The following is a 56,252-nucleotide window of genomic DNA, read 5'->3' on the forward strand; positions in this document are numbered from 1 at the left end:
GGAAGTGTGTTCACATGGGTCAATTCTCAGTGACAATTTATGGGGCTACCGGGTCAGTTCTCAGTGACAATCAACAGCTCCAACCACCCAAGCCGGGATCAAAGGCTTTCTCAATTGCCTTTGAGAGCTTCGGACCGGCGATCTTCCGAGCGAGAGACTTTCCCTCTTTGGAACCGGCAACGAGGTTACCCAAAAGCAGTGCGGTACTCGACTTGCCGCCGCCGTAGGGTCCGGTCCAGGTAAAAGCACTTTGTGCTCCCTCCGATAGCGATGCGGCCATCGCGAGGAGCGATTTTTCGGTACTGGCTTGGAGCACATAACCTTGAAGGGGCGGCGTGCCGGTCAGATCCATGTCGATCCGCGCGCTTCGTACGAACCGGCCGTTCAGTCTGACTTTGTCTGAGAGCGTTTCACGCGCCATGCCATACGCCCTTTCCGCGGCGCGCAATCTCGCCAAACGCGCTTTGCAGCAGAGCATCCAAGTCAGGACGCCGATTCCGTTGGACCTGTCGCAGGCCTGCCGTATCGGTCCAGACGAAAGCACCACCAGTGCTTTCGTCGATCCGCATCAGCCGTTCGATGACGCTATCTTCGTCCATCTTAAACACCCGGCCGGGACTGCCGGCGTCGTGGCAGATCATTTCCGCGGCGAGCGTCGCGCGGTTGTCGTGCGCGCGAGTCCAGTAGGCTTCCAATGCGTAGGCGAACAGGGCGTCGTGAAGGTTCGGCTTTGGGCCAATCGAGAATTCGTACCATCCGCTCGAGCCGGTCTCCTGGACCAATGCCAATTCAGCCAGCAAGGGTTCCGCGGCGTCATCCATCGCCCCGCTCGGTCGGCTGCAGTAGCTCCGCAGAAAGACCGTGACGTCGTTCTGGATAGTCTTGTGAGCACCACGCCATCCCTTTTGCTCGATCAACTTCTCGATGGCATCCACCAAATCTGTCGATCGAAACTCGTGGCCAAATAACCCGTTGAAACAATAGTAGAAAGTTGTGGTGTGCTCCGGCACCGATGCAAGCTTCCAATGGATGAGCCACAGAGAGGTCGGATGCTCCAGAAAAGGGTCAAATCCGTTCTCGCCAAAGAGCAGGTCACCCAAATTGTCAGGCTTTAATTCCTTGCCGTCGAGTTGGATAACTTCCGCCGCTTGCGCCCAAAATCGCATTGAAACAGCCATGTTTCGGCCAACGCCGAACCGGGAGATGGCTTCGTCGTCCTTGAATACCGTCAGCGGGGCGCCGCCGCGAACCGCGTCATATGCTTTGCGCAACCAAAGGATGCGCAGCGGGAATGTTTCGTGCCCGGCGAATTGCGGTTTGCCGGACCAATTGTCAAATACATCGGCCATAAGCCTATGCTACTGGTGAAGCTCACCAGTAGCAAGGAGGACTTTCTCCACAGCGCCGACCATGATCGCCGTCGCCGAGCCAATATCGTCTTCAGAAAGCCACCACCCGACACCTATACGCAGGAAGCGTTTCTGCTCGTCATGAGTGAGATGCAGCGCGGAAAGAACCGGCGAAGGCTGCAATGAACCGGAATGGCAGGCAGACGCGTTCGAAAGACATACTTTGGTGTTCAGACTGTCGATCAGATCTGAGCTCGCCGGCGTGTCGACTATGAATGCGGCAGCTCCGGGAACCGCCGGACTTGATGGGAAAAGTCGTTCCACACGCAAGCCGTCGCCAGAGAGTTGCTCCTCGAACAGGGATATCAGACCCCTACTGTGGACAGACTCTCGCGCCATATTCTGAGCCGATATCTCGGCTGCACGGCCCATCGCCGCAACTAACGCGGCAGGTTGCGTTCCGCTCAGATGCTCTTCCAACGGTCTTGCGGATGTCAGCTCGGATGGCTTTGGGACGTTGGCGGCCACAAAAAGCGCACCGACACCCTGTGGTCCCCCAAATTTATGAGCCGACAGGCTGAGGTAATCGGCACCGAGATCGAATACGTCGATCGGATGCTTGCCCGCGGCCTGAGCAGCATCGACATGCATGAGCGCGCCAACGGCATGCGCCATTTCACTTATCTTTTCAATTGGTTGGATTACACCCGTTAAATTGCTTGCGAGCATTGTGCTGACGAGCAGTGTGGTCTCGCCCAAAAGAGCCTCGAGACTTTCCAGGCAAATCGAACCATTTATGCCGACAGGACACATCAGGACCTCGAAGCCCAACTCGCGCAGTGCTTCCGCAGGACGTCGAACCGCGTCGTGTTCCAGCGCGGACAGAATGATTTTGTTTCTGTCCGGAAACTGTTCTGCAACGGCGCGCGAAGTCCCTATGATCGCGAGCGCGTTTGCCTCAGTAGCGCCCGAGGTAATGAAGATCTCGTTTGGCGCAGCACCGATAAGGGTCGCAACGGCCCTCCTTCCTTTTTCGTAGAGGCGGTTAGCCTGCCAGCCTGCAACGTGATTGGAGTTCGCGTTTCCGGGTTGAGCCAGCGCCTCAATGAGAACGTCTTTGGCTTCCGGACGCATTGGCCAGCTGGCGAGGCCATCAAGGTAATACATGGTGTAAGCTTTACTCCGTCATCCGCCGGTTAGCGCTCAAACAAAAAAGACAATGAGCCACAGTAACCCCATTTTCTGATGGCTTTTCCCGCTTACCACGATTTCGGGTGACTGCAAATGTTGCCATACTGTTCTCATTGCACCAAAATGTCATTCCTCATTCCCACTTTTCAAGAAAACAACCCTCCAAAAAATCACTAGACGTCTTAAGGCCCATCTTTCATAGCCGACTCTAGCGCGCCCAGGCCATCCACAGCGGTCCTCACCTGCTCGTCACCCACCTCTTTTGCCAGATCATCAGAAGGCACCAGCACCCCAAAATCCATTTCCATCTGTCGCTGTTCCTCGGCGATTACGGCTTGAACGACAGGCGCAGTCTTCTTTGGGGTGACATCGGTTTGCCCTGACGATTGGCCATCAGCAGCCTGGCGTGCGGCCTCAACGTCGGCGTCGGGTCCGCCTGCTCCGTCCGAAGGCGGCGTCATCGGCATGGCGCGCATACTCAACGGCAAATTGCCCTGCGACCCCCCGCCCCCCGGCTCCGGAAACGGCAACTCCCCCGTTTGCGCCGCGTGGATCGCCTTGAACAGCCGATCGTCAAAATATTGGATCCGCTTTGCACGGACCGGCATCTGGGCATCGATGACCATGACAATCTCATCGAGCGGTAGACGGCGCGCCTCGTCTTCAGGGAGCAAGGAGCTTTCTTCAGTCCGTGTGGATTGGCTGCGCCCTTCAAAGGGGTTTTTGCCGATGGACTGGGAGCGCGTGATGACGGTCTTTGTTGTCTTGCCAACCGCCTTGCTCAGCTCCTCGACGGTTTTTTCATCGGAGGGCGTCAGGTAGAGTTTCACGCCGGCGTTGCCCTGCAGGGCGCGGCGGGTGTTCTCGCCATAGATTTCATCGAGGGCGGGAATGGTTTGCGTGACCACGGCCAAATGGCCGCGATAGGTCCGCAGGGTCTCGATGCTCTCGACCACGATGGGCATCTTGCCGAGACGGTTGAACTCGTCGAGCATGATCATCACTGGCCAGGGCTCGTCGGGCCCGGGATCCTTCTCCTGCATGGCGGAGAGGAGATCGGAGAAGAAGAGCCGGATCAGCGGCGCGAGGGGTTTGACCATCAGCGGCTGGACGACGAGATAGACCGAAAAGGGTGTCTTGCGGATCGTCCGGAAGTCAAAGTCCGACACCGCCGTCGCCTCATCGATGGCGGGGTTTTGCCACTGGTCCAGCCCCGAGGTCATCAGGAGCGAGACATAAGAGGTCAGCGTGTCGTTGTTGGTCGAGGCCAGCCGCGTGAAAATCAGCTTGGCGGCCCGGTTATCCACCTCATGGCCCCGCGCGAAATATTCCTTCTGCTTGTTCCCGCCCGAGGCGGCGATGCGGTAGATCTCGCCCAAGGTCGGGCGCTTGCGCTGGAAGGCCAACAGGCCTGCCGCCACGAAGAGATCGATCCCGCCCTTGAGGAGGCCCTGCACCCGGTCATTGTCGCTCTGCAGGAAGAGCGTCGCCAAGAGCTGCAATTCCATCTGCTGGCGGGCGGGGTCTTTCAGTTGATAGATGCGCAAGAGCGGGTTGTAACGATGCGTGCGCTTGCCCTCCCAATCGGTGGGGGCAAAGCGATAGACCTTGTCGCCTTGGGCTGCGCGGTGCCGGGCCGTTGCCTCGAAACACTCGCCCTTCACATCGAGCGTCACGGCGGAGCCTTGCCAGGTCAGCAGGTTCGGAATGACAAAGCCCGTGGTCTTGCCGCGGCCCGTGGGCGCCACGATCAGCGCATGCGGGAAAACCTTCGAGCAAATGTAATTGGCGCGGGAGCCCGGCGTCCCCAGCTTGCCGAGGATGAACCCGGTCCCTGGCGCCCCGAAGAAGCCATTGGCCTTCATCTCGCGCGCACTCTGCCAATGGGTCTGGCCAAAGCGTGTCAGGGCGGACCCCGACAGGGCGAGGCTCAGCATCAGGCCAGCGGCGGCGAAGCTGCCGATGATCAGGTGAATAAGTTGCGCGTCCTCCGGGCGGTGATCGAGGATCGCCAGATAGTTCTGCGCGATATAGGCAAAGTCGATCTCGGCACCGAACCCGAGATCCTGGTAGGTCAGCACCGCCGAGGCGATGGTATAGCCCATGGCCCCGGTCACCAGCGTTACCAGCAAGACCCCTGTTGCGATCCGCGCTTTTCCCATGGCGGCGCTCAATGGACCTGACCCCGCTCGGTCTCGCCATCCACGTCTGTGGTGCGGTGTTTTTCATATTCGGTGTCGGCAAGATCATCGACCACCTGGCGCAAGGCCTCCGTGTTGGCCGTCGCTGCATCCGATTGCAGGTAGACCTTGGCGACATAGAGCCGGTCGAGGCGGTCCTCGAGAACCTTTTCCAGCGCATCGGCATCGCCAGATGTGAGCCTCTCAAGTTGAGGGTCATCCAGCACCCGCGCGATCTCGCCCCGGAAAGCGTCCCGCTCCGCCTCGGTCTCGAAGGGCGCGGACAATTCCCCGGCCCGCTCATGGTCCAGAACACGCGCAATCTCGTCTGCGAGGCGGTCGGCACGGTCAGACTGCGACGCAGTTTCATCGCGGGTTGCGAGGATGTCGTCGCGCGTGCCTGACCCGAGCCCGTCGCGCATCTCGGTTTCGCGGCGGACCTGATTGATGACCTCCGTGTCCCGGATCTCGACGACGGCCGCGTAGGTCGCGCCAAGCCCGCGGGCGAGATGGGCCGGCATGTCCGGATAACGCGCTCGGAAGTCATCTGCGACGGCATCCGCAACGGGGGTGCGGAGGTCGCGTCCCTCCATGATCCGGTCGACTTCGCGGGTGATCTCGCTGGCGCGGGCCGCATCGGTAATGCTCTCCCTGTAGGGTTCAGACCGGTCGATCACATCGCCAGGACGTGCGAGCAGGTCCGGGTGTGCCTCGAGATACGCGCGCTGCTCCGCCTCGATCCGGCGCTCCGCCCGCGAGACAACCTCCCAGTCCCGGTCCTCGATCTGCTGCACTGTCAGGCCGTCTGCGCGCATCTCCTGACGGATTGTCCCTTCCATCGCCCGCACCGCGCCCTCATGATAATGGAACCGCTCGCTGACCGGTTCCGCTTCCATGACACCATCCCGGCGCAGCACGTTTTCCCGTTCCAGAAGCGTGCCGAGCGCGACATGCACATCGTTGAGTATGTCGCGCGCCTGGTCCAGATCGGCGCGGCGCTCGAGGTTGAGATCGCGCGCCTCAGCCACTTTGGAGAGATCATTGGCGATCCATTGATGCTCGAGCGCTGCATTTGAGGCGCCTGTCTCGATCCGGGCCACCACTTCCGATGTGCTGATCCCGGTGCCCCGTAGTGCCGCGTCAATGCGCGATCTCAGATCGGGCTCGGCCAGTCGCTCGCGCTGGCTGGCGTCAATATTGGCCTCGGAATAGATCCCGCCCTCCGAGGGAGCCTCTGACAGCGTGGATGATCGCAAACCGAGAGGCTGCATGTGCTGGACCTGCGTCTGGATCTCGATGAGGCGTTTTTCCAGCACGGGACGTTCCGCGTCAGGTTTTTCGGCGATCATGCCCTGCACCCGCGCGAGCTTCTCCGCATAGAGGCTTCTCAGATCCTCGAAGCTTTGATCCTCGGCCATATACACATCTCCTGTTCGGTCCACCTGCCCGCCGCGCGCCAGCACCTCGCCCGCGCGGAAGAGTGCCGCGGCGATGTCTTCCCGGGCCTCCCGGGAGGCCTCTGCGGCAAGCGAATGGTAGACGCTTCTGGTGTTGGCGATCTCCGCCAGCGTCCGGGTCAGGTCCTGCCCCACGCGTTCGCGCTCGCGGGGCGCGCGACCCTCTTCTTTCGCGGCGTAGACCTCGCTGGTCCGGGCTGGATAATGTACAGCCCCGCGATCCACCCGGCGCGTGGCCTCCAGGCGCACACCATACTTCTCGGCCTCCTCGACCATGGCGAGGCGGAAGTCGTCATAGTTGAAGCGATGATTGCGCCCCAGAAAGAAGAACTCGCCTTCTTGCGAGCGGCGGTTCAGCACCAAATGCGCATGGGGGTGATCGCGGTCCTCATGCACCGCGATGATGTAGTCGAAATGCCCCTCGTCGGTCTGGAAGAACCGCTCGGCCACATCCGTCGCAATGTCGCGCACATCCTCCCCGCGCGTGCCGATGGGGAAGGACATGAGCATGTGGGTGGTCTGTCCGAGCTTGGGCTTGAAGCCCGCATCCCACCGTTTGGCAAAGCGCTCGGTCAGGTCCTTGATGTCACCCGACTCGAGCTTCGCTTTGCCATCCAGGAACCCGCTACTGTCCACGATATGTGTGGACTTGGTGGTGAGGTAATCGAGCTGGTTTGCGAGCTGCGATTTGGTATGCGTACCCCCGCCTCTGATCGCCTTGAAGACCGCTGGCCGGTGGCCTGCTGCCGCGCGTATAAGCTGTTTCTGCTTGGCGACATGCAGCCCCTGCATCGAGCCCCGGATGCGGCTCCAGCCATCCCGAAAGACCTCGCCCGTGACGGCGTCAACGGCATCATTCAGCCGCATGGGCAAACTCCCTCAGCGCGGCCGTGGCCTCCAGCTGCATGGCTTCCCGACGGCGGCGCAGAAGCAGATCGATCTCGTCAGCAGAATCCAGGATGAACCGCGCCAACCCGCGCATCTGCGCGAGGCGCAACTCAGTGAATTCGGCACTCGTGCCCCCCACGGCCCCCTGCCCCATCCGGTTGGCCCGCGTCATCTGTTTGGCGATCTGCCCGACCCCATTCCCGACCTCGTGCAGCGAGGCGCGGTAGCGCGCCATCTCTGCTGCCATCTGCGCGTCCGGGACAAACACGCCGCCTGCCGCCTGAATGAGCCGCCGCAGCCCTTCGGCCCGGCTCTCGATCCCCGCCTTCGCCAGCACCTCGTCGAGCGCCGCAAGCTCCGCGGCCGTGACCTTCACACTGACTGCTGAGACCGGGATCGCGGCATCCGTCTGGCGCTCGGCATCGGCTTTGAGCGTGTACTGGATCGCCCGCGCCGACACGCCAAAGCGTTCCGCCAGCACTGAAGTGGAAACGCCTTCCGCAGCTTCGCGAACGATCTCCATGCGGTCCGCATCTGTGAGGCGTTTTGAGCGAGACATGCGAAGAAAGACCCCCTATTTCCTGCCACCTTCCACCAAGGCTGCCCCTACCTTACGATAATATACCTATCTGTCAATTATATACTTACGTAGCATTCAGTCTCAGGCAGCCTTGGTGTCCGCTTCCCCCGCGGCCCGCAGGGACGCGGCTCTGCCGCCCTCACCACCGGGCGACCCACCTGCCCTAGGGGTCCCGTCCGCCAGCCCCGCCCGAGGGTCTGGCCGAACACATGCGTGTTCGGACGGAACCGCGGGCGGGCGCAAACCTCACCGACAGGGCGGACAGGCAGGGTCAAGGAGGGCCAGATTTGGCTTGCCAAATCTCTGCCGCAAAAACCGGGAGGCTCTGGCCGATAGGTTTTTGTGGATGGCCCCCTTGAGGCTGACTGGCCGGTCTGTCGCGGCCTGATCATTCCGGGCGGAGTGCGTCCGTTGAACGCGCAGGGACCGGCATCCCTGGAACAGGGATCGGGCCGCCCCAAGATCGTCCCGGAGCGGCCCATCCTCGTCAGAGGATTTAATCCTGGGGATCCTTCGCGCTCGGCGGGAACATCACCAGCTCCGAGACCGCGACCAGGAAGTCGAGCTTGAGGCTGAAGAACTCCGAGCCGTCCCCGTTGCGGGTGTTGCGGAACATCGCACCCACTCGCTGAAAACGGGTGCGCTCCTGGCCATCGGTGTCGGTGAACTTGACGGGGACGGTGGCGACGTAGTGGTTGGTCATTTGGGTTACTCCTTGTTGCGATGGGGATCACCCAGCACGGGGGCAAGGGGCCCGGTCGCAAGCGCAAATGCGGAGGGTCCGCGGCTCCGCCGTGGAAGCCGTATTTGTGCTTGCCGAAGCGTGAGCTGAGGGCACGAACGGGCCGACCCCGTGCGATCCACATCTATGAGCAGAAAGGAGTGATCCGGATGACCCTTGCCATCACGCAGCCGCCACCATCCGCGTCCGCGTCCCACCGAGCCTGGCCGGGGTGCTGACGGAGCCCGCCCGCGTGGATGCGATGTTCCGAAACACGCCCCGAGGAACGTGCAGGTGTTCAGCTTCATATGCGACGTCTCGACCCCTCGCGTCTTGCGATGCTGACGATGTGCGTGAGGTGCGCACCATCCCCAGCCCGCACCGATGCGGATGGGCCGCACTCTGACGGACCGGGTAGAGGGATGGCAGTGCCGGCCGCCGCAGACTGCCGATCACGCATGACCGATCGCACGCGCCATGAGACATGACGAAAGGGCCGCGCCAAGCGCGACCCCCTCTCTTCAATCCTGCGACGCCTTCTTCGCCGGGTCAGCAACCCGCATGACCGTCAAGCCTTTCGCTTCCGCCTTCTGCCCGAGGTTCAGCGCGACCCCGTTGCCGCCGAAGAGAACAACCCCCGTCGCCGCGAACTTGTCGTCCAGCATTTCGTCGTTGCACTTGAACGGTGCCGCCCGCCCATGCGCGGACCAGCGAGGATCGAAGCGCGCCTGCGCGACCCCGCGTGCCCGGGCCCACCGAGCCGCAATCATCTCTGCCCCGTGCTTGCCACCCTTGTGGCAGAGGAAGATCTCCTGGTTGCGGTTCTGCTTGATCCGTTCGCGAACCTTGTCGAGCGTGTTGAAGATCACATCGACATCTGCCCAGTCGGTGGCTCCTGAGACGATCAGGGGAACCCCCTCGACTTTCGACTTCTCGGCGGTTTCACGGTCGTGCTGCTCCAGGAGCTGCCGCGCCTCGAAGACCGCCCCGGTCTCCTGCGCCCGGACGCTTGCGCGCGACCCGGCTGCCGGGATGAAGGCGTGGCCCGTTTCGACCTCGTAGCATTCCGCCGCTGCCTCGCTCATTACCTCGATGGCGCTGACAATCTCGCGCAGCTGCACAAAGCGGGCCTGCGCCTCTTCGAGCGCGGTCTCGGCGATCTCCGATCCGTCGTGGGATTTTGCCAGCGCACCGATCTTGTCGGCGGTGCGGTGGACCTCCTTGCCAAGCGCCACCTTGCGGCGCTGCAGGATCGTCGCGAGCCCATGGGCCAGCGGTTCGATCTCTGCTTCAAGCCCGGTCCCGCGCAGCTGACCGAGCAAAGCCTCGAAGCTCTCGCGGATGATGCGGTCGGTCAGGATGTGATCTTCCGGGATCGGCAGCTGCGCGTCCTTCTCGGTCAGCCCGAAAAGTTCGATCGTCTCGTAGGTGTTTGCGGTGTCGTAAGCCATGTCTGGTCTCCAGTGTTCGGTTCCTAGGCCACCACGTGAGTGTGGGGGCATGGCCGAATGCCTGGTTTCCGAATCTGCCCGGGTCAGGGACGGCGCAGCCGCCGGCTTGCCGGGCGCAAAAGTTTTCCGCGCGCAACACCCGACACATGCGCGCGCTCACGCACGGGTTCACCCCAAGCCACCGGCCCCGCCCTCGCCGAAAAGTTTTGCGATCCTTGACGCGGGCTGATTTGGGGGCCATCCGGAGGATATGCTTCCGCACTCATGTGTGTGTGTTTTGACGGTAGGTTTGACCGACCCGAGCAGGCAAACGGCCCGACCGGACGCGGGAGACGGATGGAGTGGCGGGATCGTTTTGCTCTCAAGCAAAACAGACCAGAGCGCAATCCGGCGGAGCGGCCGGGGAGGGACGTGCTCGCGAGGCGGGCAAACCGGAATGCCGGGCGCAACGCCGCGGTGAGGCCGCATGGCCGAATGCGCGACGGACCGAAGGGCCGTTCTCCCCTGCGACACGCGAAGCCGAGCTGGGGAGGCCGCAAGGCTTATGCCAAGGTTGACGTGCAGGCGACCACGCCGCCAGCTATACAAAGTATCTACTCCAGCATTCGACGTGATGGGCGGAACGCGGGCTTTCGCTCCAAGTGCCAGATGACTTGGTAGTTTCCTCTTAAGCAGACCTCGCTTCACCGCGCTAACGAGATAAAAGTCCCAAATGCGGCTACTTAGGCTTTTTCTTAAGGTTTAGGTTCACAGAATTGCATGAACACCGAAGTCCTTCGGGAGAAGTGCCTTTGGGAGTAATGTACAGCCATGATCCACAGTCATCGCATTGTGCGCATGCCAGCAAATCCTTAAACGCTTTAACAATAGGCATAAAGTCGTTGGGACTAAAATTGGCCCACTCGTTGAAATGTACGGCCTTATTGACGGTCCAGTCTTCTTCGCCCTTGTGAGTATTGGCTTCCTTGAGACGTTGCCTGCGAGCCTGCGCTTTGGACTTTTGGTCCTCGTTGCCCCAGGATTGCGCCGAGTCGACGGCTTTTCCTAGGAGATCTGACAATCTAGAAAAGGCGCTCGGTAATAGCCCCCCTAGATCGTAGCTGTTATCCGCCCTGAAGACCGTTTGCGCCCCCAGTTGATCCGCAAGTAGTCGCGCTACAAACTCCATGTGACGCCGCAAAATCGGAGCCGCAACTTCGACCTTACCCTTAGTCAAAGCTGCATCAATTTCCGCCCAAATCTCTGGATTTGATTCCACCAACGGACCAGTGTCCACAGACCAACTATCAAAAGCCATAGATGTTTTTCGGGTCACTAGATTTGCCGAACGCATCTGCTCTGCCCAAACTTTGTCATGGGTGGCAATTACGAACTGCGTGTTTGGGAATTCTGCCATCAAAAGTTTACAAAATTGGTAGCGATGGTCTGCATCGACAGACATCACAACATCATCGAGCAGCGCAACGGTAAAACGGTCACCCAATAGCCGCTTCATCAATGCTAGGTATAGGCATACACCCATGCCATCTTGATGACCTTCGCTATGAAAAGCACCTGGTGGGAAAAGTCCCCGCTCGTAGAAATTCACATCAAAATCGAGACGCCCTTCAGTTGCTTTAAAGCGCGCGACAAATTTTTGCTCATCGCCGTCATTTAAAAGCCGATAAAACTTGCTGAAATCATCTTCGACGGCCTCGTAAAGCTCGTCAAGTTCCGACTCCATCGCTGCGCACCAAGCGTCATATGCGACTTTGCTGGCGTCTCGTGCCTTTTGGGAAGCTGTCTCGGTAAGACGTGCTGCTTTGTAGTCCTTGAACCGCTGTTCAGCATTGATCAGATAGCTCTGTGCGGCCAACGAAGCTGATTGATCAGGCTTCGCGCGAATAGCGCTCACAAAGTCCGCCAGTTTGGCCCGAAAGCCTTCCGGTATGGCTGGCCATCCATTGGCCAAGCGATCCTTCAACTCCAAGATTGTTGCGAAAGACTTTAGTTGTTCCTGAAAAAACGCCAAGTCTTTGCCCCATGCGACGACGCTGGACAGCATTTCAACTGCGCTCTCAATCTTGGCAATACGGTGAGTTTCGAGCAGCAGCGCCTTCAAGTTCCCCACTTCATTCGAAAGCGACGATGCATGTTCAACGAGCTTTTGCTTGAGCTCTCCTGCCGCTTGCGATTTCCGCTGCTTGGCGTGTAAATGCGAAAGAAGATGTGCTTCATCCGGCCATTCATGATCGCACATCGGACATGACGGGCCGTCCACCAGCTTTAATCCACTTTCCACCAAATCGCGTTGTTGCAACGAAACAAGGAGCTGTGCGTCGTTTTCAAGTTGCTCTATCTGATCGACAAGAGCTTCTGCATCCGGCGACGGAGATTGTCCAAGCTCGACGAGCTTTTTGTTAAGCTTGTCCAGTTCGATCAGTGCTGCGGATTTATTGAGCGATTGTTCACCAGCAGGCTCTGCCAAGCCTTTGTCGATGATTGTATCAGCTGTTATGGTGTCGTGGATTTCTAGTCCTAGCAGCTGGCGCTTTGCATTGACGGCTTTGAGCATTTCAGCTGCAGACAACGACGTGATGCCTAGGTGCTGCAACAGTGTATTTCTTTTGTCCCGCGTATCCTTTTCCGCCGCAATCGCTGCCCGGTTGAGCTTGCCGTATGCTGTGTTCAGTACCGAACGGGTCTGACCCAACTCATCGATCTTTAGAATCTCTTGAATCTGTGCAGATCGCTTCGTTGGTTCGACCAAGATGAATTTCAGAATTTCTCTTCTCGCCAAAGTGATTTCGGGATGCTGAGAAACTTCGTCCAGAATCTCCACGATGTCCGGATCGTTCGGTTCGATACTTGGCTTCTTGGGGGCAGAGACTTTGCGAGTGAGCTTGGCTTTTTTGCCAAGCGTCGGGAAGGATACCTCCAGCTCTACAAATGCAGCATCTGGGAATTTGATGTGGTCTACATGTGGACCATGATCTGCTAGTGAGAGCCCTTTGGTTCCGGTTCCGGTCAATCTGCCAATTTGACCAGTTAGTGCAAATTCGATGGCGTCAATGACCCCACTTTTTCCCGAGCCGTTCGGACCGGATATCGCGAAGGTCTTCTCAGCCAAGTTGATGTCCAACTTACGAATTCCACGAAATTCCTCGATGTGCGCTGAAATGATCTTGATCACAGAACTTCCCCTCCGTCTGGAAGAGTGAAAATCTCGGCTAGATCGTCGGCCTTAATTTTTCGACCTTCTTTCAAGAGCGCTTCAAGCTTTTGTGTTTTGGATGCATCAAAATTTTCATCATTCGAAAGTGTCTCGAGGAATTTGTTTGCGACTGAATCCTGAAGCGACGCCATTTTGCACCATATCTAAATAACTGGTTCCACTTTAGGCTGAGCACCGCCCTGCGGAAAGAGGTCTCTTGCAGGAAGGTGAGGGATTACTGCCGAAGGTTCAACCAGCGCCGATTTTTGGGGGTTAGGAGCTGGGACATATGCAATGGCCGCTTTGAGGAAACTGCACTGCAGCATCTCGGCGTTTACGAATGACAGCACAGGGTCGACCACGTCGGGCGTACGGCTTCAGTCCAGATCGACACCGCCGAGGCGCGGCACATGGACATGCGTCCGGACAAGGGCTGCAGCGGCCGCGCCCGCGATGGCGCTGAAGAGATGCGCCTCCCACGAGACGCCGGGTTGGCCCGGAAGAACGCCCCAGAGAATTGAGCCATAGAGGACACCGACCACCAGTGCCGCGCCCAGCGTGATCAATGAGCGATCCACGAAGCCGCGCGCGACGAGGAAGCCAAACCAGCCGAAGACCAACCCTGACGCACCGATATGGATGGCGGAGCTTCCGAACAGCCAGACGAGTCCGCCGCCGAGGCCGATCACCACTGCGTTCACCGGCAGCAAGGCCCTCGTGGTCGTGGCCACCAGCAGCCCACCCATCACCAGGAGCGGCGGCGTATTGGCCATCAGGTGCGCGAAACTTCCATGCAGGAGGGGCATGGCGATGACGCCATCCAATCCGCTGACGTGCCGGGGGATCAGCCCGAAGGCCGGGTGCAAGCCGTAACCGATGATCCAATTGACGAGGTGAATCGCCCAGAGCAGTGCGACAAAGACGACAAGCGCTGCGGCGCGCCGGAAGAAGGCGCGCATGTGATCCCGGTTCATCATGTTGGCGACAGTAGACGTCACCACAGCGCCTTCAACGGCTTCCGCACGCTGCACAGGGTGCCACCTCCGGGAAAGGGGGTTTGAGGCGGCCAACTTGGTCAAGGCCCAAGGCAAGAGAACGGCCTCGATCTTACACGGTGTTCCCCGGACGAAAGGGCTGCGGTTCACGCTCGGGGCGCTTCAGGGCTTCGGCGAATTTGCGGGCATTGTCGTCGATCGTGCTGTGCCAAAGCTTCGAGACGAAGGCCCGGGCGTCTTGCACCGTCATGTCCTTCAGCGAAGAGGACAGCGCCATGAAAAGCTCATCTTCGCTGATCGCAGCGGCACTGTGCATGGCGTCCGCGTAAAATGAAGGGTCGTTCAGGACCTGTTGGCTTAGCGGCATCAGCGCGAGGTTCTCTTCCGGGATCGCCATGAAGATCGTGTCCTGCAGGTCGGTCAGATACCCACGCCGCGAGGTGGACACCGACTTTCCTGCTGCCTTGGCGTCCAGATATGCCTGCCGGTTCTTGTCGAGCTTCGCCGTCGCATGGGACATGATGACGGCGCGCTGTCGGGCGGGTAGCGCAAATCCGGTGCAGCGCTCGATATGGGCTAGGAGATCTGCAACCTCTGCCTCAACATCAAAGCTCTCAAACCATGGAACCGTCTCTGATCTAGCCGCCACGCGCCCGCCCTCTATATTACGTCAATATATTATTGTATCGCATTTGCACCTGATCGCAAGCGGGTGGCGTCCTTCACGCAAACGGACATGGAAAAAGGGGAACCGTGGTCCCACGGCTCCCCTTTCTGTTCAGATCGTCTCCTCTCGCGCGCTGATCACGCGACCAGCGACAGCCCCGCGCCCGCGTCCTGCGGCTGCTCACCGCTGTCGATGAACGGGATGATCGAGAAGGTCTGCCCGCCGCGCTGTTCTTCGTTCTGCACGGCGTTGACGCGCAGGTCGCCATCGGGCGTGTTGATCAGCAGTGACAGGTAGTCATTGCCCGTGCGGCTGCTTTTGGCCATCCACGCCGAGCCGACGCGGATCGGTGTGCCCCGGGGCGAGCTGACCTCGATCCGGTAATCGGGGTGGGTCTCCTCGGATTTATAGCTGTTCTCGATCAGCATGAACTCCAGATCGAACATCATGTTGGCGATGTAGCCGGTGAAGGCGTTGTCAGCGTCCATGGTGGTGAGCTCGCCCGAGATCGAGCCGGATTTCATCAGGCCGTTCGAGACCAACGGGATGATCTCGAATTCGCCGCTCTGGGCCGCGCGCGCCTCTTTCGTCTGCACCGCGTTGACCCGGAACGGGCCGAGGCCCACATCGATCTGCATCGAGATATAGGGGTTTCCGCTGGTATTGCCCGTCTCGTTCCAGGCCGTGCCGATGCGGACCTTGCGGCCCGATTTGTTGACTGCTGTCACGTCGTAATCCGGGCTGCGCGTGGACATCTTGGCCCGTGCCTCAAGCTGGATGGCGATGTCAAATCGCGTCGAGTGAATCATGCCGGTGTATTCGGCGGCGGCGGTCTCGACATTGCGGGTGAGGGTTCCTGCGAACATGGGATAGTTCCTTCTTGGATTGGCCGGTGCCTGACGTTCTTGCCAGCGCATCCGGGATTGCTTTCTCGACCCCTCCTGGGATCACAAATCAGAAAGCCTGCTTTCCTTTCAGCCCCGGCCGCGGGTCAGCGCTGCCGTCCGAGTGGGAATGCCCCCGCGCCTCCGGGTGCTACGCCCCTCCCCTGCCCGTCTGGTCTTGATTGGTTGCCTGGAATTTCTGCGGCGTCCTTCGATCGCGCGACGAAGAACTCCGCCTCTTTGCCATTCAACCGGTGCCCTTCCCGGTCGGTTAGACCGATGCAGCTGCCGTTCGGCAGAAAGCTGATCAGGTACTGACCGAGCCGGTCCTTGTGCACAACGTAGCCAGTATTGACCCAATGCACGGTCTGACCGACATCGACGGCGGCCTTGATGTCTTCGAGTGTCATGCGAACCTCCTTACGAAGAATGGTGGGTAAACGCCGCAGGAAGCCCGGTCGTCCAACCGGGCTTCCGTGCACTATTCGTTTGGCAAACGGTCGAGAGCTGTCAGGCACCTTGCGTGGCTTGCGTCGCGCGCGCCGCCATCCAATCCTTCAGACCAAGAACCGTTCGCCCGGCGGCCACCTCTGATGCCCAGGCAACTCTTGGATCGCTGCAGGGCTCCACGCTGACATGCTGCTCGATATGGCCATTGGCCATCCATGGCTCGGGCTGGATCCGTCGCAGCCAGTCCGCCATGCTCGGGATGCGGCCTTGGCAGTCTTCACGAACATGCTGCTCGCCGATCCAGCGCACGGGGATCTCTCGACCAGCGCTATTGGTCAGGGTCAGACCGAAGGCACGTTCGGCTTCAAACAGGCCTTGGGCATGGTGACGCAAGGCCCGGTGCGTGAAGAGCGCGAGGTGCTCTTTCGAGGCATCGAACCAGTTATGTATGGACTGATAGTCGGACGGCACCCCGCCGAATTTTCGGGCCGAGCTTTCGGCATGATGAAGCGGATGCGCCATCTCAAAGCCCCTCGTCATAGCTGTGTGAGCATTCGACATAGCGGTCGGCGTGATCGAGTGTGATGCTGTCTGCTGCAATGTCCCAGGTCAGCGTGCCATAGCCGCCCTCGTTGTTCTCGAACCCAGGGTGATGGTGATAAGCGAGCGACCAGGCGAAATCGCCCACCTCTGTGGCAAGCACCTCCGGCAGTTTGACCTCCGCAGACTGCACGGTCACATCCTCGATATTGCCGGAGTCGCCATAGCCTTCGTATTCGGCAGTGACTTCGCTGATGCCAAGCGCACGTAGTTGCGCGATCAGCTCCGCTCGGGTCGCCTTCAGGGTGGTTTCGCGCTCCGCGCGCCACTGAGCCGCCATTGCGGCATAGTCGATCTGGGGATTGGTCATGGGTCTGTCCTCTTGTAAGAAATTGAGGGGTCGGGCGTGGCATTGGCCCGCGCGCGCCCGGAACGCGCAGACCGGACAAATCCCGATCTGCGACGCCCCACCCAAAGCCTGCTTTGGCTTTTCAGGCGGCTTGTTCTGCCGCCTTGCTGGTTCTCATCCCCACGATCCGGGCCAGAATGTCGCCCGTGTCGACACCGTCCCCATGCGGCAGGAACACCCGCAGCTGGAAGGCGATGATCTCGGTGAAACACCCAATGGACTTGAGACCCTCGATCATGCCCCGTTCCGCACCAGAGAGCTCGAGGCGCATCTCGCCTGCAACCCGGCGACGGGTCATCGTGAGACCCCGGCCCAGATCGACCGGTGCGGTGGTGCCGAGGGCGGCAGTCAGCATCTCTTGCGGCGTTTGCGGGTTGGAGACAAGGAAGCGGGCGCGCAGCGCGGCTGCCCCTTCCTCGCTCAACGTGCGCCCGATCATGGCCGTCGCCCCGTCAGGCGTGACCCGGTAGATGCGTTCATTCGTGGTCGGAATGTCCTTCCAGATCGGCAACAGCAGCCCGGTCAGCAGGTAGAGCTTGGTCGTGGTGGTTTTCGGCAGGGACGCAGCCTCAGCATCCCAAAGCCCTGCAAACTCGGGCTTGCCGATCTCTTCCCAGGCCGAGGCCTCAAATCGCGTCTCCTCGAGGTAGCTCGACCCGTTGGATCGCACGGCCTTGCGCATCAGCGTGACAATGTCCTCGTCATACATCTGCATGGGGCGCGCCGAAATGAGCGCCGCGCGGCCGGAGGCGCGATTGACCATCGGCCGCTTGTCGGGGTTGCGCGACAGGGCGTCATCCGCCGACAGCACATGGACCGGGTCCGTCACCTCGAGCCCGATGATCCGCGTCACGGCGCCGGATTTCGGGCAGGTCCAGAGATCCTCGGTCGAGACCTGTTCGATCTTTTCGCCGCGGAGGGTTTCCACGCCGAGATCGAGCGTGCCTGCCGCGCGCGCCCGTTCGGTCTGATCAGCGATCCGGCGCATGAACTCGGCAAAGAGCGCGTTCTGCATGTGGATGGGCAGCGCCAGCACCCGGTTGAGAAACCGCTGGATCGGCGGAAGCTCTTCGAGCAGCACCCCGTCCTTGTCGATCAGCCGCAGGGCGGTCCAGTCGGTGAAACTCTCGTAGCTCATCGCCTCGGCGCGCCCGGCGGCAAGATCGGCGAAATATCCCCGCAAAGCCGCCCGTGCGATCGGGCTTTCCAGATTGTCCTCCTCGCGGAACATGCCTTGCGAGCCGGTCTCGCGCTGGCCTTTGGTGAGGGCCCCAAGCTGATCGAGGCGCTTGGCAATCGTCGAAGTGAAGCGCTTCTCGCCATGCACATCTGAGGTGCAGACCCGGAAGAAGGGTGCGCTGACCTGCGCAGAGCGATGCGTGCGGCCCAGCCCCTGGATGGCCGCATCGGCGCGCCAGCCGGGCTCCAGCAGGTAGTGCCGCCGCCGCTTCTGGTTCTTGGCCGTTTGTGCCGCATGATAGGACCGGCCCGTCCCGCCCGCATCGGAAAAGATCAAGACATCCTTCTCGCCGTCCATGAAGGCTTGGGTCTCCGACGAATTACTGCTTGCGCTGCGCTTCTCGATGAAGAGATGACCATCCTCGGCCTTGAGGGGCCGGATGGACCGCCCCGTGACTTCTGCCACGGCCTCATCGCCAAAAGCCCAGAGGATCTGATCGAGCGCCGAGGGGATCGGCGCCAGCGTCATCAACTCCATCATGGCCGCGTCACGTAAAGCGAGCGCTTCGCGCGAGACGACCAGCGCGCCGGCCTCATCCCGCAAGGGTTCCGCGACCATGTTGCCGTCGATCTCCACGAGCTTTTGCGCGTGGATCGGGAAGGCCTGTTCGAGGTAGCCCAGAACATAGTCGCGCGGCGTCAAGGCAACCTCGACGAGCTCGTCGTCGGGGTCCATCGTTTCAAGCCGGCGTTTCAGCAGGCTCTCACCTGTCGAGACCACCTGGATGACGCAAGCGTGGCCCGCCGCGAGGTCATCCTCGATGGCGCGGATGATGGTCAGGGCTTTCATGCCCATCAGGAGATGGTTGAAGAAGCGCTGCTTGGTGCTTTCAAACCGGGACTTGGCCGAGGCGCGGGCGGCCGAGGCATTGGTCTCCCCCGAGGCGTCATTGACACCGGTCGCAGTCAGTGCGGCTTCCAGATTGTGGTGGATCGTCCGAAACGCACCCGCATAGGCGTCGTAGATCTCGATCTGGGCCGGAGTAAGTGCGTGTTCGAGCACGTCATACTCCACGCCATCGAAGCTGAGGGCGCGCGCCGTGTAGAGGCCGAGCGTCTTGAGATCACGCGCGACCACTTCCATGGCGGCAACGCCGCCGGCTTCCATCGCCGACACGAAACTCTCGCGGCTTGGGAAGGGGTATTCGGGGCCCTGCCCCCAGAGTCCGAGCCGCGCGGCATAGGCGAGGTTATGCACGCTCGTGGCACCCGTGGCCGAGATGTAGAAGACGCGGGCGCGGGGTGCGGCCAGTTGCAGCCGCAGGCCCGCAAGGCCCTGCTGGGAGGGTTTGACCCCCCTGCCCTGCTCGGACCCTGCCGCGTTCTGCATGGCATGGGCCTCATCAAAGGCCAGCACGCCATCGAAGTCGTCGCCCATCCAGGCGAGGATCTGGCTCAGTCGCGTGGTGCCGCATTTGCCCGCGGACCGCAGCGTGGCGTAGGTGACGAAGAGGATACCGTCGCCCATCGGGATGGGCTGATCCGGTTTCCATTTGGAGAGCGGCTGGATGTCGGCGGGCGAGCCGCCAAGATCGGTCCAGTCGCGGATCGCGTCCTCGATGAGCGTGGCGGATTTGGAGACCCAGATCGCCTTTCTGCGTCCAGCGAGCCAGTTCACCAGGATGAGCCCGGCGCATTCGCGCCCCTTGCCGCAGCCCGTGCCGTCACCGAGGAAGTAGCCAAGGCGATAAGCATTGGCGTCCGGGTCATCATCGGCACGGGTGAGTTTGGTCTGGTCGTCGTCGATGGTGAACCGCCCCGGCAGGTCACGCCCATGGGCATCATGGGCCATGATGATGGTCTCGAGCTGAGCCTCGGAGAGATGCCCATCCTCGATCAGCCTGGCTGGCAGGCGCAATTCCGCACTGGCCGTGTCCGAAGGCACGGGCGGCGCCACGGAAGCCATGGCGATGCTTTCGACCAGCGGAGTGGGATGTTCCTGCGCGCCCGCGATCTCAATGCGCTGCGGCCGGTAGCGCGCATAGATGTCCGAGACGGGCCTGTTGTCGCGCGGGGTCTGAAAGCTTGTGAAGCTGAGCGGACGGACGGCATTGGGCCGTGGATTGGAGGCGGCGAGAGGCGCAGCGGCGGTCTTGCGCGGGGCAGAAGAGTGAACGGTCGGCCGCGCGTGCGGCATCGACGCCACCCTTTGGGCGGGGCGCGCCTCGGGCCGGGTTGCGGCCACTGCGTCGATATATGCCAAGGCTTCATCCAAGTCCCTGACGCTGGCGCGGATCATCTCTCCGTCCTCCTGCACCTTGTCGAAGACCATCAGCTGGGTTTCCACAGAGGTGCCGAGCTTGCGGTAAACCTGTCCCGGCATCGTGAGGGCCAAGCGCGGCGTCAGGAGACCGCAAGCGCGCGACCAATGCGCGGCATCGCGTTCGGGCGTGAATCCCGGCGGCATGATCGCCACCAGCCGCCCGCCATGCGCGAGACGCTTTGCAGCCGCAATGAGATGTTTGGCGGCGATGTGCTTGTCGCGGGATCGGTCGACCGAAGAGGCGAAGGGCGGGTTCATCACCACGATGTCGGGTAGAACCGGCGTCTGCAGCAGATCGTCGATATGCTCGCCGTCATGGCTCGTCACCTCGCCACCGAAGACAGCGCGCAATAGGCTCTGGCGAAAGGGGTCGATGTCATTGAGCAAAAGCATGGCACCGGCCCGGGCGGCGAAAGCAGCCAGGGCACCAGTGCCAGCCGAGGGCTCCAGCACGGTCTCGCCCTTGCGGATCGCCGCGGCGCACACCATCAGGGCCGCGAATGCCAGCGGCGTGGAAAACTGCTGCAGCCGGATCTGCTGCTCTGACCGGCGGGTTTCCGTCAGCAGCCGTGAGGCAAGCAGCTTTGCGGTGGCGATGTCACCCGCTGCGTTGTCCTCCCGCAACAGCATCTGGACGGCCGCGGCCTGCATCAGGTCATAGGCCTTCCGCCAGTCCCAGGCACCGCCAGAATCGCTACCAAGAAAGGTCTCTCGCATGATGCGTGCGAGCGCTGAGCTGCGCAGGGGCTGGTGGTCGATTTCCGCGCCGATTTGCGCCAGCGCAGAGGCGACGTTAGCGTCAGAGATTGAAAGAGTCGGGTTCGCCGGATTGGGCTTGGTCATGGGGAATTCCTTTGGATCAGGGTCTGAGTTCCAAAGGACAAAAAGCCCGCTTTCGCTTTTCGGTGTGATGAGGTCAGACCGCGCTGACCTCCAAGGCTTGGTCAGGGCTTGGATTGGCCCTGGCGCTTCGCATCAATCAAAGCCTGCGCGGCCTGCATTACCTGAACCTGTGAAGTTCCCGCGCGTGCATCCTCAAGCGCGGTCTGTACCTGCGCACGAAACCACGCGTCATACGAATTGACATCAGCCGCCACGGAAATGCTTCTCGAGACCGAGGTGCGGCTGTTCCTTAGCCGTTGGGTCCATTGCGCTTTCTCCGACTATGCGATGGGTCGATGCTACATCACCCACAGTGGTGCCGTAAACGGCAAGGCCGTAAGGTTAATAGCTAACCGGGCCACTTACCGATCGGGCGCCGCTTCGAGAGACGTCTCGAACCGCTTGTCCGCCACCGCAGCTTCTTTCAGGAGCGCGTCGAAATCGTCAGGTGGATTTCCATCTTCCAGCATCCCTTTGAACGTCGCATAGGCATCCGTCTTGCTGCCGTAGGCGCGCAGGGTCTTATCGTCGTTCACCCAGGCCACCACGATGACCTTCGCATCGCTGTTGAACCGGTAGAACAACCGATACTGCTGGAAGAATTTCGCCCGGAACCAGTGCTTGCGGTGATCGTCGAGTGTGCCGCCTTGCCGGAAGGCCGCGGAACCCGGATCCGCCGGTATGGCCTCGGCCACCAGCTTGAAGATGGCGGCAAGCCGTTTCGTGCAGTTCTTCTTTCGCCATGTCTTTGGATCGCGTGCCTTACGCGCCTCGACCTCCTCGATCAGCCCTTCTAGCTGGTCCAGAAAGAGCGGATGCGCATAAATCGACCATCCGTTTACGACAAGGGGCGCTTGGGCGGGCACGCTATCGCCGCTCATTCATCCTCAAGCGATAGCGGCGCATCGAGATCGACCTCAACCTCTCCGACCAGTGCTGCAAGACGGTCATGCAAAGCCCCATCGAACGCCCGAATGCGATCCGGATGCGCCTTGATATCGGCCTCGACAAAATCGAGAAAGGCTCCGAGCGCAGGATCTTCCTCGTCGCTGCGCACGGGCTCGATATAGACCCTGCCACTCGGCTCGGTGCAGTAGCGAATCTGGTCGCCTTTGCCCAACTTGAGCTGTTTGCGCACACCCGCCGGCACGGTCGTCTGATACCGATCCGTGAGTTTCGAGACGTCTTCTGCGAGCGCTGTCATGGCAGTCTCCTGAAAGAAAAGGGGCTTTGCTGCCCGTGATAGGTAATGCATCTGCATTGTCTTGTCAAGACAAGCCGCAGGATCTGCTGTCGCCGGCAGGTCGATGAACCGTCCGGCACAGCACCTATTCTCGCCCCGCGAGATACTCCGCCAGCACCGGGCTGACAGCACCTTTCGCGGAGCTGAGCAGCTCCGAACCCGCAAGCGTCGCTTTCGACAGGCGCACGAGCCCACCGGTTTCCTCGATGCGGTAGCACCGGCGTTTTTGCCGCCCGCGCCTGTAGTGGGTCGCGGTGACGATCTGGCAGGTGCTGCCGTCGGTGAGCGTGACCGGTTTTGCGAGCTTGATCTTGTCGCCTTCCTCGTAGTCCGGGATCGACGCCCAATCCCGGCAACGCTGGCGCCAGTCCTGGGCGTAGCTGTCCGGGTCTTTCAGATCGGAGAGAAGCTCGATCAGCCCAAGGGGAGCACGACACTCGTTCGGGCCAGCGCTTTCCTCCATATCCTTGTAGCCCCAGCAGCCGTCATCGTATCGGGTGAGGAAGACGGCTCCGAAAGTGATCGAGCCGTCCGCATGCGTAACATAGGTCGAGTCCTCGACAGGGGTGCCGTCGAGATTGGTGACCTTTGCCGCCGCATACCAGGTGGAGCCGACCTTGCAGGCTTTGACCAGTTCGGTTTTGCGCGTGTCGCCATGACAGGTGCAGAGCCGGGTGATTTCCGCTTTCTCATCCGCGTAGGTCTGGACGCGGCGGTCGGTGTAGAAGAGCCATCCCATTTCAGTGTCCTTTCTCTCGTTGGGGAAAATTGTTGTCGCCAATGTCCCGATAGGGCCGCAGGCCCGGCAGGGTATTGGCGATGCTTGCTTGAGAAAGGGCGCGTTATGCCGCCTTCCGATCATCGAGTTCCATCAGCGCATCGAGCGGCACGCGGTAGGGCTGCATGGCGTCGAAATCCTCGCAATTGCCGCAGTTCTGCACGATTGCGAAGGTGTCGCAGGCATCTTTGAGGATGACCTGGAAGGTGCCGCCGAGGCCCGAGGGCACTTCGTAGGTCCCGCCGATGAGATAGTCCGCGGCCCGGCGGACGAAGACACGGATGCTGTGGCCATCGGTGGCGAGCCGGATGGCCCCCTGCCCCCGGTCGATGAGCACCTGCACATCGTCGAGAATGTCGGTATAAAACTGGCCGGTCAGATCGCGAAACGCCATGCGGCGCTGCGCCATCCAATCGGTATCCCGAAACGGGTTCATGCCGTCGGCAAAGGCGAAGGACGGATCGGCCTGTTCGGTGGTGACGATGCGGGTGGTCGTGCCATCGATGCCGTTCGAGCGCAGATGCACGCCGTTGCCGACGATGAGGATCAGGGCCGGCCTGTCCACCGGGCCGTTCCAGTTGGGAAGGAAGGTTTTGCAGGCGCGCGCATGGGCGATCTGCGCTGCGACAGCGGAGGCAGAGAACTTGAGAATAGCCATGGGGATGTCTTTCCGTTGGGTGTGGGAGGGTCGACCCGCGCGGGCGGAATATCTCGCGCGGGTCGCGTGAGGCCTCAAGCCGCTTGCGCGATCTCGCTGTCAGGCTCGGGAGATGCCGAGGCGGGCTCCGCCTCATCACAGACGACACCGGCCGTCTGCATCATGGGCGGGCACCAGGCGGCCACGGCAGCGCGCTGCGCTTCCGTGAGCGTGGCGAAGGGCTCGGCGAAGAGCTTGTCGCAGAAGGCGACGATCTCCTTCTTGCTCGACGAGGCCAGCGTCACTGCCTCCTGTGCCAGACCCAGATCCTCGCCGAGGATCTTCAGGAGCCAGGCCTTCTTGAAGCGGTTGAAGAGCGCCGCGTTCGGCGTCCAATGCGCTCGGATGTCGGGCATGATCTCGATCTCGAAGTCATGCATCAGGCTGTCGCGCCGCGGGTCCCGGGCAAAGCAGGACTGCGTGGTACTGGCGGTGGCATAGGCCACGAGCTTGGCCTTCTCGCCGGCCTCCAGCGCGCGAAACGCCGCGAACTGATCGGCGGGCGAACGGCTGTCATCGAGCCAGGAGAGGTCCAGCGCATCATGCGCCGCCGCCACCTGCTCAAGCGAGGTCTCGTCGATCTCGTCCATCTTGGCATGGCTGCGGTATTCCTTGCGGGCGTCGACCTTGATCGCCTGCGTGACGCTCATGCCGCTGCCCAGAACATCGCTCACCAGCTTGAACAGGGTCAGATCGAGCGTGGCCTCCGGATGCAGCGCCATCGCAGCCCCGAGCGCCATGGCCCGCTCGGTCTTGAGGTCCTCTGCAAGCGAGGCCGGGTAGCTGATCTCGCCAGCGTCAGGGGCCTCCTGCGCGGTCGGGTTGGCCGACGAACCGCGCGCGCCCTCCTCTTTCGCGATGTCCTCCGGGCGGACGAGGCCAACATGGAGCGTGATCTGCCCACCCTGCCACGACGCAATCACCCCGGACCGCGCGAGGTCCTCAGCGCTATAGGCCTCTTGCAGGTCGCGAGCTTCCTCTTCCAGAGCGTCCACCCGGTCGTAGAGCGCATTGTAAGCGCCGTCCTCAAGCCCCTCATCTTCCATTTCGAGCTGCAGTTTCTCAAGTTCAGCGGTGATCTCATCCACGCGCTTCTGGGCGGTCTCATCCGGCTCGACGGGTCCTGGGTAGACACGGCCATAGTCTGCCATGGTCGCGTAATCATAACGCACCATCGCATCTGCCCAGGCAAAGCCTAGTTTTGCGCGGGCCTCCTCAGCGGCAGCCCCGAGTTTCTCGAGCAGTATGGTCTCGACCAGCGCCGCATCCTCGAGCACGGAATGCTCTTCCAGAAGATCGGCCGCGACAGCGCCGCCGCGGGCCTCGTAGTCTTCACGCACGAAGGCCCCGATATCGTCGCTGACCTGCACGCCGCGCGATTTGAGCGCCTGACGGACGGTGTAGGCCTGCAGATAGCCGCCGTCTTTCGTGAGTGCCTCAAAGACCTCGCGCTGCACCTCCTGGCTCGGATGCTCGACAAAGGCCTTCATCGTGTCGAGCGTGATCGTCTTGGCCCGGGCCGCGGCGCGGATGTCGGGGTGGATCAGCCCGTAGCGCAGCCGGCCTTTCACGGCGGCCACCGTGGTGCCGAAGGTTTTTGCGATGGTCTCGGGCGTCTGGCCGTCGACCTCCATCATTCGGGCGAAGGCCTCGAACTCGTCGATGGCGTTCATCGGTGCCTGGGTGATGTTCTCGGCAAGCGACAGGGCCGTGGTGACATCGCAATCCTCGGGCACGAGGCGGCAGTCGATCTTCGTCTTCGCCGTGAAGCCCTTCGCGGACTTGTCCGCGACCAGTTCCTTCAGCGCGGCATGGCGTCGGCCACCGGCCAGCACGGCGTGTTTGCCGTCAAGCTTCTGGACAAGGAGCGGCTGGAGCAGGCCCAGCACAGCGATGCTGGCCTTCAAATGCGCGATGTTTTCGGAATTATAGGTTTCCGGCGAGTTGCTGCGCACATTGGCGGGATGCGGGATCAGATCGCCGATGGCGACGGTGAGAGGGGTAAAGTTTGCGGTCATGGGATGTCCTTTTCGATGGGTAGGATGCGGTCCGCGCGCTCGCGCGCGGCCAATCCCCGGCTTCAGGGATCACCACGACAAAAGGCCCACTCTCCCTTTGAAGGGTCAGTGGGCCTTCCGTGTCGGAGGTGTAGGACTTAAGGCTCCCCCCGCCCTACCAGTCGCGCGCCAGCATGATGGTCAGCACGCGCGTGGTAGTAGCGGGATTGTCCGGGGCCTCGGCACCGTAGCGGAAATCAGAATCCGCTTCATAGAGATCGATTTTCCAGAACACGGTCTCGCCCCGGATCTCGACCGCCCCGAAATCGTGCCAGCCTTCCGGGTCATTCTCGGGCTCGAACGTGGCAAACTCACCGGTGGCCTTCACCGCCTCGGCCATGAAGCCGTCACCGACCTCCATGAGCGAGCGGGTGACATGCATCCGGCCTTGGACGGGCTGCGCGGGCGGCACTCCAAGGCACGCGAGCTTGCGGAACGCGTCGTTCTGCGCGGCGATGACGCTCGGATCCGGGCATTCTGTATGGGGCTGTGCAGTGATGGTCATAGGGCTCTCCTTTGAGAAGTTGAAACACCCTTCCCAAAGCCTGCTTTTTCTTTTCCGCGGGGCGGAGGAACCGAAGCAGAAGGCGCCCTACCCGAACAGCCCCTTGGGTCTGTAATTCGGGTTGGGGATGGTTTCGATCCAACCGCCTTGTTCCTTGATGCTCTCAAGTGCCGCCGAGAGGGGATACGCGCCCTCGGACGCGCTCCACCAATAGGCACCGCGTTTGAAGGAGATGATCTTGCGGCGGCCGTCGTTGAAGCAGGCCACCCGCAGCGTCTTGGGTTCTTTACGTGACATGCGAGTCTCCGTTCTCCGTATGGTCAAGCAGCCTCGGCGCTGCGCCCTGCCCTGCCCGCCTCTGACCGTGCGATCAGGTAATCACAGGCGCGCTGCGCATCCGCGGCGTGCTTGAAGATCGCACCCTTATCTGAGCGAAGAACGCGCAACCAGTTGTGGAGATAGGCGGCATTCATCTCGAGCGTATGGGCCGTGAAGCCGAGCGTCTGGCCGAGAAACACCGAGGTCAGCTCGGCGACGATCTCTTCGCGGGCATAGGCCGTGTTGCCGAAGCGCGAGAGGCCGTAGTCGCGATTGAGCCGATGCGGGGTTTTCGTGGCATGGGCCAACTCATGGGCCCAGACCCCGTAGAAGTTCCGCGGGTTCTCAAACCGCGTGATGGACGGCATGTAGACCTTGTCCACGGGCGGCAAATAGTACGCTTCCGTGCCCGTGAAGACGGTCGTGATGTCGATAGCGTCGAAAAACGCCTGCATGTGCGGGATGGGTTCAGCGGGCGGATGCTCGGGCGCGGGCTCCGGGTCCGGATAGAAGCTCTCGGGCAAGCCCTCGATCTGACAGGCATTGAACACGCGGTAGGATTTCTGGAAGCGGAAGACGCGGGCCTCCTCGGAGTGATCATTGCTCTCCCCCTGATCATCCTCGCCGTCGGCGTCTTTCCGGCTTTGACCATAATAGACGACGACAGAGGACTTCTCGCCCTTGCGCACCTTCGCGTCCAACGCATTGGCCTGCGGCAGCGTCATCCAGAAGGGCGAGCTATGGCCCGCCATGACGGTGCGCATGGTCAGCAGGAAGTTGTTGACCCCTTGGTAGGGCTCACCGCCCACGCGCAGGGGGCGTGAGCTGCCGCCTGCCGTCCAGGGCTTGCGCCACGGCAGAACGCCGCGCTCGATGATGCGGATGATTTCGTTCGTGATGACCTCGGAGGCATCAAATTTGGGCGTGCGGGATCGGGCCATGGCTGGCCTCCTTTCGTGTGTGGGTGAGATGTTTGGGGATCAGATTTTCTGACTGGGCCGCGGATCGTTGGCGACCTTCGCGCCAAGCGCTTCGACCATGTCGATGTAGGTGGTCAGCGAGACAGACTGGCCGGCACCTGAGTGGTCAGCGTCGACCGATCCGCCTCGCACCACCCGCGGCAGGTTCGCGAAGGCAATAACATCGGTGACGGGTCGGATATCGATGAAGGGCGTCCCGAGTGCGACCGCAAGAGCGGCCAAGGGAAATCGTTCGGTCGGCGCGAAACTCGACACGGTGGTCCAACCGAGATGGATGAACGTCCCACCCTCCCCGCAGATCACGTGCGCGTTTGGCAATGACGCCGCCTGCCTGAGATAGCCGAGATCGCGGAGAACGGCTTTCCGCTCGAGCTTCCGTGCCAGCCCTGTCTGACCGGCTCGGCGCAGCTCTCTATGCCGCCACCAAGAGGCAGCGGTCGCGCGCAACACGCGCAAGACACCTGTTTGCATGGGAATGCCCTTCATCCGGAAAAACAGACCGGAACCCGGCCCGGACCCATCTGAGGGACCCCAAAGGCCCTCATCCGTCAGTCACAAAACCCGAAGAACACTTTCTCTTTCCAACCGCCAACTGGACCGCGGAAACTGACAAGGGTCCGACACCACCGCGGTTCCCAAGGGCTTCATACAGTCAGTGCCGGTTGGGGTCCAAGATCGGCAAGGAATATCGGCAACCCCAGCCCGGACGCGGCAATCGTCGCCCTATTATCAATGACTTATCTGATTTTCTCGATCGGCAAAAATCGCGCCTGCTGCGACTTTTCGGGCCCAAAAATCTGGATGTCCGACGTTCAGAGCAATCCCGCGTTACGGATTAGCTTGGGAAACGAAGGTGCTGCACCCCCTGCCACCTTGCAATTCAGCAATAATGTCGCTATATACCGTCATTATCACTGTAGGGGCATAGATCATGCACATCACGAACTTTGCAGAAGCTGGGCAATTCGAACCGCGCAAGATCGCCGCAGCCTTGCGCACTTCGGCTGAGGAAATCGCATTGACCGTTGGCTTGGGCAAAGATGCGTTGCAGAGGCGAACCCGCATCGGTTCGGACAAGACGCAGCGTCGCCTGCGCGAGTTGGTTGAGGTGCTGAACAAAGTCGAACCGCGCTTCGGCTCAGAACTGATGGCCTATGCATGGTACCGGTCAGAGCCCCTGCCCGGCTTTGATGGCCGGACAGCCATGCAGCTGGTGCAGGAAGGCAAAGCTCAGCAAGTTCTGGAATACATCGATGCGGTCGATGCGGGCGTCTTTGCCTGATGCCGCTGAAAGATGGGCGCTACACAGGGCCACTCTATCGCGCCCTGAACCCGGTCTATGCGCGTGAACCTCTCTCCGGACGAGGCGCTGAACTCTATGGAGGGCGCTTCAACGCCAAGGGCACCCCTACGCTCTACACCTCGCTGGATCCCGCGACCGCTCTTAGAGAAGCCAACCAGGTCGGCAGCCTGCAACCCACGATCCTGGTGTCCTACAAGGCCGACCTTGGGCCTATTTTCGATACCCGCCATCAGGACGGACTTGACCGGTATGGCGCGACCGAGGCGATGCTTGCCGACCCTGTATGGCGCATGAAGATGCTCGATGGCCAATTGGTGCCGACACAGGAGTTAGCACGCGCCCTCAATGCGGATGGGTTTGCAGGGCTTCTGATCCAGAGTTTTGCCAAGGGCGCGTCATCATCGGACTTCAACATCGTTTTGTGGGGCTGGGCTGGCAAAAACGGTTCTTTGGAAGTTGTGGATGACGAAGAACGGCTGTCACGCATGTGAGTTGTGAGACTTGGTGCCGGATCTGTCCACCGCGGTGGACATCGGCCGGTCGGAGAAACACGGAATGACCGCGCAGAAGCGCCCTATTGGAATTTGGCTCGGTAGCTATGATGCGTGTGGAAAGACCGCGGGTCATCCTGCCGTTACCCATGTTGGGCCGTTCGTGGTTGTAAGACCAGAGCCACTCCGTGGCAATCTGCTGAACCGCCTCAATGCTTTCGAAAATGTAAAGGTCCAGCCATTCGTGCCGGACCGTCCGGTTGTAGCGCTCGACATAGGCATTCTGCTGGGGCTTGCCGGGTTGGATATAAGACAGGGTGATGCCCTTGTTCTCAGCCCATTCCATGAGGGTGCCGCTGATGTATTCCGGGCCCTTATCGAAACAAATTGTTCCAAGAGCACCGCGCCATTCGATGATCTGGTTCAGCGCCCGCACGACCCGCTCAGCAGGCAGCGAGAAGTCGATCTCGATGCCCAAGCCCTCGCGGTTGAAATCATCCAGGACATTCAACAGCGAAAACTGGCGACCGTCGCCGAGGCGATCCGCCATGAAGTCCATCGACCACACCTCGTTCGGTGCGTCCGGCACAGCCAGCTCATCAGGTTTGTCCCGCTTCATCCGTTTGCGCAGCTTGATCCTGCGGTTCAGTTCCAACTCGCGGTAGATCCGATACACCCGCTTGTGGTTCCAGCCATGCCCCTAGACGTTGCGCAGGTAGAGAAAGCACAGACCGAAGCCCCAGCTCTTCTTCGCTGCTGTCAGCCCCAATAGCAGATCCGCGATTTGCTCGTTCTCATCGTCTAGGTTGGGGCTGTACCGATAGCAGGTCTCACTGACGTCGAACGCCCGGCACGCCAGCGCAATGCTGACCCCCTTCATCGCCACCGCTTTCACGGCCAACTCTCGGCGCTGAGCTCGCCGTCTCATTTTTTCCAAGCGCCTCCTTCAGGAGGTCATTCTGCATGCTGACGTCGGCATACATGCGCTTCAGGCGTCGGTTCTCCTCGGCCATCGCCTTCATCTCGCTAATCAGGCTGGCGTCCATGCCGCCGTACTTCGCCCGCCATTTGTACAGCGTGGCGCTGCTCATGCCATGTTCCCGGCACAGTTCGGCGGCAGGCACAACGCCCTCCATCTGGCGCAGCACGCCCATGATCTGCGCCTCGGTGAATCGTGTCTTCTTCATCGGAATCTCCTCGTTCATCCTGCCGAGAAAATTTTTCTTCCGCATCTCCTTTAGATCGGTGGGTATTACCATTGGACTAGTTGCCGGTCAGACGTCCACCGCGGTGGACACTAGGCGGTTTGCATAGCAGTTTTGGATAGACGCTTGATCAAAGCCATTGGATCAAACTGGTCTTGACGTTGGCCCAAGGTAATACTGTGAAAATACGCTCCAAAGTCCCTGATACGTTTTCCAAGTTGTAGCATGATGAAGATCGCGCATGACGCTTTCTGAGCTCCGACTGCATTCTTGGCTTTTTCGAATGTATCTGGGTGAATCCCCATCATGGGTGCAAGTGTTCGAGCATGGTTTTCAATTTCCAACCAGTTTGTAAGTCTCTCTGTGGAGAACGACGTCGCTTGATCGCAAACTGAGGTTAGCAAGTCTGGTTTCAGAGCTTCATTGCCTATGTTGCTATCTAAATCTTTTTTTTCTTCTTCAGACTTAGATTGGTGCCGGACAGTTTGTCCGTCATTGGCGGGCAATTCTACAGTTTCTGGTGGGTCATCTGGGGTATGTAAACTCTGGCATTCTCTGTCTGTGTCTGCGAGTAGCGCGTGGTATTCAGGAAGGCTCAGCTTCCTGCGTAGAGCTCTCCGTGCGTGGCTGATGAATGTGTTGCTGGGATCATGCTCTTCCAAGTGGGCGAGTTTTGTGAGGATCTGTTTGCGGGCAAATATCCGATCCCGCCGGTTATTTTCCATCTCATGTGCTATGGCGATAAGCTCGTTCGCACGTTGGAGGAGGGGGGTTAGAGATAGTCCATAACTGATGCATTCCCCGCTGGACGAGCGAACGCGGTAGCGCTTTCGGTTCGAGCTGTCATTGCGCTTGATGAAACCGAGTTCAACGAAACGGTTGATGTGTCTGCGAAGGGTCCGTTCGTCGATACCGCCGACGCGCTGGCAAATCGAGTCGTTGGACGCGAAAACCGTTTCCCCATGGCCGGGCTTCAAGAAACTGAGCATGGCTTGAAGTGTTTGGATATGGCCAGGACGCAGACCGAATACGCTACGTGCATCTCTCAGTGCCCTGAAGATGGTCCAGATGTCGGTTTCAGCCGCAGAAATTGAGCCGCAAGATGCATCAGCACCATCGGTTCTGATCGATAGTTTTGTAAATGCCATGGTTTGTTCACGACGACCGTTCGGCCCACAACTTCCCTGTCTCTTCCCAAGATTTCGCTCAGGAAAAGGCAATAAAAATCCGTCCACCGAATCGGTGACTCTTGACCAGTTTGCTGGAGGTTGCTACATCATGAGTGCTAATCGAATGATGAGGGCTCTCCAGGGGAAACTTTGGGGGGCTCTTTTCTTTCTGGTCTTCGCTTTTCTCCTCTGCTCGCGTTACTCGGTGTGGCTTGGGTTAGGACCCAGAGCCGCTCTCATTCCGCCACTGTTTGAAGAGCTGCAAAAGCGTTGCCTCCGCGCGCTCTTCGAACCATCGGCCGAATTCTGGGTTGTCCTTCTTGGCGATCTTGATGGCGATCGTTTTCTGATCGACTGTCAGTGTTCCCACGGAGCTACCGTCCCCGTCTTTGACGACGGACGTTAGGCTGCGGTTGGCTTGCTTCTTGTCGCTACGCGCCTTGTTCGAGCAAGCCGAGTAGACTGCCTGAAACTTCTCCGCGCTTGGAGTGTCGTCGGGCAGGGCGGCAATTGCCTCTTTGGCCGTGTTCACCAGATCTATCTTTTTTGAGAACGCGGCCAGGTCACCCCACTGCCGTCGTCCGATGCCATGTGCCGGCCCGATCAGCTGTACAAGCCCTTCTGGCAGTTGCTCTATGACGACGCGATGGTTGGATACGCCCTGCCGTGTCAAGCCTAGAGCATCCTGAATAACGTTTGGCTTGTAACCTGATTCCTGCATCTCTTTGATAAAAAGAGATTTCTCGATGAAAGACGGGTCTAGTCGGAGGTTGTTCTCTTGGCCCTGTGCGATCAGAGATGCGTCGTCATCCAAGGTTCGAACGATCGCCTTGACCGTTCCGCCGACCATGCGGATCGCTGCAAGTCTGCGTCGGCCGTAGATGATACGGTATCTGTCCGGTTGGGCCGATGGACGGACCATAATTGGCACTTGTTGCCCATGCTTGCGAATGCTTTCGGCCAACTCATCAATACTGGAATCCTCCAGTACCAACCGATCGCGCAGACCATCCATGTCAATCTGATCGGGCTCGATGTCCCGAATGGAATTCGCGGTAATCTCGCGCAAAGAGTCGCGCAATCCGCCAACAGATCCTGGCAGTTTTGCCGCTTTTGGCGGGGTAGGGGAGGGGGCCGCGCTCTGCTTCTCGTCCTTTGGAGGCTGATTGAAGATATTTCGGGCCATCAGCGACGCCCCCATGCCATTTGGATTGTTTGTTCCAACTCATCGCCAACGCCGTTCACGCTGGTCAGAGCGCGATCAATCGTTTTCCTGATGAACTGGCTCGGATCAACTTCGTAGACGGTTTGCTGGGTCATGCCGGCGTCCGAGATTGCTGTAGACTTCAGCATTGGCTCAGTCATGACCTGACCGGCCAAGATCGATCTCAGGTAGCCCGCCATTTGCGTCTGAGGCCCGTCCGAAGGCTCGTATCTCGTTATCAAGAACTTAACGAAGTCCCAGGTAACGCGCCGGCCAATGGCTTCTTCGACAGCCTTCACCGTTTCCGAAGCAAGCTTGAGGAACTGGCTCATAGAAGCAATGTCGAGCATGCCTGGTACCACCGTTACCAGGAGCCCCGTCGAGGCTGCCAACGCCGTTAGGGTAAGAAAACCAAGTTGAGGTGGACAGTCGATCAGAACGATGTCGTAATTCGCCTCTACTTCCTCAAGCGCTAAGGCGAGACGCTCCGCAAATATGGGCTGCACCCGGCGGGCGAGGGCGTTTGCCGTCTCAGTTTCGTATTCCGAGAGCATTAGGCCCGCTGGGACCATATCGAGCTTATGGAAGTAAGTTTTTTGGATAACGGCCGAGAGCGGAACTTGTTCCTCATATCTCAGGGCATCATAGATTGTGCCGCCTTCAGCGAACTCGAGCTCAGGCCGAAAGCCGAAAAAGGTGGTCAAACTTGCCTGCGGATCGAGATCCAAGACCAACACTCGGTAACCTCGCAAAGCATACCGTTGTGCAAGATGGATCGTTGCTGTTGTTTTTGATGATCCGCCTTTGAAATTGACGACAGATATCACCTGGAGACGATCGCCGTCACGTCGACCAGGGCGGTAGCTTTCTGCGTTCTTTCCGGTGCGCCCCAGAATGTCGCGCAGCTTATCGATCTCCTGGGCTGTGTAGAACCGGTGTCCGCGGTTGTCTGTTTGAACTTCCGGGAAGCTGCCGTCCTTGTGCCGGTTGCGCAGGTTAGATGTGCTCACGCGCAGGAGGCTGGCAACTTCGGTAGAACTGAAACGGCGCAGGGACTTTCGTTCTTCGGGCTCGAAAGCGATCTTCATCTGGCGATCCAAAGATTCAGCCAGATTGTCGGCAAATGCTCCGATGTCGGAAGAGCCTATGCCTTGCGCGTATCCAACGTTACGATCATCCATGTCCTGCCGCCCACTCTCGGCCTCTGTTGAGGCTCTTGGTCATTCTGACGGTGTACAGCGCGTCTGACGCGTTTTGCCGTCAGAACGGGAATGCCACGATCAAGTGAGTCCGGCAAGAAGAATCTAGATGTAGTGTGAAAGTTATCCACAGCACCAATACGTACAGTCACATCAAGATAACCGCAAGTTGTTGATTTTACGGCAATAAGTCCACAAGACCGTGCTTCAAGCCGCTCATGAGGATTGTTTGGACGGTATTGGCTAAACCCATGCAACCAATGGCACAATTGACCTTCTGACAGTGTTTGGAGCGATAGATTCAGCTGTTTGAGCCTCTGCTAGTTACAGTTGGGAGTGAGCCGATTCTGATGAAATTAGGCCAAGCCGCTCCGCGCGTTCGAGCAACATTTTGACCGAAGACGGCTGCCAGCTGGTACGACCTCGAGGGGTCCGTTCGCGCATCGATTCCAGCCGGTCGCAGATCGCCTGCAGCGTGATTTCGGGGTCCGCGCCTTTGATCGCTGCGACGATGGCCGGCAGGCGGTCATTGGTTTCGCGGCGTCCGGCGCGGCCAAGCACCTCGGCAGGAAGGAAACCGTCTCTGACATAGGCCTTCACAGCGCGGAGCAGTCGGCTTTGTGTCCAATGGCGATCTGGGGACAGTCGGCCATTGATGATCCGCAGCAGGTCTTCCCAGGCCATATCCGGCCGCAAGCGGCGCACATGGGGCACCCAATCCTGCGCGGTCTCGTTGAGGCGCTCCATATAGCCGTCCTGTCGCGCAAGCCGCACCTTGCGCAGCGCGGCGGGATCCTTGGCGCGTAGCCCAGGATTGCCACCAACGCGCCCTTTGGCGCGCGCAGAGGCAAGCCCGGCCTTGGTGCGTTCGCGGATCAGAGCGCGCTCGAACTCGGCCGCGGCACCCAGAACCTGCAGCGTGAACTTGCCTTGCGGGGATGCGGTGTCGATGGGATCCTGCAGGGAGCGGAAGAAGGCGCCCTTGGCCTCCAGACGTTCGATCACCTCCAGCAAGTGCGACAGAGACCGCGCAAGCCGGTCGATCCGCACAACGACCAGCGTATCGCCGCTCTGGACGCGTTCGAGCACGCGTGCCAGCACCGGTCGCGCGCGATTGCCGCCCGAGGCGTGCTCTTCAAAGATCTCGACGCAACCCGCAGTTTGCAGGGCCTCAGACTGGGGCAGGGGGGTCTGATCCTCTGTGGAAACACGGGCGTAGCCTATCAGGGGCATGAAATCGGGCCGTTTGCAATTTAAGGTATCGCTAATAAACGACCGTTTGTAAACGAATGCAAGTAGGTGCTCTCTCGTCGCGCTCGCCCAAAAACCCTTGGTCTCCTTGCGCTGAGCGCGATCTGAGAGGTTCCACCGGCAGTTGCGCGCGCATACTATATAAAGAGCGAAGGCAACCGCCACAAAATCACTTGGGTAATGTGCAAAAGAACAGTATTTTGCACATATGAAACCCCAAGCATCCGCCTTCAATGATGATTTCGACGAGCCGCTCATCACCATCGAGGAGGATGAAGAGGCTAACGAAGAGGATCTCTGGTTTATGCCTGGGCCACTCGAAGAAGAACCGGATGATTTGCCTCCTGGGCCACGGGCGGAACCGCCCGACACTGCTGTCATCGACGACTGGGCAAAGGCAGAGGGGGTTCACGCTGCACGACTAGCAGGAGTGGCTGGACGCCTGGGAGCTCTGGATGACCGACTGCTGCGTGGCCCGGAAGGGTGGCAGTATCGGCTCGCGCTGATCGAGGCGGCGGATCTTAGCTGGTTCGCAGGAGATCGGGTGAGTGCTGATCGTCTGGCGCTCTGGGTATCGATGCGGCTCTCGGGCGCACAGGATGACCCAAATGCCCTGGCAAGAGTTGGATGGGCTATTCGGCGACTGACAGGCGGTCCAGGACCAAAAGGTGACTTGGCCGCCTTCTTGGATCGCCGCGATCCCGACAGCATTGAAGACAGCGCTGAGCGTTTCGAAGATCGCGCGGGCGGATGGTTGCACGTAATGGCAGCCGCGGCCAATCTCCACCCAATCACGCGGGCTTGCATGGGCTTTCATCTCTGGAACCTGGCGGGCCTCGGACAGCACGGCGACCAGATGGAAGCCGCCGTCACCGCGTCTAGGATCGCGGCCAGTGACGGAAGCGGCGCCATTTTCGCTCCGCTCGCTATGGGCGGGGCAGGGGGGCTGCGTGCTTCGGGCTTGCCACCTGAACGCTTGGCCCGCTGGTTGGATGGGATGAACAGCGCAATTCTAACGGCGATGCGTAATCTAGATGATACCCAGACATGGAGTGCTCGGGCGGAAAAAGTCATGTCTCAGCTTTCGGGGCGGACTCCGGCCGCTCTTCGTTCGGCGTTGACAGAGTGGCCTTTGGTGTCGGCCCCGATGGCGGAAGTCTTAACAGGCGCAAGTCGCGCGGCTGTTCAAAGGAACCTCGCTTGGATGGAAGAGAGGGGCCTGATCCGAGAAGTGACGCAACAAGGACGCTTCAGGATGTGGCGGATCAAGGACTAGACCGTTGGGATCAGATCCAGCGACAAAGACCTTCTCGGTTCATTGAGGGAGGAGCGCTTGCCGCCAACGCTTACGTTCATCGATGCCGCCAAAGGGTCGTGGTTTGAACATCGACCTAAGTGTTTTGGTCAGAATCGCTCTTTGTGATCCGACAGCGAGCTATGGCAGCCTTTCGAAAAGATCGGGTGTATCCTTGTCGCGCCGCCTGCTAAGATCCTCGCCAAGATGCAGACAAGGGTGCTTAATTCGTGTCAGGCCTTTGCAGCCCTCAAAGTGGACCCAGCCCCCTCTGGGCATGCCCACGCTTACGATCAGCGCACCGCGTATTGGACAAGTCCGCTTGAATGATGCTCCCTTCTTCCTGCTGCGATCGCCCCGAACTGCCCAACAGCCGCGAACCGAGACTGTTCGCCCCGTCGACAGTCGGCGGGTGTGCACCTTACGGTAGTACCAACGGCCCGTCATTCCATACCCCTTCTTTCCTCGACATGGCTGCCGCTTGGGGTCGAGCGCACGTAGAAGCCTTGTGGAATAGCCACCTGCACCAGCCTGACGCCGACCGACCTTTCGCCTTCGACAAGCGTACACAAGATCAACAGGCGATTCCGGCTGGCCAACGCCTTGAGCAGCGCCTCAGCCTTGTCCGCGTTTTCTTGGATCTGCTTTACTTTCATATATTCGCATATGCGACGGTATGAATTTATTTTAAGCCCTGACCGGATTTTTCCAGCGCGCCTTGTTTGCTTTGACCCTACCTGCAAACGCGGTACGGTTCGTCATGGCGCAGCTGACCTCCATTGAAATCCTATTGCCTGAACTTCGGGCCTATGCGATAGCCATTTGCCATTCCCGCGAGGAGGCTGAAGATCTTGTTCAGGATGCTGTGGAACGGGGGCTGCGATCAGGTGGGAGGCCAGACCCGATCGGGGAACTACGGCCCTGGATGTTCCGTGTCATTCGCAACCTGCATTACGATGAGCTGAGAAAAAGGCGCGTGCGTCGGGAATATTTCGCGGCCGAAAAACGTCTATCCAATGAAGCGGGTGCGTCGGACACCGCGCGGGATGTGTTGATCCGGCTGGCCTTTAAGAAACTGCCGCCCGAGACCCGCGAGGTTCTGTGCCTCGTTGATATCATGGGGTTGAAGTACGCCGAGGCGGCGAAAGTGATGGATGTGCCGAACGGAACGGTGATGAGCCGGATCAGCCGTGCCCGCAAGGCGTTGCTGGAAATCGTCGATGGGGCCGAAACGGCAAAGCAGGAAGTGACGCGGAAGACATGAATGAACTGAACGACAAGGACTGGGAACAGGTCAACGCTTACCACGATGGTCAGTTGTGCGCGGCCGACATGCGCGCGTTCGAGGGGCGGCCTGCATCCGAGCCCGCGCTTGCCGCAGCGCTTGAGGACGTGCGGAACGTGTCCGTCAGCTTGGCGGCCTTGCGACCGGACCTCGTGCATTCGGAATCTATGCCGGAAACTAGTGCCGCAAATAGTAGCTGGCACCCCCGGCGCTGGCTGGCGGGCGGTGCTGTCGCTGCGGGAATTGCCTTGGCTGTGGTATTCGGACCCGCTTTTGTCGCCACCCCGACAGCTTTTGACATTCACGCTGAACTGGCCGCTGAGATGTATGACGTCGAAACCGCCGATCTGCGGCCCGCCGCGACAGGCGGTGCGGTGGGCGTACCCGACCTGTCCGTCGCAAACCTGACGGCTGTTGCCTTCCGCACATCGGACAACGGCGAAGTCATGCATTATGCGGGTCAGAATGGATGCAGGTTGACCTATTTTCGCGGCGCGTCCGTTTTCCCAGAGAGCAGCGACACGCCCGGTCAGCAGATCGCAACCTGGCTGTCCGGGGATCACCTTCGTCATATAGTCGTCGCGACAGGGATGGACCGCACGCGGTTCGATGCTATCGCCAGTTATCTGATGCTTGAAACCCGCGAACGTGTTTCCGAAAGCGTGATGGCGTCGGTTTCGGAGGCAACCCGGACGGCACGGTCCTGCGTCGGCTAGGTCAGTTGGTTTTTGCGGTGTCCGTCAAGCTGTCAAGATAGGCAATGACATCGGCCTGATCCTGCGCATCACGCAAGCCTGCGAACCCCATCTTGGTGCCACGGACTTCGCCACGCGGATTTGCAAGGAACGCGGCAAGACGGTCTGGGGTCCAATCGCCCCCGTATTCAACCAGCGCGTCGGAATAGCGAAAGTTGTCGACCGCTGCCACGGGTGCCCCGACGATACCATAAAGGTTGGGACCGACGCGATTGGACCCACCTTCGTCTACCGTATGGCAAGCCTTGCATTTCCTGAACGTCTTTTCGCCGGCAGCCGGGTCGCCCTGCGCAAGGATCTCGGCGCCGGGAGTTTCAACCTCCTCCGCATCTGCGGAATCTGTCGCTTCAGTAGCGGCATCTGATCCGGCTGCGTTCTCCGATCCGCCCGTGACCTGGGCCACGTATTTCGAAACCGTTTCGATTTCTTCCTTGGTCAGGGTTTCCGAAAAGGCTGGCATGACTCCGATTCCGCTGGTCACGGCTGCGCGCACCTGATCGACTGTCGGTTTGAATTCATCGAGGTTGGGGCCGACCTCGGCCTCCGAACCCACATCTTTCAGCGCGTGGCAAAGGGCGCAGGCAGGTTGCGCGGTTTCAGTGAAGATCTTACGGCCAGCATCCAGATCAGCCTCGGCGCTCGCAGCACCGGCCATCAAGGCAAGAAAAACTGCGCCGCCGAGTCGTGGCGTCGTTTGGGTGGTCATGTTCATGTCTCCGGTTTTTTGTTGTCAAACCGGCGGCAGAGGATGCCGCCGATCAGTCAGCTCAGCTGACAGTCACGTCGACGGCATGGGCGCGCCAGCCGTTATTGCCATAACCCCGTTCGTTGGGCGGAAAAAACTCGGGTTGGGTAACGCCCGCTTCGTTGGTGGCACGGCTCGCCAGCATATGTGTGCCTTCGGACAGCTCCGTGATCAGCACGAATGGCCGCCATGCATAGGGGCCAAGGTCCGGGCCAAGGAACTGCGCTTCTGCCCAGTTTTGCCCCCCGTCGGTGGACACCTCGATCTTGTCCAGACCGCTGACACCGCCCATGGCGACGCCGTGGACCTGCACCTTGCCGGTCGCCGCATCCATCAGAGGGCCGGTGATCCAGGATTTGACGGCCATCTCGTACATCGACGGCTGAGAGGGATCGCCCTTTACCCCCACGGGGCGCACGCGATAGCTGGTTTGCTGGATTTTATTGGGCGATTCCTCGGCCGTCATTGCCAGACGTTTGAGATACTTGACGTTGTTCACGCCATAATACCCCGGAATGACCAGCCGCAGGGGGCCCCCATGGGCGAGGGGCAAAGGCTCACCGTTCATCTCCCACGCCAGGATAGCCTGATCCATCGCGGCCTTTGGAACCGACCGTTCGACCTGGATCGTCTCGGGTGGAAGACCTTCGGGGATCTCTTCGCCACCTGTACCGGTCAGGAACACGGCGCCCGCATTCGCACCGCCCATCGCGTCAATCACGGCGCGCACCGGCACGCCGGTCCACACCACGTTGCCCGCAGCACCAACCGACCACTGCGAGCCGCTGGTTTCATGATCGAAAAAAGCGCGCCCGTTGCCCGAGCATTGCAGCACACAAACCACGGTTTCGACCGCGAGCGTCTTCATCTCGCCCACAGTCATCTTACCCGGGTTCGCGACCCCGTCGATCTCGACCTCCCAGGCATCGCGATCTGCGACGATCTCGTCGGGTGGGGCGGGCAGGTTATTGCGTATGTAAAGCTCGGTACTGGGCGTGATCAGCTCCGAACCTTGCGCGGCGCGCTTCGTCTCAAGCGTCTGCTTGGAATGGACGATCATGTCCTCGGCGTCTTTCCATGCGACGTAATCTGGCAACGGCTCCCCGTCTGATTGCGCCATCCCCGGTGCCCCGACTGCAGCAGCCACCATCGTGCCCGCTGATCCGATCAGGAAATGCCGACGCTTTACGTTTTCTATGATTTTCATGTCTTTCCTCCCGTGGTTCGAAGCATTTGCACTCCACGGTATGCAGCAGCTTCATGCGTGACTAACGTGTTGGGGATGCATTTTATTCCCGCGGAACGGAAAAATATTCGCGAAGCCCCAAATAAGTGGATGCACGTGGCCGGGTCGGCTGGCCAAAGGACGGTGCCCGCTTGTGCGGCCGCTCTGCTTGCCGGATAACCCATTTTGGTAATTGGGGTCGTGCGGTTCCGATGCTCAGTCAGTTGGATATGGGGGGCGCACGGCTCCCGGAGGCTGCGCCAACAGATCAGAGCCATAACCGGCAGGGTTGTCGGATGGAAAAGCGTAGGAGCCGTCGCGCAATACAAGAATAACCACTGCCGAAAGTCCCTGGGAAGACCCGTATGTTGTATTCAACCGAGGGGCAGGGTCAGAACGTTGCGACGGATCAAGATCGATGGATGCGGTCAGGTGCCGTGTCAGCGCAGTCGGCGCCACGTAATTGAGAAACCGCACGGCTACGCAGTTTGTCCGGAAATAGATGCCCGCCATCGCGCGACTTCCAGATAGCTGAACCACGGCAGCAGCGCCTTCGACGCTGGCACCGTCCTATTTCTATATCTGAGAAACACGCCGCTGCGACCGCTCAGACGGTCGCCGCTCCGATGGCGAAAAGCTCACGAAAATAAAACTTCCGGGTCAGGAACAGGGCGCAGACCGTGAACCGGTGTTCGGCCTTGCGGGGAGGACTGAAGTCCGTTCGGCGTCACCGGGCAATCAGGGCTGTGTCATCAAGCATCTCACGTTCCGAAAGTCCTTTAGGCCCCGGCTAAGCAGCGGGGCCTAAAGACAAAACGTCCAATCACGTTGGTTTATTCCGCATGTTGCGAAAGTTGTCGGATCAACCGCACTATCGCTGCCAGCCTTCGGTTGCCATGAGTTCCTGCGCTTCATCCGTGATGAGGAAGTCAAGGAAGGCTTGCGCCTCCGGATCGGCATCGGGCGAAAGCACTACATTCACGTCGCGGTAGATCACACGATCCTCAGACAGTTCGACCATGTCGAGGTCGTCCTTTGTGATCGGCCAATTGGGCCAGGTGATCCAAGCGTCGGCGTCACCGTTTGAGATGACCCCGTAGGAGGCACCCGATCCAAGCGCATAGGCCACGATATTGCGTCGCAGGCCGGAGATGTCATCGAGGCTCCCCAAACGGCCCGCTACGTCTTCCCATGTGCCGGTGCCGGAGGTGTTGTAGACACCTGCGCCCTCGGTCACGACAACCCGCACCCCGTCGGCCAGAAGGTCATCGAAGTCATCAATGTTCAGCGGGTTGCCGGCCTTCACTGCGATCACGGTCGGCCGCAGGTAGATCGGCTCGACTTTCGCGGGATCGAAGGCCGTGTAGGTCAGCAGGAAGGCTGTCATCGACTGCTCGGATGTGCCCCAAAGAATGTCGGCGTCGGCCTGGGCGTCTGCGGTCCATTTCGATTCCGGGCCCGCGATCACTTCGACGGAGGTTCCCGTCTGCTCTTCAAAGACGGCTGCGACCTTGCGGAATGCCGTGTGCGGACCACCCGCGCCGTAAAGCTTTACGACGCCGTCTTGCGGCGCGTGTTCGATAGATGGATCGTTGAACGCGGTATCACCGCGGCGGTCGGCTGCGGTGTCGGCGAATGCCGGGGCGGCGGCAAGGATTGTGGTGGTGAAAAGCGTTGTCAGTCGCATGGTATCTCCTGTCAGGGTCGTGGATCGGCCTCCACCGATTGCGGGCGGCCTTCACAAGACTGACGCGCCGACATCCAGAACCCTTCCCGAATTTATGATCACGCTTCCGTGAGATCAGGTTGGCGCGCCTGGATCCTCGAACTGAGCCTGCAGCAAATGAGCGATTTCCAGAAGGCGCGCGCGCGGCAAAGCACCGGTCAGGGCGTAGGCGAACTCGGTGTCGCTCCAGTAGAACGCCTGCTCGGTGGCCGTTTCGGCAAATCGGAAACTTGGATCGCCTTCGCTGCCGCGTCGCAGATAGAGCGTCAGGCGCTGACCGTTGCCGTCTTCGTACATCAATTGTGCCGCTGGTTCGGTGGGCGAGGGAAGGAGCCGCCCACCGACCAGCGACAGACCCACGACACGCAGGTCGGGGATAGCAAACGGACGATCCAGCCGATTGGTCAGCCAAGTGGCCAGATGGCCCTTGTTCTCCGCCCCGACCTCGACCGGGTGCGCGACCTCGACAACGAAAGTCCGATGTGCGGCGAAGGCTTCGGCCACAAGGCCCGACATCGGCTGCGGGGCTGTGTCGGGGCGCAGGACCCAACCTGCCGTACCGCCTATCATCAGCGCCATCGCAACTGACGCAACCCATGCCAACGGCATGTGCCTGCGCCGTTCGGCAACCGGCAGCGTCGCCATCGGATGATCGGCAACCAGCCCCGCAAAGGCATGGCGCAGATCGCGGGCGATGGCCATGTCGGCTTCCACCCGACGGGCGGCTTCTGGTGTGTCATTCAGATAGGCTTCGACTTGTTTTCTCCGATCAGGCGGCAAGGCGTCGTCCACGTAGGCGACAAGATCCTCTTCACGAATATCCTTCGGCGCGCTTGTCATGTCACGCTCCTCAGTCTTGGGGCCGTCTCAGCCGTTGCCCCGCGCAAAGCGGCGCGGGCCCGGCTTACGCGGCTCAGGATCGTGCCTTCTGGGACGCCAAGCGTCTGAGCGGCCTCTCGGTAGGTGAAGCCTTCAACGCTGACCAGTATCAAAGCCACACGCTGATCGTCGGGCAGAGACATGACGCGCGCCAACAACCGGTTCAACTCGACATGGTTTTCCTGGGTCGGCGGTATCGCGGGCGGTGATGTCATGGTCTCAAGCGATTCCGTCTGACGTCGTTTCGCCTGCCGCCACCCATCAACATGCAGATTGCGCATCATCGTGAACAGCCAGGCCCGCAGGGGGACACCTGCGCGCCGCAGCGTCCACTTGCGCAAGGCTCGTTCCATGCAATCCTGCACCAGGTCATCGGCGGTGTGCACGTCGCGCGTCAGCGTGATCGCGTACCGCTTCATGGCGTCGGCCTCTTGGGCAAGGGCGTGATGGGTCGGCACGCTGCCTCCGTTTGCATGCATTCACATAAGTAACGCGCGCGGTCGCCGGATTATTCCCGGAAATCTTTTGAAAATTGTCGATCACGGGTTCGTGAACAAAAACTTGGGAAGGGTTCCAGGCTGTCGGTCGTGAACCTTGCAAGCTCCGCCCAAAGCGGCGCTCCAACCGAATTCAAAGGAGAGTTCTCATGAACGCTACGAAGAAAGTTATCGCCACAATCGCGGTCCTGACCGCCACTGCGTCCGTCGCCCTCGCTGACGGCCACGTGTCCAACGCGCTCGAAACCGCAGAGCAGGAACTGAGCCACGCCGTCGTGGTCAAGTCCGTGACCGCCGCCGCGGATGGTTGGGTCGTGATCCACGCAATCAAGGACGGCAAGCCGGTCGTTCCGGCCTCGATCGGGCATACCTATGTCAAGGCTGGCATGACCGAAAATGTCTACGTTCCGCTGACCGGTGACTATGACGGAGACAAAGTCATCGCGATGTTGCACGTCGATGATGGCGAACTCGGCGTCTACGAATTCGGACCCGGAAGCGTTGCGAACGACAAGCCGGTGGTTGTCGATGGCGGCCCGCTGGTCAGCCCGATTTCGATCGACGACTGATCCCTTTGGCCGGGCGCTCTTCGCATCGCCCGGCCAGATCGTTTTTTTGGAGGTGCAATATGTCGAACCAGGAACCGGACTTCGAGAAATCGAAAAAATGGCATTGGATCCCGTTGGCGGGCATAGCGGCGGCCGTCGCCTTCGCGCTGTTTGCCGCGCTCTATGAGGATGCTTCGGACGAGCCACTGAATGACGCGGCGAATGATGTCGAACATCTGAACTAATTACACCTCCTCCAATCTAGGCAAACTCAATTCTGTGAGTAAGCAGAGCTTTTCGACAGTCAAATAGATGAGGACGAAACCATACACTTCGCATCAGCCCAGGCAAAATCCAATGACTGCTTCCAGGATATGCGCAGATGTCGAACGGCATGTTTGCCGCATGTCACGTGGCCCTTAATTGTGAGATGAGAAATCCAACGAAATCAACAGCTGTGCTTTGCCCTTAAATATGAGATTTTGCCTTTAATTCCGATATTTTTGCTCTTAAACCTGAGACAGGGTTCACAGACATTTGCGGCAAATATCGATGGATGATGATGGCGAAGACTACGTTGCCGTTGGTGCTGAAGAAGCGCGCAGGGCCGCGGTGCTGCGTCCCCTTGTTCAGGCCTTTCTCAAAGGGACTGGCAGTCTGGAAAGTGGCATCAATGACGCCGTTTGGGAGCTTGGTGTCAGCAGGGCGACGGTCTGGCGTTGGGTAAAGCGGTTGGCGGAAGAGGGTGGGCGCACCAGCGCTCTGACGCCGCGGAAACGGGGCCGCCCGACCGGGACGATCTTGATATCCAGCAAAGTCGAAGCGGTGATCGAAGAGCACCTTCGCCGTTATTTTTTGCGCCGGGAGCGTTCGAGCCTGTCGCGCGTCGTGACAGAAATCCGCAGCGCGTGCTGGCAACAGGGCCTGCAGCCACCGACGCGGCGGACGGTTCAGCGTCGTCTGGATGCAATGAATGCCCGCAAAGTTGCGAAGGCACGAGAGGGCGCAAAGGCGGCCCGCCAGAAGTTTGCGCCGGTCACGGGTGAAAACAAGGCAAATCATCCTCTGGAAATCGTGCAAATCGACCATACGCCCGCAGACATTATTCTTGTCGACAGTTTTGAGCGCCAAGCAATTGGCCGGCCTTGGGTCACGCTGTCGATCGACATCGCAACGCGGATGGTAACCGGATACTACACTTCTCTTGAGGCTCCTTCGCGTCTGTCTGTGGCGCTTTGCCTGACACAGGCGGTTGCCCCCAAGGCGCAACTTCTGACGGAATTGGCGTGCAATATTCCTTGGCCCGCACAAGGCAAACCGCAGAGTGTCCATGTCGACAATGGCCGCGATTTCCGGTCGCGGGCCTTTCGGTCGGCCTGTGCGGAATGGGGGATCGATCTGGTCTATCGACCGCCGGGAAGTCCTCACTTCGGAGGTCACATCGAACGTTTGATCGGGACGATGATGGGGGCGGTTCACCTCCTGCCGGGCACAACGCAATCCTCGGTCACGACCAAGGGCGACTATGATGCCGAAGGCATGGCCACGATGACGTTGAGCGAATTCGATCGTTGGTTTGCTTTGGAAATCTGCCGTTACAACAACAGCATTCATTCAAGTCTTGGCTGCACGCCCGTTGCCAAATGGGAGGCGCTCTCAGAACAAATGACGGGCGATATCCCATTTGATATCGAAGCCTTTCAGGTGAGTTTCCTGCCGAGCGAACTGCGCAAGATCAGGCGTGACGGCATCCATCTGTTCCAGATACGGTACTGGTCCGATGCCCTTGCAGGCCACATCGGGCGCGGGGATGGAAAGGTGGTCGTTCGCTACGATCCTCGTGATATCTCAATGATCTGGGTCGAACTGGACGATGGCCGATTTGTTGAGGCGCGGTACAGAAATCTGGAAATTCCGCCCGTGCCACTCTGGGAATATCGCGAAGCCATGAGGAGGGCTCGGGCCCTTGGCAAGTCCGGGTCCAATGAGCTGGTTCTGGCTGAGCTGATCCGCCAGCAACGCCAGATCGAGACTGAAAGCCGGGGCCTGACGAAGGCCGAACGCCGATCCCGTGAAAGAAAAGGGACATTGGAGAGCGCCAACTCGGCCGTCTCGTCAACCGAAGGGCTGCGCGCGATCGATACGGGTGATACATCGCGCCCATTGTTCAAGGTGGAGAGATGGTGAATTGAGGGCAGGGACAACTGAAGAAGACGGCCGGATCGCCCTCATTCAATCGGATATCTGGATCGGCTTTCCACGGGCGGAACAGGTGTTGGACCGCTTGCAGGGCATGATCGAAGCGCCACGACAAACCCGTATGCCTGGGCTTCTTGTGCATGGCGCCTCCGGGATTGGAAAGACGATGATTGCCCGAAACCTGTCGCGCAAGTACGCACCAGAATACGATCCGGCATCAGGCATCACCCGCACACCGCTTCTGCTGTTGCAAGCGCCGCCCGCACCTGATGAACGGCGGTTTTACCTGCATATCCTGGCCGCCGTTGGCGCCCCGGCGACGGCACTGAGCGCCCGCGCTCAAAATGTGGCTTCCCTCGAAGTCCGTGTCATCGCGCTACTGCGTGACCTTGGCCTGCGGATGATCATGATCGACGAGGTTCACAACCTTTTGGCCGGGACCCACCGCGAACAGCGACGCTTTCTCAATGTTCTGCGGTATCTCAGCAATGAACTCGAAGTGTCGCTGGTCTGCCTCGGGGTCAGCGAGGCTGTCGATGCCATCCGTGGTGATATCCAACTTGCCAGGCGGCTGGACGAACATCACCTGCCAAACTGGCGCGATGATGCCGAGTTCTCGGATATGATCCAGACACTCATCGCGGCAATGCCCCTCAACAAAAAATCCAATCTGAAGGTCAAGTCGCTCAAGCAGATACTTGCACTGACCGGTGGGGTGACCTCGCGCATTTTCGCCCTAGTCAAGGATCTTTCCATCGAGGCCATTGTCACCGGTGAGGAATGCATCACCGATGACGCAATCGCAAAATGGACGCCGGTTTGGTCGCGCCATGCGAACGCCCATCGGCGGCTCGAGAAGACCGGCGTGTGACGCTGCGACCGCTGCCAAAGACTGTCGCACCGCTTCCAGACGAGTTGTTGTCAGGTTGGTTGTCTCGGTTGGCTGCGGCCAACTACTGTAATGACGCGGAACTGCTGGCTCATATCGAAATCGATACCACGCATGGCACCGCCTTGGACTTCAGCATCGACGCGGCTGCGGCAGAGAAGATTGCCAATGCCGCACGGGTCGCCCCAGATGTCGTGCGATCTTTGACCTTTCCGGCAATGACGCCACGAGAAGCATCGCTGACGGCCCAGATGCCATTCCAGCATTGTCTGCAATGCTCCCGAGAGGGCCTTTCGCTCAGGCATTGGAGGCGGGCCTGGGCATTCGACTGTCGGGTTTGCGGGACGAGACTTGTGCAGACCCTCGGCAAAGCCGGTGACGAACCAATATCCGACAAACTGATATACCGAGCGCGCCGCGGGGCAGGGATGCTTGAATGCGCCGCGCGATCGCAAGGCCCCAGGCAACTTCGGCGCGCAATGCGCGCAGTCACCTTTGCCATGTCACTTAAGGGCTGCCACGGGGAGCCCTTGTTCGCTCTTCAGAGCCACAGACCGGAAGTGAGGCTGTTGTGCCTTGCCGCAATCGCCGCCGCGCGATCTCATCCTTGGCTAAGGCAGCCATCGTCAGCTCCGCCATAGACGACTTTGCCAAGGTTGCTCTCTTGCGCGCCTTCGAGAAGGAGCATCGATTGCTAGCCGCGGTCGATCACATCGCGCAAAGGCACGCGAGAAGCAAAGGCCCCATGACAGCCGAATCTCGCAATTAAAGGCAAAACTCAATGCCGAAAGCGTCTCGTCTCAGATTTAAGGGAAACGCGACATCGGCCTTGCGAATATGAGGCATCCGGGTGAGCGAAGCGGCAGGCTGCTGGTGCGCGGCGATCCACGATATCGCCTGGAACAGCCAGCCATCACGGTGCCAAGGATCGTCACCCTCCGCCAACGTCAGTTGTTTGATCGCTGCAGTCGCCTGCTCGGCATTGGCAGCAGGTCCCGGCACCCCCGCACCGCTCAGGATCTTGGCGACGTGGCGATATTGGCCGAGAACTATACGTGCAACCTGTTCGGCGAGTGCGTCCTCATCATCGATGGACCACGCCCAGCCGTGGCAGAGTTCGCCATGATCTATTGGAACGAGTTTGAGAGTCATGGGCACGCCGAGCCATTGCCCGAACTTGTAGGGGAGCAACCCAGCCACGATTGACATTCATGGTCGAATGGCAATTGTCATCGCACCTTTCTCTAGGCAGTGGTGGGTAGCGGATCGGTACCCTCGCTGAGGATGGTCAGATAGGCGCGATAGCTGAAAACACGCCCCCGCTTCCTCCCAGTAATCTCCTCAAGAATTCCGAAGCGTTGGAGGTCGGCGAGGGCCGCGTTCACCGTCGGAGCCGACAGACCGGTGTACTCGACCAGTTGGTTCGCGGTCAGGAAGGGGTGCTGCTGGAACAGTTCATGGATACGCAGTGACGAACCGGCGCGATCGCTTTGCGCTGAAATGCGCTCGCGATCCTCCTTAAACAGGTCAACAATCCGCGTGGCGGCATCAAATGCCTGGTTTGCCGTATCCGCCACGCCAGCGAGGAAGAAGTCAAGCCAAGCCTCCCACTGACCATGCTCACGAACCTCCTGGAGCAGGCGATAGTAATCAGCGCGATGCGTCTTAAGAAACAAGCTCAGATAGAGGAGAGGCTTTTGCAGCACCCCATTGACGCAGAGGTACAATGTTACCAGCAACCTGCCGATGCGGCCATTGCCGTCGAGAAAAGGGTGGATGGTTTCAAACTGGACGTGCAGCAGTCCTGCCTTGATGAGAGCAGGAAGGCGGGACTGGTCGTCGTGCATGAAGCGTTCAAACGCGCCGAGGCAATTGTCCAGTTCCGTGACGGGGGGTGGAACGTACAGCGCATTACCGGGACGTGTCCCTCCGATCCAGTTCTGGGAGCGCCTAAACTCCCCGGGGTCCTTGGTGCCGCCACGTCCGCTTTGCAGCAAACGCGCATGCATCTCGCGGATTAGCCTCAGGGACAGTGGCAAGTCTTCGAGGCGCTCCAACCCGTACATCATGGCATCGACGTAGTTCGAGACCTCGCGGATGTCATCGATTGGCTGGCCCGCCTGTGCTTCGGTCTCGAAACGCAGCAGGTCTGTCAGCGTCGATTGCGTTCCTTCGATCTGTGAGGAAAGTACGGCCTCCTTGCGGACATACATATAGAGGAACAGTTCCTGGCGCGGCAGAAGCATCGTGATGCCATCCAGCCGCCCTAAGGCGCGCTCCGCGAGGCTGAGTCGGTCGAGAAGCCCCAGTACGTCGATTGTTGGGACTGGAGGCAGGGGAGGTGGTACGAAGGCGCGGACCGTCTCTCCTGCAACGGGGGTTTCGACAAAGCGGCCAAGGCGTTGGTTGGGGTCTGAATCGGTCATAGCTCACTATGATGCCCCTCTTTTATTTAAGCAATACGGGCTTCGCTTAAATAGTGGGTAGGCTAAGATAAGCGGGTTTAATTAACGTGGTGAGAGTAGGTCAGTGGCAATATGAGCGGGTTCATGGCAGCTTCCTACTGCTCTCGGTTGCAGGAATCCTTCCCGATGCCTGTGCGGAATAGCCTCTTCCAGAGAACACCATCGATCACGAGTCGCCAATCGAGACCTTTCGGCTCATTGGCCCGCATTACGGGCGTCCTACGCGATATGGCAGCTACGCGCACGACAACTCGGATGGCTGAAGAAGGCCAAAGGTCGTATCTGTTACATTCCGAGTCGGGGTTAGTTTCATCAAATCGGCGAACGGAATTCGTGGGTGCTTGTTGTCCATAAATCATCCTGCCCTTTGGTCAGGACCGCGCCCTACTCGGTCGGCTGCATGCAGCCGCCCTCCCCGAGCTGAAACGCTGCCTCTCCCTGCGACGTACCGCTGGCCGTGCCGTCTCCTCCGGAGCCAGCCCGACCAGCCGTCGCATGGTCGTGGCAACGCTTCATCTCGGCCATTCGGTAACGGTCGCTGGGGCGGGGCGGGTCGCTTCAATAGTCTCGTTTTTCCCGTGTCAGCCGGTGTTAGTCCTCGCTTTGCCGGACATGCTGTTCTGCCATCATTGACCGCAAAGGAGTTTCGACAACCGCCGGATCGCTCTGGCCAAAGCTGGCAGAGGGTCGGTGTTGGACGCGATGTAAAAAATCGCAAACTATTGGGATGCCGAAGAGGGTTGGTCCGAAATCGGGATGACCCGCGCCCGGTGCAGATGCCACGGCGGTCTGCTTGAAATCGCTCAGCCAGATGGCACCTCACTCGACCAACTTACCACGGGCAAGCGGTCGCGCCACGTTAGGCAAGGCTCGGCAAAGCGCGAACCCGTCCGGCTGCGGCTCGGGGTGAGAGGGCAGAAAGGACACCGCCCCCGGCAGTTTCATCGGCTGTTCACCTGGGTGTCCTTCGCGGCCACCGCACTTCTCCCGATGTGTTGCTCTGCATGACATGCTGGTCGCAGCTGTCGTCCCGTCCACAAAGGTTGTCGCCGATCTTTTTCCCCTGACCCTACGGGTCATTCCTCGCGCGCCAAAAAGACCGGCGCCTGCCCCTCTCCGCTACGCTTCGCCTTCGGTGTGGCCGGGCCTTGGCCAGCTGCAAGGTGACCATCATTGCAATGCAAACAAGGAGAAGAGCAATGACCACGAACTGCATTAAATTCACCAGCACCGACATCGAAACCGCCAAGGGCGTCGGCTCCATCTCGACCCTGACCTTCGACCTCGACATCACGGTCGAACCCGTCGCGAGCACGAACCCGATGGCCCCCACGCACCGCGTCCTCGGCCGCTCCCCGCGCGGCAAGCTGGTCGAGTGCGGCGGCATCTGGAAGAAGCAGAACAAGGAGACCGGCGCCGACTACTACACGCTGACCATCCGCGACCACGGCTTCAACGCCAACCTCGGCAAGGCCGCAAACCAGGACGATCTGTCCCTGCAGGCTGTCATCCCTTGGGGCCCCAAAGACGCCGCCTAAGCCAACGGCCAGACCGCTCCGGCGGTCTGGTTTTTTCTTGTTCCTGGGAACGACAGCGGTTTGAGTGAACGAACGAAATATGAAGCCCCGAAGCAGCCTATTGCGGGCAACATTGCGAGCTTCATAAGTCCTACACCACCCTTGCTCAGGGCAGCATGACCCCGCGGTTCTGAACGGTCACATACATCAGCGTCCAAGAATTAAGGGAACAGTGACACCCGCATAGCTGTCCTGCACGGTTACACTGTGCTCGGCATCCCGCTCGCGGAGGCCGTGAGATCAGTCTTTGTCTTGGACGAACGGCACGTGCTCAATTGGCGCGACGGATGCTGAGTTATCGGACCTGATGAATACACTCCGCGCGAAAACTCTAAAGATCGGGATGAGACACAGCATCTACATCCCAAAACCGCCGCATTGCTTCCGGAGGAACTCTTGTCAGGTTGGTTGTCGCGGCTGTCTGCGGCTAATTTCTGTCATGCGACGCTTCCTGCTCATGTCTAAATCTGATAGCGCGCCGATCGCCGGACGTGATGCAGATCGTTCAATCATCGCGGCGAGCGCGATGTCAGGCGAAGAGCGCAAGAAGCGGTGCTACGGCCTTCTGCCAGCTGTCACGCGCTTCAAGCCGGCCGATCCAGCCCGCGATTCTGGGGAATTCGTCCAGCGAAATCCCCGCTTGGTCGCGATACATGAATGTGGTCGCCAGATAGAAGTCGGCAAGGCTGAGTGCGCCTGCAATCCAATCCTTATCGTCGAGTCCGGTTTCCAGAACGGCAAGGAACTGATCGGTGGCTTTCCGTTCCGCTTCGACCACAGTAGGATCAGGATCGCCCATGCCGAATTTCTCTTTGAGGAACAGCTCAAAGGACAACTTCTGCATCGCCGGGCCTAGGTGGATGGCTTGCCACCAGGCCCACTGATCGACGAGGGCCCGCGTCTTGAGGCCATCAGGATAGAGCCCTGCCTCGGGCCGGATCCCGGCCAGATAGGCACAGATCGCCCGGGACTCCCAGAGCACGAAATTCCCGTCCTCCAAAACAGGCACCTTTGCATTTGAATTGCGGGCAAGAAATTCCGCCGCGCGGTTGTCCCCGGCACGGATGTCGACCTCGACGATTTCGAGTTCCACGCCCAGTTCGTGCGCCACCGCCCGTACACGCAGCGCATTCGGTGAGAAGTTCGCGTTGTAAAGCCTCATGACATTTTCCAGCATTATTGTTCCTGCGGCGCCTGAAGAAGCGCCGCGCGGTTAGCGGCCAGGAAATCGGCCACCGACTGTCCGGGCTTGCCGGTGAGCGATTCGAGATCGCCGCTGGCCACATCGAGATAGCCCTGCGCGATTGCTTCGTCGAAGGAGGCAAAGACCCTCGCCATGAACTCCGGCAGTCCATTTGCGATCATCGCCTGCACCAGATCCTCGGCGGGCAGGGCGACATAGGGGATTTCCTTACCCGCAATTTCGGACAAGATCGCCGCGACCTCGGCCTGGCTGACCGTCTCCGGCCCGGTGATATCGAGGGTCTCCCTTCCCGTAGCTTTCATTAGCGCCGCGGCTGCGGCACGGGCGCAATCCGCGCGTGTCACATATCCGGTCTTGCCATCTGCTGCGGCGGAGAAATGCGTGCCCATGGCGACGCTCTGCTGGCCGCCCATCAACAGAAAGTCGGTGTACATATTGTTGCGCAGGATCGTATGATCCGCCCCACTTTCCGTGATCAGCTTCTCGGTCCCTTCGTGGTCTTGAGCGAATCCGATTGGACTTTCCGCGACTGGGCCTGCGAAGGAGGTATAGACGATGTGGTCGATACCTACCGTCTTGGCCGCAGCAATCGCATTGGAATGAGCTGCGAGCCGCTTGCCCGGCTCCAGATCGTCGGTGGAGATGATGAGGAGACGCTTGCCGCCCGCGAAGGCTGCTTCAAGAGAAGCCGGGTCGTTGAAATCGCCCTCGCGCGCCTCGACTCTTTTTCCCGCCAGATCGGCAAGCTTGTCGGGAGTGCGCGAGATCGCGATGACCGGCCCGGCACCTGCCTGAACCAGCAGGTCGACCACCTGCCGGCCAAGTTGTCCGGACGCGCCGGTCACGATGAAGGGGCCGTTCTGGATGTTGGACATGGTATCTCTCTTATCTTGATGTTTCTGCAAGCGCGCTTGCGATCAATCGTGGATTTGGGTGGGGGCGGGATTCGCCAGCTTGCCGCGCGCGAAACCCCAGCTTGTGGTCAGGATTTTGATCATCACATCGACCTCTGCCTCATCGCGTGGAGCAAAGGCCATGATCGCATTGGCCGGGATGTATCCGGCCGAGGCCATCGGGTGCTGTTCGCCCCATCCCTTCGCGATGAGTTCCTCAACCGCCGCCAGCGGCAGCATCATGTGCGACGAACCGTCATAGGCGGGATGCACATGCGCAAATTCGCGTCCGATCATGAAGGCTTCGCGCGGGCCGCAGGCATGCGGCCGCGGCAGGACTAATGCCTCGGCGCCGGGGACCGAAATACCCGATCGGCAACGCTCGACGAAGGGCAGGGCGAAGGCCTTCTGCTTGAACAATGCGTGAATCTCGGCCGAGGAGTTCTGCGACACTTGCTCATGCGGGGCGCACTCGGTGGTTTCGGGGCGCGGACCCTGCCGCAAGGGAAGTTCGAAGCACATATCTGGTCCTATCCAAATCTGAACGCGCTTTCGACCGCGCCCAATACGTGATCCTCGAGGGTCTTTTCCCCCCGATCCGCAAGCGCGGCGCCGGCCACGACGTGCAATGGAATTAGATGTTCCTCGCGCGGATTGGCGTCGCGTGCGCCGGGTGCCCGATCCCAAGCAGCCAGCATGGCGCGGCGCGCCCCGGGGTCTTCATGGGTCACCGCACCCGTGAGCCATCGGTCGAAGTCGCCGCCGTTCACCGGGCCATCGGGTCCGCCCCTCATCGCCCGCATCATCTTGCCCATGTTGTGATAGGTGTTGCCGGACCCGATGATCAGAACACCTTCGTCTCGCAAGGGCGCCAACGCGCGACCAGCAGCAAGATGCGCCTCAGCGTCGAGATCGTCGCGCAGGCTCAGTTGGACGGTAGGTATGTCGGCCTCAGGCAAAGCCACCTTTAGCGGAACAAACACCCCATGATCGAAGCCACGCGTAGCGTCGGCCCGGGTTTCAAAACCCGCGCCATTCAATAGCTCGCTTGCACGGGCCGCCAGCGTAGGATCGCCTAGCGCGGGCCAGGTCAGCTGATAAGTATGGGGGGGAAACCCCTGATAGTCGAACAGCAGCGGCGGCGCGGAGTTGGTCTGCACGGTAAACACCCGTTCCTCCCAATGGCCTGAGATCACGAGAAGCGCCTTGGGCTTTGCCGGCAGGCTCGCAGGCAAAGCCTCAAGGAATCTGCGGTGCCTGTCCCAGGTGTCAGGCGGGTTCCAGTCCATGAAGAAGCAAGGGCCGCCTCCATGGGGAACAAACACTGTCGGCTGCCTTTCGGTCATTCTGTCGTCCTTTTGAACCCCAAGCCCGAGGGTGGATGGCCAGCGCCGTGGCAACTCCGCATCGGATTAATTCGTCTCTGTCGGAAACGTCGGCGCATATGCCGACTTTACCGCACGCACGCGATTGGCTGTCATCCACGAGGCGATCAGGAGCACCCAGGTCGCAAGAGCCGGTGGCCAGCCTGGATCGCCCGCGCCCACATGCGCCCCGAACGCCAACACCAGATGCCAGAACATCGCCGCGTAAGCCCAGTCCGCCAGCATCGCCGAAGGGCGCCAGAGAATCACCACCGCGCCGACAATCTTCAAAATCGCGAGCGGCCAGATGATGTATGTGGGATAGCTCAACACCTCGCGATACATGCCCGCGACCATATCGTGGGATGAGATGTAGAAAGTCGCCGCACCCAGATAGACCAGCGCCACAAGGCCGGTCGCGATCCAGTAGACATACTTTGCCACGTTGTCACTCATCACCGCACTCCCTGTTTGCAAGGGCTTGTTCAGCCGCAGTTTCCGCTCTAAGTACCTTTAGGTGTCTTGCATCGTTCGTGAAAGTAGGCACTTAAAAGTAACTAGATTACTTTAACCGCGAGGATAATCCACGATGAAGAGCGTCCAGCCCCCCTCATGCCCGATGGAGGCGCTTCTGCGTGTCATCACAGGCCCTTGGACGATCTATATACTCTGGGTTCTGTCCGAGCAGGGACCGCAGCGTTTCGGCGCGCTCAAGCGTTTGGTGCCCGGCATTTCCACCCGGGTCCTGACCGAGAGGCTGAGAATGCTGGAACATGCTGGCGTTGTATGGCGCGAGCAGGCCATGACCATCCCACCCGCTGTCACCTACGGGCTGACTGAGCGCGGCGCGGAACTGCGCGGCGTGCTGGACAAGCTTGGCTCGATCGCACGCCGCTGGGAGGCCGAGGGTGCCTTTGTCGGGACCGCAAGCGCGGCAGAATGACGGTACCCCTCCTGTTCGCGGGATA

At 60.0% G+C, this 56,252-nt stretch carries 55 protein-coding genes and 1 pseudogene; 12 read left to right on the plus strand and 44 right to left on the minus strand.

The window, feature by feature from the left end; genetic code table 11:
* Positions 1–70: 70 nt before the first annotated feature.
* From ACGYLA_RS09405 to ACGYLA_RS09530, 26 genes are all read right to left on the minus strand, one after another.
* Entirely contained in the window at positions 71–421 is a 351-nt protein-coding gene (locus ACGYLA_RS09405; RefSeq protein ID WP_394432098.1) for a hypothetical protein, read from the minus strand.
* Positions 411–1,349 (minus strand): DUF4007 family protein, encoded by a 939-nt coding sequence (locus ACGYLA_RS09410; RefSeq protein WP_295039560.1) that lies wholly within the window; start codon positions 1,347–1,349, stop codon positions 411–413. Before ACGYLA_RS09410 ends, ACGYLA_RS09405 begins: the two co-directional genes overlap by 11 nt.
* Positions 1,350–1,358: 9 nt before the next feature.
* On the minus strand, positions 1,359–2,516 hold the full coding sequence (locus tag ACGYLA_RS09415) for a cysteine desulfurase family protein (RefSeq protein WP_295039561.1): 1,158 nt from the start codon (positions 2,514–2,516) through the stop codon (positions 1,359–1,361).
* Between the two features lie 206 nt (positions 2,517–2,722).
* Positions 2,723–4,702, minus strand: a complete 1,980-nt coding sequence (locus tag ACGYLA_RS09420) for a type IV secretory system conjugative DNA transfer family protein (RefSeq protein ID WP_394432102.1) — start codon at positions 4,700–4,702, stop codon at positions 2,723–2,725.
* A gap of 8 nt (positions 4,703–4,710) precedes the next feature.
* Positions 4,711–7,044, minus strand: a complete 2,334-nt coding sequence (locus tag ACGYLA_RS09425) for a relaxase/mobilization nuclease domain-containing protein (RefSeq protein ID WP_394432104.1) — start codon at positions 7,042–7,044, stop codon at positions 4,711–4,713.
* Positions 7,031–7,624: a helix-turn-helix domain-containing protein gene (locus tag ACGYLA_RS09430; protein WP_088664989.1), complete on the minus strand. Its 594-nt coding sequence runs from the start codon at positions 7,622–7,624 to the stop codon at positions 7,031–7,033. Before ACGYLA_RS09430 ends, ACGYLA_RS09425 begins: the two co-directional genes overlap by 14 nt.
* Before the next feature lie 517 nt (positions 7,625–8,141).
* The gene (locus ACGYLA_RS09435) at positions 8,142–8,348 is read right to left on the minus strand and encodes a hypothetical protein (protein ID WP_067294472.1); all 207 of its coding nucleotides are present in this window, start codon (positions 8,346–8,348) and stop codon (positions 8,142–8,144) included.
* 539 nt (positions 8,349–8,887) lie between these two features.
* Entirely contained in the window at positions 8,888–9,817 is a 930-nt protein-coding gene (locus tag ACGYLA_RS09440) for a DUF2493 domain-containing protein (RefSeq protein ID WP_054540637.1), read from the minus strand.
* Between the two features lie 718 nt (positions 9,818–10,535).
* Positions 10,536–12,989, minus strand: a complete 2,454-nt coding sequence (locus ACGYLA_RS09445; RefSeq protein ID WP_394432107.1) for an ATP-binding protein — start codon at positions 12,987–12,989, stop codon at positions 10,536–10,538.
* A gap of 398 nt (positions 12,990–13,387) precedes the next feature.
* Positions 13,388–13,969, minus strand: coding sequence for a rhomboid family intramembrane serine protease (locus ACGYLA_RS09450; protein WP_394432139.1), 582 nt, complete (start codon positions 13,967–13,969; stop codon positions 13,388–13,390).
* Positions 13,970–14,117: 148 nt separating this feature from the next.
* A complete protein-coding gene (locus ACGYLA_RS09455) occupies positions 14,118–14,654 on the minus strand; it encodes a hypothetical protein (RefSeq protein ID WP_394432109.1) in 537 nt (178 codons plus the stop codon).
* A gap of 155 nt (positions 14,655–14,809) precedes the next feature.
* Positions 14,810–15,538: a DUF736 family protein gene (locus tag ACGYLA_RS09460; RefSeq protein ID WP_394432112.1), complete on the minus strand. Its 729-nt coding sequence runs from the start codon at positions 15,536–15,538 to the stop codon at positions 14,810–14,812.
* A gap of 125 nt (positions 15,539–15,663) precedes the next feature.
* Positions 15,664–15,966, minus strand: coding sequence for a hypothetical protein (locus ACGYLA_RS09465; protein WP_152467373.1), 303 nt, complete (start codon positions 15,964–15,966; stop codon positions 15,664–15,666).
* Between the two features lie 100 nt (positions 15,967–16,066).
* A complete protein-coding gene (locus tag ACGYLA_RS09470; protein ID WP_152467374.1) occupies positions 16,067–16,528 on the minus strand; it encodes a DUF6915 family protein in 462 nt (153 codons plus the stop codon).
* Position 16,529: 1 nt separating this feature from the next.
* Complete coding sequence (locus ACGYLA_RS09475; RefSeq protein ID WP_152467375.1) at positions 16,530–16,916, minus strand: DUF6878 family protein; 387 nt, start codon at positions 16,914–16,916, stop codon at positions 16,530–16,532.
* 121 nt (positions 16,917–17,037) lie between these two features.
* Complete coding sequence (locus ACGYLA_RS09480; protein WP_394432114.1) at positions 17,038–21,300, minus strand: strawberry notch-like NTP hydrolase domain-containing protein; 4,263 nt, start codon at positions 21,298–21,300, stop codon at positions 17,038–17,040.
* Between the two features lie 101 nt (positions 21,301–21,401).
* The gene (locus ACGYLA_RS09485) at positions 21,402–21,554 is read right to left on the minus strand and encodes a StaA (protein ID WP_152467377.1); all 153 of its coding nucleotides are present in this window, start codon (positions 21,552–21,554) and stop codon (positions 21,402–21,404) included.
* A 147-nt stretch (positions 21,555–21,701) separates the two neighbouring features.
* Entirely contained in the window at positions 21,702–22,220 is a 519-nt protein-coding gene (locus ACGYLA_RS09490; RefSeq protein WP_394374329.1) for a type II toxin-antitoxin system YhaV family toxin, read from the minus strand.
* Entirely contained in the window at positions 22,217–22,543 is a 327-nt protein-coding gene (locus ACGYLA_RS09495) for a type II toxin-antitoxin system PrlF family antitoxin (RefSeq protein ID WP_152467379.1), read from the minus strand. The genes ACGYLA_RS09490 and ACGYLA_RS09495 overlap by 4 nt, the downstream gene beginning before the upstream one ends.
* Before the next feature lie 124 nt (positions 22,544–22,667).
* Positions 22,668–23,321: a DUF6927 domain-containing protein gene (locus tag ACGYLA_RS09500; RefSeq protein ID WP_238368309.1), complete on the minus strand. Its 654-nt coding sequence runs from the start codon at positions 23,319–23,321 to the stop codon at positions 22,668–22,670.
* A gap of 103 nt (positions 23,322–23,424) precedes the next feature.
* The gene (locus ACGYLA_RS09505; RefSeq protein ID WP_238368310.1) at positions 23,425–24,018 is read right to left on the minus strand and encodes a regulator; all 594 of its coding nucleotides are present in this window, start codon (positions 24,016–24,018) and stop codon (positions 23,425–23,427) included.
* 74 nt (positions 24,019–24,092) lie between these two features.
* A complete protein-coding gene (locus tag ACGYLA_RS09510) occupies positions 24,093–26,075 on the minus strand; it encodes a ParB/RepB/Spo0J family partition protein (RefSeq protein ID WP_238368311.1) in 1,983 nt (660 codons plus the stop codon).
* Between the two features lie 154 nt (positions 26,076–26,229).
* Positions 26,230–26,619: a DUF3768 domain-containing protein gene (locus ACGYLA_RS09515; protein ID WP_238368312.1), complete on the minus strand. Its 390-nt coding sequence runs from the start codon at positions 26,617–26,619 to the stop codon at positions 26,230–26,232.
* Between the two features lie 87 nt (positions 26,620–26,706).
* Complete coding sequence (locus ACGYLA_RS09520) at positions 26,707–26,916, minus strand: DUF6330 family protein (protein WP_197919454.1); 210 nt, start codon at positions 26,914–26,916, stop codon at positions 26,707–26,709.
* 23 nt (positions 26,917–26,939) lie between these two features.
* Positions 26,940–27,878, minus strand: a complete 939-nt coding sequence (locus ACGYLA_RS09525) for an ArdC family protein (RefSeq protein ID WP_197919453.1) — start codon at positions 27,876–27,878, stop codon at positions 26,940–26,942.
* 39 nt (positions 27,879–27,917) lie between these two features.
* Positions 27,918–28,403, minus strand: a complete 486-nt coding sequence (locus ACGYLA_RS09530; RefSeq protein WP_197919452.1) for a hypothetical protein — start codon at positions 28,401–28,403, stop codon at positions 27,918–27,920.
* A gap of 445 nt (positions 28,404–28,848) precedes the next feature.
* Here ACGYLA_RS09530 and ACGYLA_RS09535 point away from each other — a divergent pair, with 445 nt between their 5' ends.
* Together ACGYLA_RS09535 and ACGYLA_RS09540 are read left to right on the plus strand one after the other, a co-directional pair.
* Positions 28,849–29,199: an MbcA/ParS/Xre antitoxin family protein gene (locus tag ACGYLA_RS09535; protein ID WP_152467386.1), complete on the plus strand. Its 351-nt coding sequence runs from the start codon at positions 28,849–28,851 to the stop codon at positions 29,197–29,199.
* Positions 29,199–29,711 carry an RES family NAD+ phosphorylase gene (locus ACGYLA_RS09540; protein ID WP_152467387.1) on the plus strand — a complete coding sequence of 171 codons (513 nt, stop codon included), beginning with the start codon at positions 29,199–29,201 and terminating at the stop codon, positions 29,709–29,711. The genes ACGYLA_RS09535 and ACGYLA_RS09540 overlap by 1 nt, the downstream gene beginning before the upstream one ends.
* A 103-nt stretch (positions 29,712–29,814) precedes the next feature.
* Here ACGYLA_RS09540 and ACGYLA_RS09545 read toward each other — a convergent pair.
* The 5 genes and pseudogenes from ACGYLA_RS09545 to ACGYLA_RS09565 form a co-directional block, all read right to left on the minus strand.
* Positions 29,815–30,898, minus strand: a pseudogene (locus ACGYLA_RS09545) (IS3 family transposase); the annotation flags it as partial.
* 110 nt (positions 30,899–31,008) lie between these two features.
* Positions 31,009–32,064 (minus strand): plasmid replication protein RepC, encoded by a 1,056-nt coding sequence (gene repC, locus ACGYLA_RS09550; RefSeq protein ID WP_394432119.1) that lies wholly within the window; start codon positions 32,062–32,064, stop codon positions 31,009–31,011.
* Positions 32,065–32,302: 238 nt separating this feature from the next.
* Positions 32,303–33,271: a plasmid partitioning protein RepB gene (gene repB, locus ACGYLA_RS09555; protein ID WP_232237241.1), complete on the minus strand. Its 969-nt coding sequence runs from the start codon at positions 33,269–33,271 to the stop codon at positions 32,303–32,305.
* Positions 33,271–34,470 carry a plasmid partitioning protein RepA gene (gene repA / locus ACGYLA_RS09560; protein WP_152467390.1) on the minus strand — a complete coding sequence of 400 codons (1,200 nt, stop codon included), beginning with the start codon at positions 34,468–34,470 and terminating at the stop codon, positions 33,271–33,273. Before repA ends, repB begins: the two co-directional genes overlap by 1 nt.
* A 342-nt stretch (positions 34,471–34,812) precedes the next feature.
* Positions 34,813–35,721, minus strand: a complete 909-nt coding sequence (locus ACGYLA_RS09565) for a recombinase family protein (protein ID WP_152467450.1) — start codon at positions 35,719–35,721, stop codon at positions 34,813–34,815.
* A gap of 226 nt (positions 35,722–35,947) precedes the next feature.
* On the opposite strand from ACGYLA_RS09565, the gene ACGYLA_RS09570 reads away from it, so the two are divergent.
* Complete coding sequence (locus ACGYLA_RS09570; protein WP_394432121.1) at positions 35,948–37,015, plus strand: hypothetical protein; 1,068 nt, start codon at positions 35,948–35,950, stop codon at positions 37,013–37,015.
* A 461-nt stretch (positions 37,016–37,476) separates the two neighbouring features.
* On the opposite strand, the gene ACGYLA_RS09575 is transcribed toward ACGYLA_RS09570, so the two are convergent.
* Positions 37,477–37,689 (minus strand): hypothetical protein, encoded by a 213-nt coding sequence (locus ACGYLA_RS09575; RefSeq protein WP_206338418.1) that lies wholly within the window; start codon positions 37,687–37,689, stop codon positions 37,477–37,479.
* Positions 37,690–37,793: 104 nt separating this feature from the next.
* Here ACGYLA_RS09575 and ACGYLA_RS09580 point away from each other — a divergent pair, with 104 nt between their 5' ends.
* Together ACGYLA_RS09580 and ACGYLA_RS09585 are read left to right on the plus strand one after the other, a co-directional pair.
* Positions 37,794–38,297, plus strand: a complete 504-nt coding sequence (locus ACGYLA_RS09580) for an RNA polymerase sigma factor (RefSeq protein ID WP_132998142.1) — start codon at positions 37,794–37,796, stop codon at positions 38,295–38,297.
* Positions 38,294–39,034, plus strand: a complete 741-nt coding sequence (locus tag ACGYLA_RS09585; RefSeq protein WP_394432125.1) for a hypothetical protein — start codon at positions 38,294–38,296, stop codon at positions 39,032–39,034. The genes ACGYLA_RS09580 and ACGYLA_RS09585 overlap by 4 nt, the downstream gene beginning before the upstream one ends.
* 1 nt (position 39,035) lies before the next feature.
* Here ACGYLA_RS09585 and ACGYLA_RS09590 read toward each other — a convergent pair whose 3' ends face one another.
* The 5 genes from ACGYLA_RS09590 to ACGYLA_RS09610 form a co-directional block, all read right to left on the minus strand.
* On the minus strand, positions 39,036–39,785 hold the full coding sequence (locus ACGYLA_RS09590) for a c-type cytochrome (RefSeq protein ID WP_340245940.1): 750 nt from the start codon (positions 39,783–39,785) through the stop codon (positions 39,036–39,038).
* Positions 39,786–39,840: 55 nt separating this feature from the next.
* Positions 39,841–41,025 (minus strand): sulfite oxidase, encoded by a 1,185-nt coding sequence (locus ACGYLA_RS09595; RefSeq protein ID WP_132998139.1) that lies wholly within the window; start codon positions 41,023–41,025, stop codon positions 39,841–39,843.
* 889 nt (positions 41,026–41,914) lie between these two features.
* Positions 41,915–42,730: an extracellular solute-binding protein gene (locus ACGYLA_RS09600; RefSeq protein WP_132998138.1), complete on the minus strand. Its 816-nt coding sequence runs from the start codon at positions 42,728–42,730 to the stop codon at positions 41,915–41,917.
* Positions 42,731–42,844: 114 nt separating this feature from the next.
* On the minus strand, positions 42,845–43,609 hold the full coding sequence (locus ACGYLA_RS09605) for an anti-sigma factor (protein WP_047997998.1): 765 nt from the start codon (positions 43,607–43,609) through the stop codon (positions 42,845–42,847).
* On the minus strand, positions 43,606–44,106 hold the full coding sequence (locus tag ACGYLA_RS09610) for a sigma-70 family RNA polymerase sigma factor (protein ID WP_197089316.1): 501 nt from the start codon (positions 44,104–44,106) through the stop codon (positions 43,606–43,608). The genes ACGYLA_RS09605 and ACGYLA_RS09610 overlap by 4 nt, the downstream gene beginning before the upstream one ends.
* Positions 44,107–44,294: 188 nt before the next feature.
* Here ACGYLA_RS09610 and ACGYLA_RS09615 point away from each other — a divergent pair, with 188 nt between their 5' ends.
* From ACGYLA_RS09615 to ACGYLA_RS09635, 5 genes are all read left to right on the plus strand, one after another.
* Positions 44,295–44,714, plus strand: coding sequence for a hypothetical protein (locus ACGYLA_RS09615; protein WP_053079185.1), 420 nt, complete (start codon positions 44,295–44,297; stop codon positions 44,712–44,714).
* Between the two features lie 59 nt (positions 44,715–44,773).
* Positions 44,774–44,938, plus strand: coding sequence for a hypothetical protein (locus tag ACGYLA_RS09620; protein WP_156178419.1), 165 nt, complete (start codon positions 44,774–44,776; stop codon positions 44,936–44,938).
* A 307-nt stretch (positions 44,939–45,245) separates the two neighbouring features.
* Positions 45,246–46,880 (plus strand): Mu transposase C-terminal domain-containing protein, encoded by a 1,635-nt coding sequence (locus ACGYLA_RS09625; RefSeq protein ID WP_152467153.1) that lies wholly within the window; start codon positions 45,246–45,248, stop codon positions 46,878–46,880.
* Between the two features lies 1 nt (position 46,881).
* Positions 46,882–47,763: a TniB family NTP-binding protein gene (locus tag ACGYLA_RS09630; protein WP_152467199.1), complete on the plus strand. Its 882-nt coding sequence runs from the start codon at positions 46,882–46,884 to the stop codon at positions 47,761–47,763.
* Positions 47,700–48,422, plus strand: a complete 723-nt coding sequence (locus ACGYLA_RS09635) for a TniQ family protein (RefSeq protein WP_238368764.1) — start codon at positions 47,700–47,702, stop codon at positions 48,420–48,422. The genes ACGYLA_RS09630 and ACGYLA_RS09635 overlap by 64 nt, the downstream gene beginning before the upstream one ends.
* Before the next feature lie 124 nt (positions 48,423–48,546).
* Here ACGYLA_RS09635 and ACGYLA_RS09640 read toward each other — a convergent pair whose 3' ends face one another.
* Together ACGYLA_RS09640 and ACGYLA_RS09645 are read right to left on the minus strand one after the other, a co-directional pair.
* Entirely contained in the window at positions 48,547–48,933 is a 387-nt protein-coding gene (locus ACGYLA_RS09640; protein WP_394432130.1) for a hypothetical protein, read from the minus strand.
* A 92-nt stretch (positions 48,934–49,025) separates the two neighbouring features.
* Complete coding sequence (locus tag ACGYLA_RS09645; RefSeq protein WP_152467152.1) at positions 49,026–50,207, minus strand: Fic family protein; 1,182 nt, start codon at positions 50,205–50,207, stop codon at positions 49,026–49,028.
* Between the two features lie 1,238 nt (positions 50,208–51,445).
* On the opposite strand from ACGYLA_RS09645, the gene ACGYLA_RS09650 reads away from it, so the two are divergent.
* Positions 51,446–51,784: a DUF736 family protein gene (locus tag ACGYLA_RS09650; RefSeq protein WP_065331505.1), complete on the plus strand. Its 339-nt coding sequence runs from the start codon at positions 51,446–51,448 to the stop codon at positions 51,782–51,784.
* A 568-nt stretch (positions 51,785–52,352) separates the two neighbouring features.
* On the opposite strand, the gene ACGYLA_RS09655 is transcribed toward ACGYLA_RS09650, so the two are convergent.
* The 5 genes from ACGYLA_RS09655 to ACGYLA_RS09675 all read right to left on the minus strand — a co-directional run bounded on the left by ACGYLA_RS09655 (position 52,353) and on the right by ACGYLA_RS09675 (position 55,740).
* The gene (locus tag ACGYLA_RS09655) at positions 52,353–53,000 is read right to left on the minus strand and encodes a glutathione S-transferase family protein (RefSeq protein WP_051372683.1); all 648 of its coding nucleotides are present in this window, start codon (positions 52,998–53,000) and stop codon (positions 52,353–52,355) included.
* Positions 53,000–53,902 carry an SDR family oxidoreductase gene (locus ACGYLA_RS09660; RefSeq protein WP_152467180.1) on the minus strand — a complete coding sequence of 301 codons (903 nt, stop codon included), beginning with the start codon at positions 53,900–53,902 and terminating at the stop codon, positions 53,000–53,002. The genes ACGYLA_RS09655 and ACGYLA_RS09660 overlap by 1 nt, the downstream gene beginning before the upstream one ends.
* Positions 53,903–53,944: 42 nt before the next feature.
* Positions 53,945–54,442 (minus strand): luciferase family protein, encoded by a 498-nt coding sequence (locus tag ACGYLA_RS09665; RefSeq protein ID WP_036051542.1) that lies wholly within the window; start codon positions 54,440–54,442, stop codon positions 53,945–53,947.
* Positions 54,443–54,450: 8 nt separating this feature from the next.
* Entirely contained in the window at positions 54,451–55,266 is an 816-nt protein-coding gene (locus tag ACGYLA_RS09670; RefSeq protein ID WP_136340168.1) for a class III extradiol ring-cleavage dioxygenase, read from the minus strand.
* Between the two features lie 66 nt (positions 55,267–55,332).
* Positions 55,333–55,740, minus strand: coding sequence for a DoxX family protein (locus ACGYLA_RS09675; RefSeq protein ID WP_043753122.1), 408 nt, complete (start codon positions 55,738–55,740; stop codon positions 55,333–55,335).
* A gap of 133 nt (positions 55,741–55,873) precedes the next feature.
* On the opposite strand from ACGYLA_RS09675, the gene ACGYLA_RS09680 reads away from it, so the two are divergent.
* Positions 55,874–56,227 (plus strand): helix-turn-helix domain-containing protein, encoded by a 354-nt coding sequence (locus ACGYLA_RS09680; protein WP_229737775.1) that lies wholly within the window; start codon positions 55,874–55,876, stop codon positions 56,225–56,227.
* Positions 56,228–56,252 lie beyond the last annotated feature (25 nt).

It is taken from the genome of Sulfitobacter sp. 1A13679, assembly GCF_043557115.1.
Lineage (GTDB): Bacteria > Pseudomonadota > Alphaproteobacteria > Rhodobacterales > Rhodobacteraceae > Sulfitobacter > Sulfitobacter faviae.

Bases quoted from the DNA above. Each gene is read 5' to 3' on its own strand.
- ACGYLA_RS09405 (WP_394432098.1), bottom strand. From the start codon at position 421: ATGGCGCGTGAAACGCTCTCAGACAAAGTCAGACTGAACGGCCGGTTC.
- ACGYLA_RS09410 (WP_295039560.1), bottom strand. From the start codon at position 1,349: ATGGCCGATGTATTTGACAATTGGTCCGGCAAACCGCAATTCGCCGGG.
- ACGYLA_RS09415 (WP_295039561.1), bottom strand. From the start codon at position 2,516: ATGTATTACCTTGATGGCCTCGCCAGCTGGCCAATGCGTCCGGAAGCC.
- ACGYLA_RS09420 (WP_394432102.1), bottom strand. From the start codon at position 4,702: ATGGGAAAAGCGCGGATCGCAACAGGGGTCTTGCTGGTAACGCTGGTG.
- ACGYLA_RS09425 (WP_394432104.1), bottom strand. From the start codon at position 7,044: ATGCGGCTGAATGATGCCGTTGACGCCGTCACGGGCGAGGTCTTTCGG.
- ACGYLA_RS09430 (WP_088664989.1), bottom strand. From the start codon at position 7,624: ATGTCTCGCTCAAAACGCCTCACAGATGCGGACCGCATGGAGATCGTT.
- ACGYLA_RS09435 (WP_067294472.1), bottom strand. From the start codon at position 8,348: ATGACCAACCACTACGTCGCCACCGTCCCCGTCAAGTTCACCGACACC.
- ACGYLA_RS09440 (WP_054540637.1), bottom strand. From the start codon at position 9,817: ATGGCTTACGACACCGCAAACACCTACGAGACGATCGAACTTTTCGGG.
- ACGYLA_RS09450 (WP_394432139.1), bottom strand. From the start codon at position 13,969: ATGCGCGCCTTCTTCCGGCGCGCCGCAGCGCTTGTCGTCTTTGTCGCA.
- ACGYLA_RS09460 (WP_394432112.1), bottom strand. From the start codon at position 15,538: ATGTTCGCAGGAACCCTCACCCGCAATGTCGAGACCGCCGCCGCCGAA.
- ACGYLA_RS09465 (WP_152467373.1), bottom strand. From the start codon at position 15,966: ATGACACTCGAAGACATCAAGGCCGCCGTCGATGTCGGTCAGACCGTG.
- ACGYLA_RS09470 (WP_152467374.1), bottom strand. From the start codon at position 16,528: ATGGCGCATCCGCTTCATCATGCCGAAAGCTCGGCCCGAAAATTCGGC.
- ACGYLA_RS09475 (WP_152467375.1), bottom strand. From the start codon at position 16,916: ATGACCAATCCCCAGATCGACTATGCCGCAATGGCGGCTCAGTGGCGC.
- ACGYLA_RS09480 (WP_394432114.1), bottom strand. From the start codon at position 21,300: ATGACCAAGCCCAATCCGGCGAACCCGACTCTTTCAATCTCTGACGCT.
- ACGYLA_RS09490 (WP_394374329.1), bottom strand. From the start codon at position 22,220: ATGAGCGGCGATAGCGTGCCCGCCCAAGCGCCCCTTGTCGTAAACGGA.
- ACGYLA_RS09495 (WP_152467379.1), bottom strand. From the start codon at position 22,543: ATGACAGCGCTCGCAGAAGACGTCTCGAAACTCACGGATCGGTATCAG.
- ACGYLA_RS09500 (WP_238368309.1), bottom strand. From the start codon at position 23,321: ATGGGATGGCTCTTCTACACCGACCGCCGCGTCCAGACCTACGCGGAT.
- ACGYLA_RS09505 (WP_238368310.1), bottom strand. From the start codon at position 24,018: ATGGCTATTCTCAAGTTCTCTGCCTCCGCTGTCGCAGCGCAGATCGCC.
- ACGYLA_RS09510 (WP_238368311.1), bottom strand. From the start codon at position 26,075: ATGACCGCAAACTTTACCCCTCTCACCGTCGCCATCGGCGATCTGATC.
- ACGYLA_RS09515 (WP_238368312.1), bottom strand. From the start codon at position 26,619: ATGACCATCACTGCACAGCCCCATACAGAATGCCCGGATCCGAGCGTC.
- ACGYLA_RS09520 (WP_197919454.1), bottom strand. From the start codon at position 26,916: ATGTCACGTAAAGAACCCAAGACGCTGCGGGTGGCCTGCTTCAACGAC.
- ACGYLA_RS09525 (WP_197919453.1), bottom strand. From the start codon at position 27,878: ATGGCCCGATCCCGCACGCCCAAATTTGATGCCTCCGAGGTCATCACG.
- ACGYLA_RS09530 (WP_197919452.1), bottom strand. From the start codon at position 28,403: ATGAAGGGCATTCCCATGCAAACAGGTGTCTTGCGCGTGTTGCGCGCG.
- ACGYLA_RS09535 (WP_152467386.1), top strand. From the start codon at position 28,849: ATGCACATCACGAACTTTGCAGAAGCTGGGCAATTCGAACCGCGCAAG.
- ACGYLA_RS09540 (WP_152467387.1), top strand. From the start codon at position 29,199: ATGCCGCTGAAAGATGGGCGCTACACAGGGCCACTCTATCGCGCCCTG.
- repC (WP_394432119.1), bottom strand. From the start codon at position 32,064: ATGGCATTTACAAAACTATCGATCAGAACCGATGGTGCTGATGCATCT.
- repB (WP_232237241.1), bottom strand. From the start codon at position 33,271: ATGGCCCGAAATATCTTCAATCAGCCTCCAAAGGACGAGAAGCAGAGC.
- repA (WP_152467390.1), bottom strand. From the start codon at position 34,470: ATGGATGATCGTAACGTTGGATACGCGCAAGGCATAGGCTCTTCCGAC.
- ACGYLA_RS09565 (WP_152467450.1), bottom strand. From the start codon at position 35,721: ATGCCCCTGATAGGCTACGCCCGTGTTTCCACAGAGGATCAGACCCCC.
- ACGYLA_RS09570 (WP_394432121.1), top strand. From the start codon at position 35,948: ATGAAACCCCAAGCATCCGCCTTCAATGATGATTTCGACGAGCCGCTC.
- ACGYLA_RS09575 (WP_206338418.1), bottom strand. From the start codon at position 37,689: ATGAAAGTAAAGCAGATCCAAGAAAACGCGGACAAGGCTGAGGCGCTG.
- ACGYLA_RS09580 (WP_132998142.1), top strand. From the start codon at position 37,794: ATGGCGCAGCTGACCTCCATTGAAATCCTATTGCCTGAACTTCGGGCC.
- ACGYLA_RS09585 (WP_394432125.1), top strand. From the start codon at position 38,294: ATGAATGAACTGAACGACAAGGACTGGGAACAGGTCAACGCTTACCAC.
- ACGYLA_RS09590 (WP_340245940.1), bottom strand. From the start codon at position 39,785: ATGAACATGACCACCCAAACGACGCCACGACTCGGCGGCGCAGTTTTT.
- ACGYLA_RS09595 (WP_132998139.1), bottom strand. From the start codon at position 41,025: ATGAAAATCATAGAAAACGTAAAGCGTCGGCATTTCCTGATCGGATCA.
- ACGYLA_RS09600 (WP_132998138.1), bottom strand. From the start codon at position 42,730: ATGCGACTGACAACGCTTTTCACCACCACAATCCTTGCCGCCGCCCCG.
- ACGYLA_RS09605 (WP_047997998.1), bottom strand. From the start codon at position 43,609: ATGACAAGCGCGCCGAAGGATATTCGTGAAGAGGATCTTGTCGCCTAC.
- ACGYLA_RS09615 (WP_053079185.1), top strand. From the start codon at position 44,295: ATGAACGCTACGAAGAAAGTTATCGCCACAATCGCGGTCCTGACCGCC.
- ACGYLA_RS09620 (WP_156178419.1), top strand. From the start codon at position 44,774: ATGTCGAACCAGGAACCGGACTTCGAGAAATCGAAAAAATGGCATTGG.
- ACGYLA_RS09625 (WP_152467153.1), top strand. From the start codon at position 45,246: ATGGATGATGATGGCGAAGACTACGTTGCCGTTGGTGCTGAAGAAGCG.
- ACGYLA_RS09635 (WP_238368764.1), top strand. From the start codon at position 47,700: ATGGACGCCGGTTTGGTCGCGCCATGCGAACGCCCATCGGCGGCTCGA.
- ACGYLA_RS09640 (WP_394432130.1), bottom strand. From the start codon at position 48,933: ATGACTCTCAAACTCGTTCCAATAGATCATGGCGAACTCTGCCACGGC.
- ACGYLA_RS09645 (WP_152467152.1), bottom strand. From the start codon at position 50,207: ATGACCGATTCAGACCCCAACCAACGCCTTGGCCGCTTTGTCGAAACC.
- ACGYLA_RS09650 (WP_065331505.1), top strand. From the start codon at position 51,446: ATGACCACGAACTGCATTAAATTCACCAGCACCGACATCGAAACCGCC.
- ACGYLA_RS09655 (WP_051372683.1), bottom strand. From the start codon at position 53,000: ATGCTGGAAAATGTCATGAGGCTTTACAACGCGAACTTCTCACCGAAT.
- ACGYLA_RS09660 (WP_152467180.1), bottom strand. From the start codon at position 53,902: ATGTCCAACATCCAGAACGGCCCCTTCATCGTGACCGGCGCGTCCGGA.
- ACGYLA_RS09665 (WP_036051542.1), bottom strand. From the start codon at position 54,442: ATGTGCTTCGAACTTCCCTTGCGGCAGGGTCCGCGCCCCGAAACCACC.
- ACGYLA_RS09670 (WP_136340168.1), bottom strand. From the start codon at position 55,266: ATGACCGAAAGGCAGCCGACAGTGTTTGTTCCCCATGGAGGCGGCCCT.
- ACGYLA_RS09675 (WP_043753122.1), bottom strand. From the start codon at position 55,740: ATGAGTGACAACGTGGCAAAGTATGTCTACTGGATCGCGACCGGCCTT.
- ACGYLA_RS09680 (WP_229737775.1), top strand. From the start codon at position 55,874: ATGAAGAGCGTCCAGCCCCCCTCATGCCCGATGGAGGCGCTTCTGCGT.